We start from the raw sequence: 57671 nt of genomic DNA, 5'->3' as shown, positions 1-57671 counted from the left end.
GGTGCAGTGTCACCCTGCCTTCCTGATTGAAACGGAAGTGCGAGGCGCCTGCAATCTCGTAGACGCGGCCACGCAGCGTGCAGACAAAGGTCCACGTGGCAAAGGCCTGCTCGCCTTGTGCAATGCGCTCGCCGATGATGAAGTGCGGATTGTCCGTGTGCGCAAACATGTGGCGCATGATGGTTTCGATGGCGGCCACGCCGCGCACATCGTTGAACGGATCGCGGAAGTGGGCGTCAGCGGCATACAGTTCGGCGGCGCGGCTGATGCTTTGCGGCGTCATGGTGGCGTACCAGTCGAGCAGTGCGTCAAGTTGGGTCATGGATGTACCAGTCGTGATATCAGCGGGAAGCGCAGGCGGTAGGGCAGCCAGCGCAAAAATTTGAGCGCCAGCGTAAAGCGGCGCGGGAAGTGGATTTCGAAGCGGCCCGAGGCCAGCCCGCGGCGGATCGCGCGTGCTGCTGCCTGCGGTGTTTGCAGGGCCGGCATGGTGAAATCGTTCTTGGCGGTCAGCGAGGTTTGCACGAAGCCGGGATTGATCAGATACACGCTCAGGCCTCGCGGGCGCAGGTCCACATACAGCAGTTCCGCCAGATTGATGAGCGCTGCCTTGCTCGGACCATACACGCTGGCGTTGGGCAGGCCGAAGTAGCCGGCCACGCTGGCCACGATGGCGATGCCGCCGCTGCCGCGCGCCAGCATGGCCGGCAGCACCGTCGACAGACCGGTGTAGACGCTGCCCAGATTGGTCTGCAGCGTGCGGGCGGCGTCTTCGGCATTCACCTCCCAACTGCGTTCGGGATGGTAGTCGGCTGCGCAGAACACAATCAGGTCGATGCCGCCGAACAGCTGGCAGATCTGTTCATGGCGCGCATGCCAGGCCTGTGCGTCGAGGATATCGAACGGCGCCACCAGCGCTTGCGGATGGCCGCTGGCCACGGCTTGCAGGCGTTCGGTACGCCGCGCCGACAGCGCCACGCGCGCACCTGCCAGCAGCGCCTCCACGGCCAGCGCCGCACCGATGCCGCTGGACGCGCCGATCACCCAGACCCGCAGTCCGGCCCAGTCGCGCAATGGATGGTTCAGGGGACGCATGCGCGCCTCCGGAACGTCAGGGTTACCTGGCCCAGCTCCACGCCGAACTTGCGCATGCTGGCGCGGTTCATCATGGTGCAGCGGTCGATCAGGAACATCCAGTCGTCAAACTGCATTTCGTAAGTGCTGCCATCCACCGGCAGCAGCAGCGTGTACTGCCAGCGCAGCGCATTGCCCGCCACTTCGCCTTGCGCCTCGCCCTTGACGTCGGCCGCCGTGCCGCGCCACAGGCCATCGGCACCACGCGCAAGATGCCAGACGCGTTGCTGGGTGCTGCCGTCGTCGTAGCGGAAGCGTTCGTCCAGCGTCAGCTTGTTCTGCTCACTCACGCCGGTGATCTCGACATGGAAGCGTTTGGCCACCTCGCCATTCCTGCGCTGGAACATGCCCCAGGCATCGGTGGTGCCGGTGAAGTAGCCGGCCAGGTCCAGCGCCGGTGTCACCGACTTGTAGTGCTGGACGTCGGGACCGGTGCAACCGGCCAGCAGGGCTGCCAGCAATGCTATGCATCGTCGTTTCATGTCGTGCTCCTGGAGGCTGCAATGGCCAGCAATTTAAGAAAACAGGGGAGTACCGCGTAAGCCAGCGTCAGGCCGCCGCCGCCGTGGCCCGGCTGATAGCCCAGCCACGCCAGCAGCGGCAGCGACAGGCCGGCCAGTGCCAGTGCCAGTTTGCCGAGCAGTGTGAAGATGCCGAATCCGGCGCCCGCGCCAAGATGCTCTCCCAAGGCGCGCCCCAGCAACACGGGCGGCAGCGCAAGGTCGGCGCCCAGTGCCGCACCAGCCGCGATGCAGACCGCGCCATATGGCAGCAGGTCGCCCGGCCCGAGCAGGGCGGCGCCGCAGAATCCGGCAACCGACAACAGCATGCCCAGACGCCAGCAGCGTAGCGGTCCCAGTTTGCGCGCCAGCGCTGTCCATGCCGGCAAGCCGCAGGCAGCCGCGCCGAAATAGCAGGCCAGGAACACGCCCGCCAGCTGTGGCGCCCCTAGCTGGTCGCCGATGTAGAACAGGGCCAGCGTGGCAGGCACCGCGACCGACAGCGCGTTCAGGAAGTAGGGTAGCAGCAGGGCGCGCACTGCACGGTTGCGTGTCAGTTCGCGCAGGGTGTCGCGCCAGCCCTGCGGTGCAGCGCGGGGTGCAGCGGGTGGTGCGTAGCGCAGCAGGACCAGCATGGCCAGCAAGAGCAGCAGCGCATAGGCCAGGCTGTAGACGGCCAGGCGGGGGCGCACCTGCACGGCGTCGCCAGCAAGTATCGCGGCGGGCACCAGGCTGGCGGCCAGCATGCCGGCCAGTCCCATGCCTTCGCGCCAGGCCACCGCACCCAGCGCGCGGGGCAGGTGTGCGCCCCATGCCAGATACGCGATGTTGACCAGGCTGTGTGCACCGTAAGCCAGGACCAGCATCAACGCCAGCCATGCGCCCGGCGCGACAGCCTGCGGCGGCAGCCACAGCGCCGCAAACGCCAGTGCCAGGACGGCGGCGCCGAGCGCCATCCAGCGCCGCTGCTGCGCCTGCGCGCGGTCGAGCAGGTGGCCAAGGAGCGGATCTTGCAGCATGTCGAGCAGGCGCGCGGCAAACAGCACGCCGCCGAGCGGCGCCAGCGCCACACCGAGATGCGTGGCGTAGTAGGCTGGCAGCTGCACGAACAGCGGCAGCGCCGCCATCGCCAGCGGTGCGCCCAGCAGGCCGTAGGCGGCGTTGCTCATGGCGGCGTTCCCAGCAAGCGTAGGCGCAGCGTCGGGTCGCGGCTGTCCGGATTGAGCCAGATGTCGAAGAAGGCGCGCGCCAGTGCTTCGTCGTTGAGTTCTGCCAGCAGGCGCTGGCGGTCGTACAGGCGCATGCCATTGCCGGGCAGGTAGACGCCGGTCAGCTCATCGCCATCACGCACATCCACGAACGCGCTGAATAACTGTGCTTCCCATCGCGCCACCGTGGCAGCCGCGATGGGCGCGGGACTGAGGCGGCGGATTTCCTCCATGCTGGTGCGTACCAGGCGCTCGCGGCTGATGCTGCGGTAGTAGCTGAGCTGCAAAGCAAAGGGTTGCGTAGCGTCGAATGGCCGGCTGGCCGACCATAGCGTGGCGTGATAAATGCGCAGGCCGAACCAGCGCAGGTCGCCGCCACCTACTGCTTGCGCTTGCGGCAGCAGCGTGCGCCAGTCGGCAGCAGCCATGCATGGTGCGCTGGCCACCGTCGCGGCAGCGAGCAGCGCGCCCAGCACCAGGCGGCGCCTAGCGTTTATGGAGAAGGAACTGAACCACATCGGTACGACCCTCATCGAAAGCAGCTTCGCAATAAGCGAAATACAGGTCCCAGATACGCATGAAATGGGCGTCGAAACCTTGCGCCGTCACCTGTGCGCGCGCGGCGTGGTAGGCGCTGCGCCAGCGCCGCAGCGTCTCGGCATAGTCGGGGCCAAAGGCGTAGTGTTCTTCGCTGTGCAGGCCGGCGCGGGCGGCGCTGCGCTCGAAGCGCTCGACGCTCGGCAGCATCCCGCCCGGGAAGATGTATTGCTGGATGAAGTCCGTGCTGCTGCGGTAGCGCGGGAAATGGCGTTCACCGATGGTGATGGACTGCACCAGTGCCTTGCCGCCAGGTTTGAGGCGCGCTTGCACGGTGTCGAAATACTGCGGCCAATAGCGTTCGCCAACCGCTTCGAACATTTCAATCGACACCACAGCGTCGTAGCTGCCGTTGATATCGCGGTAGTCGCGCAGCTCCAGTTGCGTGAGTGCGCCCAGGCCCGCTGCAGCGATGCGCTGCAGCGCGACCTGCAGCTGCGCTGGCGAGATGGTCAGCCCATGCACATGGATGCCCTGGCGTGCCGCGTGCTCGGCAAAACCGCCCCAGCCGCAGCCGATCTCCAGCACCCGGTCGCCGGCCCGCAGCCCCAGCGTGTTGATGACGCGCTGGTATTTGCGGGACTGTGCCTGCTCCAGCGGCAGGCCGTAGTCGCCATCAAAGATGGCCGCCGAATAGGTCCAGCTGCGGTCCAGCCACAGGCGGTAGAAGTCGTTGCCGATATCGTAGTGGCTGTGGATGTTGCGGCGGCTGCCATTGCGCGTGTTGGGCCGCAGCCAGTGGCGCACCCGGTACCAGCAGCGTGCCAGCACGCCACCGAACACCGCCGGTTCCAGCGCCACTTCGTTGCGCAAGGCCAGCCGCAGCAGCGCGACCAGGTCCGGGCTGTCGATCCAGCCCGCGCCCCAGGCTTCACCGAGGCCGATGTCGCCTGCGCGCAGGATGCAGGCGCAGGCGCGCCAGTCGTGGATCTCCAGCGTGGCGCCGGGGCTGGCATGGGCATCGCCAAACACCATGCGCGTATGGTCGGGCGTGATCAGCTCCAGATGTCCCTGGCTGATGCGGCCCAGCAAAGTCAGGAATAACCGCGCGCTGGCGGGCGCGGTCTGGATGGCGGTTGACAGCGTACGGTTCATCGGAGCGGCTCCTCGTGGACGGTGATGTTGGTGGCGGAACGTGGCGGCTTGCGGAAAAAGGGCACTTTCTTTAACCACAGCCGCAAGGCCTGCCAGTGAATGCGGAATACGATGCCGAGTCCCAGCAGCGGATAGCGCAGCAGGACGGCGGCCAGCGCGCTGTCGCGCATTGGCTCGGCGCGGCCGGACAGTGTGGTGCGGATCAGCAGACCGTCGTCATCGTGGTAATCGAGGCTGGTACGCGGTTGTGTGCCAGTCAGATGGAAGCGGAAATGGTAGTGGCCGGTCTGCTGGCAAAACGGCGACACGTGCATCTGCTTGATGCACGTGGCCGCGCCCTCGCTTGACACCTGTAGCAGGTAGCGGTGGGTTTCGCCAAAGGTGTTGTTCACCTCGGCCAGCACGGCGCGCAGGCGGCCTTCGCGGTCATGGCAATGCCAGAAGCTGACGGGATTGAACGCATGGCCCAATACGCGCGGGAAGGTCTGCAGCCAGATCTCGCCTTCGGCCGCGATGTTGTGCTCAGCCAGCAGCGCGCGCATCCAGTGTTCCAGGCTGCTGCCGTCGCGTGGGCCGTAGTCACGCGTGCGCAGCGATAGTGGGCGGCGGCGGTCGATGCCAAACCAGCGTGACTGGCATCGCTCCAGCTGCGCCAGATTCAGGCGCACATAGAACACCGGATAGACAAAACGGTGCAGCACCGGCCGCAAGCGCGCATGCATCACGCGTGCATGGACCAGTTGGGCGGGCGCTGGTGATTTCATGGCAGGGTGGTCCACGGTGGGGCGGCGTCAAATGCGGCGGCAATGCGCAGCGCGGACTTCAGGCCGTCTTCATGGAAGCCATAGCCGCTCCAGGCTCCGGCGTACCAGGCACCGCCGAGGCCCTGGATCTCCGGCAGCGCGCGCTGGGCGTCAATCGCCGGCTGGTCCATGATCGGGTGGTCGTACTCGAAGCGCGCCAGGACGGAATCGGCAGCCGGTGCGACGGGCGGGTTCAGCGTCACCACCACGGGCTGGCTGAGTGGCAGGCTTTGCAGCTGGTTGAGCCAGTAGCTGACACAGACGGGACGGCTGCCATCAGTCTGCCGCGACGACAGATAATTCCAGGCCGACCACACCTTGCGCCGTTTTGGCAGTAGCTTGGCATCCGTGTGCAGCCAGGCGGTGTTGGGCTGATAGCGTACGGCGCCGAGAATCGTGCGCTCGCGTTCGCTGGCGTCGACCAGCAGCGACAGCGTGGTCGGCGCGTGCGTGGCGAAGACGACATCATCAAAAACTTCGCCGCGGCCGCTGCTGCTGACCATGACGTGGCGGGCGCCGCGTCGTACCGCACTGACGGGCGTGTTGAGGCGGCAGTCGGGCAGCGTGGCGGCGATCGCCTGCACGTATTGACGCGAGCCGCCGCGCACGGTGCGCCACTGCGGCCGGTCATTCACCTGCAGCAGCGCGTGGTTCAGGCAGAAGCGCAGGAATGTCGCGGCCGGGAAGGCCAGAATGTCACGTGGTGAGCTGGACCAGATCGCCGCCGCCATCGGCAGCAGATAGGCGTCGCGGAACATGGCGCTGTAACCGTGCTGTGCCAGCAACTGGCCCAGCGTGGCGCCGTCCGCCGCGCAGTCGGCCAGAAATGCCTCGGCGCGGCGGTTGAAATGCAGGATGTCGCGCAGCATGCGCAAGAAGGACGGCGATGCCAGGCGACGGCGCTGGGCGAACACCGTGTCCAGGCTGGTGCCCGCCCATTCCAGCGCGCCGTTATCCATGGAGACGGCAAACGACATATCGCTGCCGATGCTGTCGACGCCCAGTTCGTCAAACAGCGCGATCAGGTTGGGATAGGTTTTCTCGTTGTAGACCAAAAAGCCGGTGTCGACGGCACAGCGCTGGCCTTCCAGTTCGATGTCCACGGTATTCGCATGGCCGCCAAGATAGCTGCCTGCCTCGAACAGCACCACGTCATGGCGGCGCTGCAGGAAATAGGCCGCAGCCAGGCCGGAAATCCCGGCGCCAATGACGGCAATGCGTTTGCGTGGTGTATTCATGGTGGTTTTAAGCGGCTATCTGCCTGTTTTTGTACCGACGTGATAATATTACTACCAATAAATCAGAAACGCTACTGATTAGTAGCGAAATTTACTTATGAGTATTCTGTCCAAATTCAGTTTTAAAGACCAGGCGTTTAAATTGCGCGAGAACGCCATCCTGGACGCGGCGACCGCCGTGCTGGGCAGCAAAGGCTACGACCTGATGACCATGGATGACGTGGCTGGTGCGGTGGGCATTTCCAAGCCCAGCCTGTACAAGCACTTCAAGTCCAAGGAGGAGCTGGTGGGCGAGGCCATGATCCGCTTGCTGGATGGGGCGATTGAGCAGGTTGCCGCACTGGACGCGGCACTGAATCCGGTGCAGAAGCTGTCGGCGTTACTGGAGTGGGCGCTGCGCGTGCGGCTGGGGGGCGGGCTGCCATTCCTGCCCTCGACCAGCCCGCATGTGCGGGATATGTTGATGCGCAATGTGAAGTACATGCTGCGCGTGGTGAAACTGAATCGGCAGCTGGAGGGGCTGGTAAAGCAGGCGCAGAAAGAGGGCCTGCTGAATCCGGCCCTGCCTTCCGACGCAATTTTATTCAGCTACTATGCGCGGACCTGCGATCCGGCGGTGGAGTATCTGCAGAAGTTCAGCAAGATGGCGGACGACGATATCGTCCGCCACATGCTGACGATGACATTTGGCGGGCTGACCCAGTAAGGGATCAGTGTGCCGCGTTGAGCGGCTTGACCGGCGCTTCCACTTCCACCTTGCTGCGCACCTTCTGCGCATCTTCAATCTCCAGCGTCAGCGGTACTTTGTCGCCTTCCTTGAGCGGCTGTTTCAGATTCAGCAGCATCAGGTGGTAGCCGCCTGGCGCCAGCTTGACCAACTGGCCTGCGGGCAGGTCCAGCGCCTGGATCTGGCGCATGCGCATGGTGTCGTTATCCATTTTCATTTCGTGCACTTCCACCACGCCGGCGGCCGGCGAGCTGGCGCCCACCAGTTTGGCAGAGGTGGTCGAAGTCAGCGTCATGAAGGCGCCGGTGGCTTTCTGGGCCGCCACGGTGGCGCGCACCCATGGTTCGCCGACGGTGACCTGGGCCAGCGCGGGCAGGGCTGCCATCAGCAGCAGGGAGAGTAGTTTTTTCATTGGAAGAGTCCTTTCAGGAAGCCGGTGTCTTTTTTCGGGTTGAGCAGTTTGCGGATGTCGTCGGCGCACTGCTGGGCGGTTTCTTCGTGTTTCATGGCCAGACGGATTTTGCCGCTGGTGTCGAACACGTAGGTGAGGGCGGTGTGGTCCATGGTGTAGGAGCTGCCGCTCGGGACCTTGCGGTAAAAGATCTTGAAGTCCTTGGCGGCCTTGGCGGTATGCTCCAGGTTGCCGCGCACGGCGACAAAGGTGGGATCGAAGGCGCGCGTGTATTCGGCCAGCAGCGGCGCGGTATCACGCTCCGGATCGACGGTGACAAACACGACCTGCAGCTTGTCGCCATCGGCGCCGAGCAGACGCTTGATCTCGACGGCGCGGGCCAGCGCTGTCGGGCATACGTCCGGGCATTGGGTGAAGCCGAAGAACAGCATCACCACCTTGCCTTTGAAGTCGCGCAGTGCGGCGGGCTTGCCGTCACCGTAAAACAGCTGATAGTCGGGGCCGATGCTGCTGCCCGTGATGTCGATGGCGGTAAAGCCGGCGGCGTGCGCCGTGCCCGCCACGAATGGCAAGGCGGCCAACGACGATAGGAATAAACGGCGTTGCATAGGGAATCCTGTAGAGCGGATGTTGCGGAAGCACGCAGGGCCGACAGGCGCCAGCGTGCGGCGGACGACAATCAGGCGGCGGCAGGTGGCCCACGCGCTTGCGCGTCGGACCAGGTGGATTGCGGCATGCGCGCGGTGTGGCGCGGCGCCGGATAGACGTCGTGGCCTTCCAGCACCGCCAGCAGGCCGGCGGGTGCGGGCGGGGGCGCGTCGCTGCCGCCTTGGACGGCGCAGAGGACGCAATGCTTGACGGTGTGCGCGGGCAGCTTGGCTGGCGCGGTATCGCTGGCGGCGGCGCGTGTTGCGCTGCAAATCTCCAGGGCTAGCGGATTGGCGGTCAATAGCGTGACCGCCTGGCTGATCGCCGGCGCGCACAGGTTCAGCAGGATCGCTATAGAAACGATCAGGCTGGTCAAGCGCCGGCGCTGGAGAAAAATAGGCATTCAGCAATTATAAAAGAAAAAAGCCGCCACCGTGATTCACGGGGCGGCTTGAGGACTGGCGCGGCGCGCTTACTTGAGCGCCAGGCGGTGTGCCTGCGTGCGCGCAGGCTGCCGGTTGCCGCTGTGGCTGCCCAGCTTGAAGATGCGTACCACGTCTTCCAGTTCATGCGCCTGGTCCTGCAGCGCCTGGGCGGCGGCCGCCGCTTCTTCCACCAGCGCGGCGTTCTGCTGCGTCACCTGGTCCATCTGGGTGATGGCTTCGTGCACCTGGCCGATGCCGGCGCGCTGTTCTTCGCTGGCGGTGCTGATTTCAGCCATGATGCCGGTCACGCGGCGCACGCTGTCGACCACTTCCTTCATGGTGCTGCCAGCCTGTTCCACCTGCTTGCTGCCGATTTCCACTTTACTCACGGAGTCGTCGATGAGTTCCTTGATTTCCTTGGCGGCAGTGGCCGAGCGCTGCGCCAGGTTGCGCACTTCGGAGGCCACCACGGCAAAGCCGCGGCCCTGTTCACCGGCACGCGCCGCTTCCACGGCGGCATTCAGCGCCAGGATGTTGGTCTGGAAAGCGATGCTGTCGATAACCGAAATAATGTCGGCAATCTTGCGCGAGGAGGCGGTAATCGAGCCCATGGTGTCGACCACTTGCGCCACCACTTCGCCACCCTTGACGGCGATGTCGGAGGCGGCCAGCGCCATCTTGTTGGCTTGCGTTGCGTTCTCGGCGTTCTGGGTAACGGCGGTGCTCAGTTCTTCCATCGAGGCAGCGGTTTCTTCAAGGCTGGAGGCCTGCTCTTCGGTACGGCCCGACAGATCCAGGTTGCCCTGGGCGATTTCCGCCGATGCGGTGGTGATCTGCTCGGCGCCCTGGCGCACCTGGCCTACCACGCCGGACAGGTTGTCGCTGATGTTGTTCAGCGAGCGCAGCACCAGGCCGATTTCATCCTTGTTATTGATTTCCAGATGCACGTCGAGGTCGCCCTGGGCGATACGGCTGGCGGCTTCGGTAGCGCGCGACAGCGGACGCGAGACCACGGCACGCACCAGCAGGAACAGCACCACCGCAAATAGCAGCAGCGAGATCAGGCCGAGCACGGCGTAGCGGTTGCGCAGCTGGCCTGCTTCACGCGTGATTTCTTCGGTGTAGGTGCCGCCGACGATGAGCCAGTTCCACGGCTTGAAGGTGTGGAACTCGACCATTTTTTCGCGCGGGCGGTCGCCATCCTTGTCAGCCCAGTCGTAGCTCATGCTGCCTTCCTTGGTGTCCAGCATCTCTTTGATGAACAGGCGGCCATCGCTGCTTTTGCTGTCCAGCAGGCTCTGGCCTTCCAGGCTTGGGTGGACCACGGCGGTGCCCAGGGTTTTGCCGGCAGCGGCGTTGACGATGTAGACGTAACCCGTTTCGCCGATCTTGATGGCCTTGATTTTCTCTTTCAGCACGCTGAGGTTCTTGGAAATATCGAAACCGATGAACAGCACGCCGATGACCTTGCCGCTGCTGTCCTTGATCGGATCGTATTCGGTGATGTACTGCTTGCCGAACAGCGTGGCCAGGCCGATGTAGTTGCCACCGGCGCGCAGCAGCGGGTAGCTCGGGTGCGCGTGGTCGAGCTGGGTACCGATGGCGCGTTCGCCATTTTCTTTTTTCAGCGAGGTGGTGACGCGCACGAATTCGTCACCGTTGGCGGCAAAGATGGTGGCCACGACGCCGGTGTCGGCGGTGAATTTGTCGGGGATGCTGAAGTCCATATTCAGCGTCTTGCCATTGTGCTTGAGCGAAGGCGTCGGCTTGCCGCCGATGTCGACGGTTGTCGCGGTGTCCAGCGAGAAGCCGCCGTCGCCGAAGCCGGCCGCGAACAAACGCGCGAAGCTGGAGGCGTCGTTGCTCATGGCGGTGTTGAACATCTCAACGGTATTGCTGATGCCGCCCAAGGTGTTAGCGACGTTGGCTTTGGCGCGCTCTTTCAGCATGGCCGAGGTGCTCATGTTGATGAGCGTGAGCAGCAGCGCCAGGATCACACTGATGAGGCCAAAAGTAAAAACGGTAATTTTGGTACCGACACCCCAATTACGGGGATTCAAGATTATTGTTTTCATGTTCTTTTTAGAAAAATACTGCGGTTTGAAGTCGCCCGGAAGCCGGGCGCGCCCGCCGGGGAGGCGGACAACAACTGCGAAGGCAAGGGCGCTGCCGGAGCAGAGCCTTCAGGATGAAACTAAGTGAAGACCAGTATGATACCAGATTTTTTCCGCAAGGCAACCAATTGGAGTAATGTCTCGAAAAATTTTGTTTTTTAAAACAATGACTTAAACAAAATGAAGTCCAGAATACGTAGTTATACTTATTTCGGATGGTGAAAAGTTGCCGTGTTTCAGGTGTGCTTAAGCTTAGGCAGAGAAACTCGGAAATACTAGTCCCGTGTTGCTTACGCTATCCTGTAGAATCAGAGCGTAGTGCTCATACCTTAATCAATACGTTTCGGAGTAAGCCGATGAAGAAGCAAATGCTGTTGGTGGCCATCCTTGCGGCCCTGTCAGTGCAGGCCGGCGCCGCCGTGCCAGAGAAAACGGCGGATACCCCCCTCAAGCCTCAAGCGGGCCAGACGCAGGCGGCCGTGTGGGCCTCGCGTGTGCTCACCAAGCTGCATTACAAGCCCGTGCCGCTGGACGATGCGATGTCGGAGAAAATCTTCGACCGCTACTTCAAGTCGCTGGATGCGGAAAAAATGTTCTTCACCCAGGCCGACATCGACCAGTACGCCATCGTCCGCACCCGTCTGGATGACGCCATCAGCGGCGAAAACCTGAGCGTGCCGTTTGCCATCTTCAATCTGTACCAGCAGCGCTTCAACGAGCGCATCGCCTATGCACGCGAACTGGTCAACAAGAGCAAGTTTGAATTCAACTCCGACGAGTCCTATCAGTACGACCGCGAGAAGGCCGACTGGGCCAAGAGCGACGCCGAGGTGAAAGACCTGTGGCGCAAGCGCGTCAAGAATGAGTGGCTGCGCCTGAAACTGGCCGGCAAGGACGACAAGGCCATCCGCGAAACGCTGGACAAGCGTTACGAAGGCTACCTGAGCCCATCGCGCAAGCTGACCAATGAAGACGTGTTCCAGATCTTCATGAACGCCTACGCCATGTCGATCGAGCCGCACACCAACTACCTGGGCCCGCGCGCTGCCGAGAACTTCGACATCGCCATGCGCCTGTCGCTGGAAGGTATCGGCTGCGTGCTGCAATCGCGCGATGACTACACCGTGGTGCGCGAAGTGGTGACGGGCAGCCCGGCTGGCCTGTCCGGCAAGATCAAGGTGGGCGACAAGATCGTTGGCGTCGCCAAGGATGAAAAGACGCCGATGACCGAAGTGCTGGGCTGGCGCCTGGACGACGTCGTGGCGCTGATCCGTGGCGCCAAGGATTCCACCGTCAAGCTGGAAATCATCCCGGCCGACGGCGGCGCCGATGCCAAGCACCAGTTCGTTTCACTGGTGCGCCAGAAGATCAGCATGGAAGAGCAGTCGGCCAAGAAGTCGATCTATGAAATCAAGGATGGCGCCGCCAAGCGCCGCGTCGGCGTGATTTCGCTGCCGACCTTCTACATGGACTTTGAAGCGCGCCGCAAGGGCGACAAGGACTTCAAGTCGGCCACGCGTGACGTGCAGCGCCTGCTGGCCGAGCTCAAGAAGGACAAAGTCGACAACGTGCTGATCGACCTGCGCAACAACGGCGGCGGTTCGCTGACCGAAGCGGTGGAACTGACCGGCCTGTTCATCGACAAAGGCCCGGTAGTCATGCAGCGCAATGGCGACAACAAGGTGGAAGTCGAGAGCGACACCAATCCGGGCATGGCCTGGGATGGCCCGATGGGCGTGCTGATCAACCGTGGTTCGGCCTCGGCGTCGGAGATTTTCGCGGCGGCGATCCAGGATTACGGCCGTGGCATCATCATCGGCGAGCCTAGCTTCGGCAAAGGCACGGTGCAGACCCTGTTTGGCCTGGACCGCTTTGCGCAGAACGACAAGGTGCATTACGGCGAACTCAAGTTCACCATTGCGCAGTTCTTCCGCATCAATGGCGGCACCACCCAGCTGCGCGGCGTGACGCCGGACATCAAGCTGCCGACCATGGGCGATTCGGACACCTTTGGCGAGTCGAGCTATGACAACGCGCTGCCGTGGACCCAGATCAAACCGGCAATCTACATCCCGACCGGCGATATGAAGGAAATCGTGCCGCTGCTGGACAAAAAGCACGAGGCGCGCGTGTCCAAGGACAAGGACTTCCAGTACCTGGCCGAAGACATCGCCCTGGTGAAAAAACAGCGCAAGGAGAACTCGATCTCGCTGAACGAAGCCGCGCGCCGCAAGGAACGCGATCAGCAGGAAGCGCGCGCCAAGCTGCGTGAAGCGCGTCTGCTGTCGCCAACGCCGGGCGCCGACGATCCTATCCTGGTGCCCGATCCGAAAGATGCGCTGAACAAGGCCATTGCGGCCAAGCCAGCCAACGGCAAGGCGGCGCCAACGCCGAAAGTAGCCGGCGTCAAGGGCGCACTGCGCAGTGATGACGGCCTGCAAGGCGCCGAGCGTTCGCTGGCCGCCGAGCTGGAAGCGGAGAAGCAGGCCAAGGCCGCCAAGGACGTGCTGCTGAACGAAGCGGTGCACATCCTGTCGGACGAAGTCAGCGTGCTGAAGACGGACACCCGCATGGCCTCCCGCGTGCTGCCTTACGCGGCGGACGTCAAGTAAGACTAAGTCGCCTCCGCTAAAAACCCGAAAGTCACAACGTGGCTTTCGGGTTTTTTTATTGTGTGATTATTGGATATATTTCTCAAAGGAAAAGCTGCTAAGCTGCCAGCGCTTTTGTCAGCATCATTCCAATTTTATAAGAGAGAAATATGAAATCGAGTATTCCAGCACTGATCGCCGTGGCCGCCATTGTTTCCGGTTGCGCCGGCATGGACAGCAGCAAAATGACCTACAGCACGCAGCAGCAAGTCAACGAGCCGCAAAAAGCGCAGGACTGCTATGACGCCGCTGTACTGCTGGGCGCCAACGTCACACGTACCAAAGACATCACCAAAAAAGTGCTGGTCGCCGTTGATGCCAGCGTGGAATCTGAAACTGCGGATGCGATCAAGGCCCAGCGTAACCGCCACATCGGCCTGCTGGTGGGCAGCGGTGGTGAAGAGCTGTTCATCAACTGGAAAGCGATGACGCCAGAACAAACCTATGTCACTGTTGCCACCAAGACTGGCTTTGTCGGCGGCGCCGGCCAGAAAGCCTGGTCCTGCCAGGTAGTCGATGAAATGGTGAAGATGGCCAAATAAGGTTGATGATGAAGTCGATTATTCTGGCGCCACTGGCGCTGCTTGCCTTGAGTGCGTGTTCGACCACCAGCACCGTCAGCGTCATTGAGTCCAAGTATGCGAAGAATGAGGCGGAGTGCCAGGTTACCTTCTTCAAGAAAATCAAGCCGGAAGGGGAGTACCGCAAGCTCGCTGAAATCGAGTCGCATGTGCAGCGCAATATGTTCTTTGGCGGTGACGCCAAGCTGGAAGACCAGGCTTACGCCGAACTGAAAGCCAAGACCTGCAACCTGGGCGGCAATGCCGTCATCATCAATGATTACATTGAGTCCCGTGCGGCGGAGTTTTCACATGTCCATGTCTGGGCGACTACCATCAAAATGATGTAAACCGAGGGCCTGCGTTGCAGGCCTTCTTTTTTTATACGGTCGTCCGCGTCAGACGAAGCCGAGATTGCGGGCGCTGGCGTTGTAGTTGGCCAGGTTGGGTAACAGGCTCAGCAAATCGCTGTCCGAGGCGCCCATCCATTTGCCCAGGGTGGCGGCATATTGCTCGATCGAGGTGGTCGGCAGCAGGCGGCCCTGGCCGACATCGTCAGGACCGTCGCTGGCAACGGCGGGAGGCTTGCCGTAGTAGCGCCCGCCTTGCACGGCGCCACCCAGCATGAAGTGCATGCTGCCCCAGCCATGATCGGAGCCATCGTTGTTGCCGCTCAGTGTGCGGCCGAAGTCGGAGGCGGTGAAAGTGGTCACCTGGTTTTGCACACCAAGTTCGACCGTCGCGTTGTAGAACGCCGAGACCGCATCGGCGACGCTTTTCAGCAGGCCGGGATGCACGGTGAGCAGGCCATCATGGGTGTCGAAACCGCCCATCGATACAAAGAACACCTGGCGCTTGGCGCCAATCGCCGGCGCGCTGGCAATCATGCGCGCCACCATCTTGAGTTGATCGCCCAGACCGTTCGCGGCAGGGAAGGGGGTGTTGATCGCCGCGCCGCCCGCCAGCGCCGTGCTCAGTACCGTATTGGCCAAGATGGCGCGCTGGGTGATGCGCGCATAGTCTGATTGCATGAAGTGGGAATGCGGCTGCGTGACCAGCGTTTGCAGCGCAGCGCTGGCGGCACTGGAGCCAAACAGCGGATGCTCCAGCGCGCTGAAGGGCACCGGGCCGCTGGTGGATACCTGGTATTGGGTCGCCTGTTTCCCGGCCAGGAACACCGCATTGCCCGACACGTTGACGCACGTGAAAGTGGCGCTGCCATTGCCCGCTTCGAACAGATCGCCCAGGCGTCCGCCCCAGCCCGACTCGGCGCCTTCCGGCAGCGAGGATTGCCACTCCGACTGCTGGTCGTTGTGCGAGAACAGCTTGGAGGGCAGCGGCGCCGATTTTTGCACATACTGCTGCTTGGTGGTGGGACCGACCAGCGTGCCGACATTCAGCAGCACACCCATTTTTCCCGCGTTGAAGATGGGCAGCAGCGGCGCCAGTTCCGGCGCCAGCGCATACTGGCGCGGCATGCCGGACCCATCCAACGGAATGCTGGAGGGCCGCAGCACCGTGCCTGTCAGTGCGCTCTGCTGATAGGCCAGCGTGGGACGCAGATTGTAATAGGCGTTGAAGCTGGCGCTGTCGTACGGCACCAGCGTGTTGGCGTAATCATTGCCGCCGTAAAGAAAGACACAGACGATCGCCTTGTAGTCATTGGCGGTGGCTGCAGCGGCCTCCGCCATGGCGGCCAGGTTGATGGCCCACGGCGTTGCCACACCGGCGACGGACAGCATGGATGCACGTTTGAGGAAAGCGCGGCGAGATGCATTGCTCATGGCGATCTCCAGTTATTGTTGGACGAGGAATTCAGGCGCAGCCAGCACCAGCGTCAGCGCGGCGTAGATGCGGTTGTACCTGGCGGCGTCGGTAGTGGCCGGCATGCCGCCGATGGCACTACTCAGCAGGCTCAGCGTGCCGCTGCTCAGCTGTCCAGCCGCCAGCACGAGATTGATTTCACCCAGCAGCGCTTTGGCGTCGCCCGCCAGCGGCAGCAGGCTGCTGTAGTCCGCCTTGACGTCGGCGATGCCTTTGCTGACGGCGCGCTGCATGTAGTTGACGTAGCCGACTACCGACGATTCATTGGTGAGCTGGAATTCCGGCGCCACCAGGCCGGCGGCAGCCACGGCGCCATTGGGCGGCACATAGCCGGGCCGGTAGAAGTTGAACACCGATGGCGAACGCAGCGGGCTTTGCCCCAGGCGCGCGCTGGCGTCGCTGGTGTTGCCGATGGCCCAGACGTCGGTGGCGGAAGTGGCGCGGTAGGCGCGCGCCCACGCCAGCATGCGCAGCATCGGTTCACGCAGCTTGCCGTAGCTGGTGTTGGCAGTGGTGGGCGCGGTACGCGCCTCCTTGTCCAGCAGCACGGCACGCAGCACGGCCTTCAGACTGCCTTTGACGCCCTTGCCATCGTTGCTGAAGACGGCGGCCACGCGCGCCACATATTCCGGCGAAGGATTGCTGGTCACCAGCTTTTGAATCAGCTGGCGGCTGATGAACGGCGCCACGTTGGGATGGGCAAAAATGATATCGAGTGCGGCATTGAGCGCCTTGGCGCCATCCGCGCCGGCTGCCACGGTCTGGCCGAGGAAGGTGCTGGCGCCGGTTTCGTGACGCTTGGGGATTTGTACCATGGGCCGGTGCAGGAAGTCTGGTGTGGTGGCATTGCCGCCGGCCATATCGAAATCCCAGCCTGTGAAGATGCGGGCCAGGCCCGTGATATCGGCCAGGCCGTAAGTCTCCTGCGGCTTGCCATTCACCAGCACCGGCGTGCCATCCTGGTTGAGTTGCAGCAGGCCGATGGTAAATAGCTGCATCACTTCGCGTGCATAGTTCTCGTCCGGCATGGCGCCGGTGGCCGGATTGTATTTGACGTTGCCGCGGAAGGTCAGGAACTGGCCCATGGCCGGGCTGGTGGAAATTTTGCCGAGCAGCGTGCGGTAGTTGCCGAACGCTTCGCCCTCCAGCAGGTCAAGATAGGCGGCGGCAGAAAAAGCGCGCCAGCCACTACCGACCAGGCCGTCAATGGCGGCCACGCAGATTTCCGACAAGGCCAGCGTGACGCGCTGGCGCAGCGTATCCGGTGACGCGATCAACTTGCGCCAGGCGCAATTGTCGAAGCCCGCTTCGCTGTTGCGGTAACTGATGTTGTTATAGCCCTTGCTGACCAGCCAGTCCCAGCGCGAGGTGGATTGCGGCAGGGCGAATTGCGCCTCCAGCCAGCCGGCATAGCCCAGCGACTGCACCGAGGTGATGTCGGCGCGGCTGGCGCCCATCGCCGCCTGCGCCAGAAAGCGTGCCGCCGCAGCCGCGCTGATGCCGGTGATCGCGGATGCCTGGGCGCCGCCCTGTACCATCTGGTGCGGTGCGGCGTCGCCGGACGGCGTGGCCGACGTGCCGCTGTCTGCCGCAGGCGCGTCGCCCTGGAGGATGCGCGACATGGTGGTTCCATTGCCGCTGTCGGCCGCATTGCCACCGCCACAACCTGCCAACAGCGCACTGGCACTCAGGCCCGCCAGGGCGGCAAGGGGTAGGGCGTCAGCAGGTGCTTCTTCTGCGCGGGCGATCTCGGTACTCATGGCATGACTCCCCATTCTTCGACTGATTGAGTGTTGCTTTAAGGAATTTATGCCGGCGGCAGTCACTTGTACACCTGAACTTTGTAACGGGATATGTCGCTTGCCCTGGTGCACAGTGAGCGGCCTCATGGCAGCGTAGAGCGCCGTGGGGAATATGCAACAAGTTTCATGGAGATATTTGTCTTGTGAATTTCAGCTATTGGAAAGATAAATTGGACTGATATGCTGTGATGCAGCATACTTCACCTGTCTCCTCTATTCTCCTCCAAGGAAATAGACTTCAGCCCGCTCCCTGAGCGGGCTTTTTTTTTGTCTTTTTTGCAGCATGCTCTGGACTGTGCATTTTTAATTGCAGACAACCAGGTGGACCTGCACAGCGTCAGGTTAAGCGCGCCGCCGGGGACCCGCTTCCAGTATTCAAATGCCGCGGCCAATCTGCTGGGCGATATCCTCGCGCGCACCTACGGCAGCACAGTTTCGGCCAACTGGTCCGGCAGCGCATCGCCGCGCCGCTGGGCATGCAGGACACCTTCGCCGAGCCAGGCGCCCGGCAGGCCAGCCGCGTTGCGGTTGGCTATGACGATAACGGCGTGCGTCAAAGCGGCGCGGACGCCGGGTTCCAGGCTGCAGGCGGACTCAAGTCCAGCTTGCCCGACATGCTGCGTTATGCGCGCTGGCAACTCAACGAAAGCGATGCCGTGGTGCGCCTGTCGCACCAGCCGACTTACGCCAGCGACGACTACGCGGTGGGGCTGAACTGGCAGATGCTGAGAGCTGATTGCCGCCCGTGCTAAAAATTTGTTAAACTTGCCATAAATCAACTTCGGATGAGGCAAGTGTCTCCAACTCAATTCAAACTCACATTGCTTGCGCTGGCGCTCGGCGGCGCGGCGGTTGGCGGCGGCGTCGCCTACATGGTGGTCCACAAGTCTGCCGAACAGGAACAGATCGGCACGGTGGCGCGCCCTACGGCGGCCGGCACGCCGACCAGCTGGCGCGCGCGCGTGAGCACCATTGCCGGCGACGGCCTGCCGGGCACCAACAATGGTCCGGGCTACCGCTCGCGCTTCTCGGACCCGTTTGGCGTGGTGCTCGACCAGGAAGGCAACCTCTACGTGGCCGATGGCGGCGACGGCAACAGCATCCGCAAAATCGATCGGGACGGCGTCAGCTCCACGTTCGCTGGCGGCACGGAAGGCTATCAGGAAGGCGCGCGCAGTGCGGCAGCGTTCAACACACCGTCCGGCCTGGCGATCGATGCCGCCGGCAATCTGTATGTGGCCGATACCGGCAATAACGCCATCCGCAAAATCACGCCGGATGGCACGGTTTCCACGCTGGCCGGCGACGGACTCGCGGGCGACAAGGACGGCAAGGGCGCGGGCGCGCAATTCAATGGCCCGATCGGGATTGCCGTGGATGCTGCCGGCACGGTGTATGTGGCTGACACCTATAACGACCGCATCCGCAAAATCGCGCCGGATGGCACGGTCACCACCATCGCCGGCGGCCAGCGTGCCGGCATGGCGGACGGCGCGGCGGCCCAGGCGCTGTTTGATACGCCGACCGGCCTGGCGCTCAGCGCCGCGGGCGATCTCTACATTGCTGACATGGCCAATCACGCCATCCGCAAGCTGGGCAAGGACGGCAATGTCACCACCATCGCGGCCGCCAAGGACGACGACCGCGATGCGCTGCTGCGTTCCCCGGTCGGCATTGCGCTGACCCGCGATGGCTTCCTGTACATCGGCAGCAGCGCGCACGGCCGCGTGGCGCAAATCACGCCGCAGGGCGAAGTGGTGTCGCTGCAGGATGTCGACCATCCTGCCCAGCCGGGCTATGGCGCCGATGGCGGCGTGCGCCTGTATTCGCCGCGCGCCATCGCGCTGGCCAGAGATGGCTCGCTGTTCGTCACCGATGGCGCTACCTTCCGCCTGCACCACATTGCGCTAGTCAACGGCGAGGTCACGCCAGCGCCGGACGCGCCGCTGCCCGGCCGGCCATCGCACAGCGCGACCATGAAGTGGCCGGTGTCGCCGCAGAACAAGGTGCATGAGGTGGTGGGCCTGATGGGCGAGGTGCGCGGCAATTTCGACGGCGAGAGCCGCGATCATTTCCACAGCGGCATGGATGTGCAGGCTGCCATCGGCACGCCGGTACTGGCCATCACTGCCGGCAAAGTCACCGATCCGCGCGCCAGCTGGGGCTACGGCGAATTGTCGGAAGGCCTGGCGTTCGACGGCATGCAGTACGTGCACATGCGCGTCGGGCGCGATGCCAGGGACAAGGCCATCGATGGGCGTTTCCTGCTATCGAAAAACCAGAAGGGCGTGGCGCAAGCCGTGCGCGTCAAACGCGGCACGCGCTTTGTGGTGGGCGAGACGCTGGGCACCATCAACCGCATGGCGCATGTGCATCTGGACTACAAACCCAATGGCGGAGCGCTGAATCCGCTGCTGCTGCCGTTCGTTGATCTGGAGGACACGATAGCGCCCGAGATCAACAGCATCAGCGTGGTCGACCACAATGGCAAAGCGCTCACGGAAAAACGCGAGGGCCGGCTGTACATTCCGCGCAGCCTGGGCGAGGTGCAGATCGTGGTGGATGCCAGCGACCAGATCAATGGCAACCAGAAGCGCCGCCGGCTGGGTCTCTACCGTCTGGGCTACCAGCTGCTGAACCAGGATGGCGAAACCATTCCCGGCATGACGGAACCAATCATCACGCAGCAGTACGACCGCCTGCCGCGCAACCGCGACGCAGTGAAGCTGGTGTATGCCGCCAACAGCGGCATTACCGTGCATGGCGCGGCCGAGACGCGCTTTGCCTATGCGATCAACAATAAGCTCATCAACGGCAAGCTCACGCCGGGCAGCTGGAAGGTAGGGGAACTGGGGCCGGGCAATTACATCCTGCGCATCACCGCCGAGGATTACGCCGGCAACGCAGCCAACCGCAACCGCGAACTCGCGGTCACGATCGACTAACGGGGATTGCAGGAAATCAGGCTGGAACCAGCGCGCCGGACAGCAGGAATGGCAGCATGGTGGCCGTGGTTTCAAGGCTGTGCATCAGCTCATCCTTGTCTGCGGCGATTTCTTCTTGCGATGGCAGGCTGCGCTCTTCAGGAACCTGGTCAGCGGACAACGTGATGCCAATGGCGGCCAATGCGGCAACCGGATCAGCCAGCAGGTGCTCGCGGAACTTGTTGTCGTTGGCTAGTTTGTCAAGGATGGAACTCAATTCGCTGGTAGTGTGCATAGTGATAAGCCCTTGATTGAAATGATGAACAAGGCGTACACAGCAAGCCGCCGCCGCATACGCCAAGCCATGCTACGTCAAACTTATGTTTTTGCCAAGCGTAATCGTTGCAAATTCTGCCATCCTTAGGCTAGACTCGTAACACCCTACTTGAGCGGAAACGACAAATCATGAAGCTACGACGTTGTGCTGTGCTGTACATGGAATCGCGGGAGAAGTTATCGATAGACTGGCGTACCGTGCTGGCTGGCGGCAGCGCACTGGCGGCCACCACGCAGTGGCTGGCGCTGGCGCCCCATCTGGATCAGGAGCTGGCTGTGACCGCGGAGGAACTGGCGGCGCTGGGCGGTTTGAGTCACACGGTGTGGACCACATGCGCCGAGGCCGAACAGCGCTACGGTGAGGCGACCATCGCCAGCTTGCTCAAGCAAGGGCTGCTGATTGGCGACAGTCCCGAGCATGCCGACGCCCAGGCGCGCGACGACACCCTGCGCGCCACGCACTGGCGGCCGCTGTCCGCACTGACGCACACGTTCGGCCGCTGGCGTGAGGTCAGCAGCGACAACGGCATGGAGGCGCCCAGCTTCCAGGCGCTGCTGGAGATGTTTGGCGAACCGCCGCCACCCACGCTGGACCTGCCGGCCGAGGGCGCATTAAAACTGCCGGCGGTGCGCAGCGGCCTGCTCGACGAGCAGCTGTTCAAACGCTACACCGGACGCAATTTCGATCTGCAGGCCAGCATTCCTTTGGCTGTCGCCGCGCGCCTGTTGCAGCGGACCTTTGGTGCGCAGGAAGTACGCATGGTGGGACCACATGCCTCGGTATTGAAGAAGACCAGTCCCTCCGGCGGCGGCCTGCATCCGGTCGAGGCGTTCGTGCTGGCCCAGCGCGTGGACGGCGTGACGCCCGGCCTGTATCACTACCATCCGATTGAGCACGAGCTGCGGCCTGTACGCACCATGGACAGCGCGGCAGCGGCGGAGCTGGCAAAACAGATGCTGGCAGACCAGCACTGGCTGGCGGATGCGCCGCTGCAGGTGGTGATGGTGGCGCGCATGGAGCGCAGTTTCTGGAAGTACCGCAATCACCAGAAGGCCTACCGCGCACTGGCGCTGGATACCGGCCACCTGTCGCAGACCTTCTACCTGCTGGCCGCCGAAGCCGGGTTGCCGGCGTTTGTGACGGCCGCCATCAATGACGTTGATATCGAGCAGGAGCTGGGTCTGGACCACCTGCGCCATGCCGTGGTGGCGATCTGCGGCTGCGGTCCAGCGCGCGGCGGTGCGCGCTCCATGGTCGAACTGCGTTACGGCGAAACCGACGCGCTGTGATCCAGCTCGGCGTCCTCCGCTGCCTGCAGGCCGTCGATCACCAAAGCCAGTGCGGCGTTAAACGCCGCCAGCGCTTCCCTGTACTGGGCACGTTGCGGCGATAGCAGCAACTGCTCCAGTTCACTGGCGGCCTGGTGCAGCTCCTGCATCGACAGGTTGCCCGCCGCGCCGCGCACCTTGTGCACCAGCAGTGCCGCGCTGTCGAAGGCTTGATGCTCGATGGCCGCCATCAGTCGTTCGGCGCTGGCGGCGAAGTCCTGCACGAAACGCTCCAGCAGAACGTTCAGCAGTTGCTGGTTGCCACCCAGGCGGGCCAGCGCGTCGGCCATGTCGATGCCGGCAATGACTGGCGCGTCGAACATCATTGCTGCCAGTATCGGCGCCTGATTGGCCATCGTCACTGGCGCGCTCGCCGTCCGCGCAGGTACGCTGCGTATCTGCTGGGCCAGCACACTGAACAAACGCTCAGGATCGATCGGCTTGGTAACGTAGTCGTTCATGCCCATCCCCAGGCTGCTTTCGCGGAAGCCGGCCACCGCGTGCGCGCTCATGGCGATCAGCGGCAGCGCGCGGTGCGTCTCTTTCGAGCGGATGCGCGCGGTGGCTTCGTGACCGTCCATGCCTGGCATCTGAATGTCCATCAGGACCGCATCGTAATTGTTCTGGTCGACCATCTGCAGCGCCTGCGCGCCGCTGCCAGCGATGTCCACCTGCACGTCGGCACGCAGCAGGATTTCGCGCGCGACCTGCTGGTTGATGACGTTGTCGTCGACCACCAGCACCCGTGCGCCGGCAATGCGCTGCGCCGTCTCCGACAGTGCCGGTGCGGTCAGGGTCGCTGGATGTGCCGGTGCTGCCAGTCCCAGGCCCACCAGTACGGCCTCGCGCAGCTGTGTGGGATTGACCGGCTTGGCCAGCGTTGCGCTGATCTGGCTGTCGCTGGCTGCGCGCTCTGCGGCTTCGCGGGCGAATTCGGTCATCATCAGTACCACCGGCACCTGCGCATGGGCGGCCATCTCATGGATGCGGTGTACAGGCTCGCCGCCTGTCATGACGGGCAGGTCCCAGTCCAGCAAGACCAGATCGACCGAGTGCTGACCCAGATAAGCCTGGGCCGCGCCGGCGCTGCCGACGGTGTACACGGAATAGCCATCGCTGCGCAACTGCTGTTCCAGCATGTCGCGCACCATGACGTTATCGTAGACCACCAGCACACGCTTGCCAGTCGCTTCCGCTGGAGGCGCCGGCAGCAGTGGCGCCGCCGTTTGCTGGCGGTGCAGCGTCAGCTCAAAATAGAAACGGCTGCCGTGGCCTGGCACGCTGTCGATCGCAATGATGCCGCCCATGGCTTGCACCAGTTGCTGCGAGATCGCCAACCCCAGGCCGGTGCCGCCGTACAGGCGCGTGGTGCTGGTGTCGGCTTGCGAGAATGCGTGGAACAGGCGTGCCTGCTGTTCGGTGCTGATGCCGACGCCAGTGTCTTCCACCACAAAGCGCAGGCGTACCGGGGCGCTCAGTTGCGGCGCGGTTTCAATCAGCTCCACGCGCAGGCCGATATGGCCGCGTGCCGTGAACTTGAGCGCGTTGCCGACCAGGTTGACTAGCACCTGGTTCAAGCGCAGCGGATCGCCGATCAGGTATAAAGGTACGTCCGGCTTGGCCCAGGCCAGTAGCTCCAGTCCTTTTTCCGCTGCGCGCCACGAGAACAGGTCGGCAATCTGCGCCAGCGTTTCCGCCAGGTCAAACGGTACGGCCTCCAGCTGCAGCTTGCCCGATTCGATTTTGGCGAAGTCCAGCACATCGTCAATGATGCTCAGCAGGTTCTGGCCGGCGCGGCCGATCTTGGTGAAGTAGTCGCGCGGCTTGGCGGGCAAGTCGAGCTGTGTGCCCAGGCCGGCAAAACCCAGGATGGCATTCATCGGCGTGCGGATCTCGTGGCTGATATTGGCCAGGAATTCGCTCTTGGCGCGGGTCGAGGCTTCGGCGTCCGCGCGGGCGCGCTGAATGGCGCTGATCGCGCTGGCTTTCTGGAAGGCCGACACGAACGGCTCCTTGAGCGCCTTGAACATCTCCAGGTCCTTGCGCGCAAACGGCGTGCTTTGCTTGAACACCAGATAGCCCTGCACCTGCTGCTCGACGCGGATGCGGACGGCCAGCATGGTGCTCTGCTTGAGGAACATGTCGGGCATGATGATGGTGGCGGCGTCGACAAACTGCGCTTGCGCCGCCGCCAGCGACATGCCGGCGCGCGCCGAGGGCAGGGCATCGTGGCCCCAGCTGGCGCGGATCGCCAACGGCCCGCCCGGCGCTTCGCAGATCAGCGCGTAGGCGACGCCCACTTCGGCGATGGCGCTCGATTCGCGCAGGATGGTGTGCAGCAGCGCGTCGAAATCCAGCTCGTCGTTGATGGATTTGACGATGGCGTGCACGCGCTCCAGGTGCAGGGTGCGCGAATACACTTCCTGCTGCAGATTGCGGACGCGCCAGCGGTAGATGGCCCAGCCGGTGGCCAGCACGGCCAGCGCCGCGCCGAGGCGCGCCCACCAGGTCTGGTACCAGGCCGGCAGGAAGCGCAGCTCCATGCTGAGTTCATGCGGGCTCCACACGCCATCCCGGTTGCTGCCGCGCATGTAGAGACGATACGTGCCCGGCGGGACATTGGCGTAGGTGGCGTTGCGGCGGCTGGCGTCGGCTTCCACCCAGTCCTTGTCATAGCCGTCGAGGCGGAAGGCGTAGCGGTTGCGCTGGCTGGCGGAGTAGTCGAGGGCGGCAACTTCCACCTCGACCTTGCGGGTGCCAGGCGGGATGTCCAGCGCTGGCGCATTGGCTTCCGTCAGCGGCACCGGTGACACGGTTGCGCGGTCCACATGGATGGCGCTGATGACCAGCGGCGGCTGGTAACGCCATGGCTGCGGCAGCTGGGGCTGGACCACCACATAGCCGCCCGAGGTGCCAAACACGATGTCCGATTGCGCGGTCAGGCCGACCGCGCCGACGATGTAGGGCTGGAATACCAGGCCGGCAGTCCGGTCCAGTACATGGATTTGCAGCGTGGTGGTGTCAATGGTGGCGATGCCGTCCGAGGTCGAGGCCCACATATGGCCGGCCTGGTCGGCTTGCAGTGCCGTGATGCTGCTGCTGGGCATGCCATTGGCAATGTTGATGCGGCGGAAGCGGCGCGTGCCGTCCGCATTGCGGCCTTCGAGGATGGCAATACCGTTGTTGAGGCTGCCCACCCATAGCCGGCCCTGGTCATCGAACGCCAGTGCCGCGACGACGCTGTATGGCAAGGAGGTGGCATACGATGGTCCGGGCAGGATCTGCTCGATCTGGCCGCTGCCGGGCGTCAGCCGGTTCAGACCGTTGCGCGTGCCGATCCATAACGCGCCGTCGGCCGCAACGCGCAGCACGGTGATGCGGTTGTCGCTCAGGCCGCCGCTGGTGGCTGGGCCTTGCACATACAGGCGGGCGCTGCGGGTGCGCAGGTCGTAGCGCATCAGGCCGGCATTCACGCCCAGCCACAGCGTGTCACCCTGGCGCACAATGGTGCCGATGCGGGGGTAGGGATCACCGAGCGGCAGCGGCACGCGGCTGACACGGCTGCCCTTGCCGCTGGTGTGGTACAGGCCCAGTGCGGTGGCGATCCAGGCTTCCTGTGGCTCCGCTTCGGCCATGCCCAGAATCAGGCGCTTGGGCAGCGCGCTGTCCGGCTGCGCCGGATTGGGACGCAGGCCGGCCGTGCGGTTGCCTTCGGCGTCGATCAGATCGATGCCCTGGTCGCCCAGCGCCACCCACAGGCGGCCGCCGGCATCGCGCATAAAGGCAAAGGCGGAAATTTCGGTCAGGTCGGCGCCGTCCAGGATGGTTTCGACCGTGCGGTTGGCGGGGTTGTGGATGTCCACGCCGCGTTCATTGGCCACCCACACCAGGCCGCTGTGATCGCGCAGCACGGCCGCCACGCGGTCATGGCCCAGGCTGATGGCCATGGCAGGGCGGTGCGTGATGCGGCGGCCGTGGCCATTGGTGTCAAATTCAATCAGGCCGCCGCCATAGGTGGCCGCCCACCAGTTGCCAGGGACGGTTTCGGTCAGCGACAGCACCATGGCGTTGTCGGCATCCCGGACCTGGTCCAGCGTGAGCAGGCGGGCGCCATCGCCGGCTTGGGCGACGCCGATGCCGCTGCTGAGCGTGCCAAAGATGATTTCGTTGTTGGCATTGCTGGCCAGCGACAGTACCGCGTCGCTGCGGCCATTGGCCAGCGGCAGGTCTTCAAACTTGCCGCTGTTGCGGTCGCGGCGCGACAGGCCCGCATTTGAGCCGACCCACAGATCGCCCAGCTGGTCGATGTGCAAGGCGCGTATCTGCTCGCTGCGGGCGCCGCCGACTGCGCTGGCTTCACGCGCTACGTGGTGGATGGCGCCGCCGCGTGCAGTGTCGATATAGTCCAGCCCGGCAGCGGAGCCGACCCAGATGCCGCCGCGGTCATCGCCGGCCAAGGCACTGATGGCGGGGCTGCGCAGACCGTGCGGACCGGCCGGGTAGCGCACAAACCGCTCATGGCGCTTGTCATACATGGCCACGCCGCCAGTGGTGGTGCCCAGCCACAGACGACCCTGGCGGTCCACATGCAGCGTCTGCACAAAGTCGCCTGGCAGCGAGTAGGGATCATCCGCCTTGAAGAAGAAATTGCGCATGCGGTAGCCATCCCAGCGGCCCACGCCGGACTGGGTGGCAAACCAGATATAGCCATCGCCGTCCTGCGCGATTGCCATGGTGATGGGATTGGGAAAGCCGCGCTCAGCCGGGGACAGGTGCTCGAACATCACGGGCGCCAGTTTTTGCCATGGCGTAGGGGCGGCCTGGACAAGGGAAGTCAGCGACAGCAGGACTGCCGCAAGATGTGCGCTCAGCAGGCGGCGCCAGCTGGCACAGCCAGCAAAAGAGAAAATGAAATCGCGCACAAGTAACCGGTAAAAGAGTCCCCATTCCTGATAGCAAGGGGAATTGCGTTTGAAAGCATACGGAATTGTCGGACTGCTGTCTATTTATTAAGTACCGTATTGTGCACCGTTGCGCGCTTTCGTTGACAAAAAATATTTATCGGAATATATTTTGGATTCGCAATTGGAATCGTTTCCAATTTGTTCGGAGTGTGGATAAGGGAGACAAAATGAAAAACCAGAAATGCGTTTTATCCGCTGTCGCTGCCAGCATTGCGCTGGCGTATGCCGTGCCGGCGATGGCCAGCGTGACCAGTCCCGTCATTGGTGCCTTGCTGTGGTCGGAAGAGTTCAACGCCACGGCGCTCAACACCAGCCTGTGGACCACCTATGATGGCAATGGCTGCCAGATCAACCTGTGCGGCTACGGCAACCAGGAGCTCGAGTATTACAGTCCGAACAACCTGTCGATCGTCAACGTGCCGTTCGAGCCGAACACGCGCGCACTGGCGATCCAGGCGCGCAACCAGACCGTAGGCAGCAACGTCTTCACCTCGGGCAAGATCGATTCCTTCAACAAGGTGCAAGTGCAGTACGGCATGGTGGAAATCCGCATGGCCACGCCGCAGCTGGGCACGGGCCTGTGGCCGGCGGCGTGGATGCTGGGCGTAAGCCCGCAGGCGTGGCCGCGCAAGGGCGAAATCGACATCATGGAAATGGGCCACAAGGCCGGTAGCCGGGCTGCGGCGGGCACGCCAACGCCGGGCATCGACAACTTTGTCGGCTCCAACGTCATCACCTGGCAGCAGGCCGCCTGCGTGACGGGCAATGAAAGCTGCGCGGCCTCGACCGCATGGCAGACCAAGAACTGGTACACGCCGGCGCAATCGCTGGCCAACCGTTTCGTGATCTACCGCTTCTACTGGACCGACACCCAGATGCGCTTCACCGTGATCGACAACGGCCTCGAGTACGATATGTACAACAGCCCGTTGCCAGTCAATTCGACTGCGCTGCAGGCGCCGTTTTACCTGCTGTTCAACCTGGCCGTCGGCGGCAACTTCACCGATGCGGCGACACCGGGCCAGGTCACGGCGCCACTGCCGGGCACCATGTATGTTGACTATGTGCGCGTCTACCAGCTGGACGGCAAAGGCGCGGTCAAACTGGGCAACCAGACGCCGCCGGAAGTGGGCAAGTTTGGCGTATTCACCGACAACACCGTGGTCAACAACAAACTGCAGGCAGGCACCACGTCCGACGTGTTCGTGTGGAACAACGCCTCCACAACGCCCGGCAATATTGCGCCGTATGAAGGCGCGAATGCGCTGTCGTGGAGCTTCAACACACCGGGCTCGTGGTTTGGCGGCAGCGTCGAATCGCGGCAGGCGCGCGACATGAGCGGCTTCCGCAATGGCAATATGAAGCTGAAGATCAAGATTCCCGCCAATGTCGCGTTCACGGTAGGGATCCAGGACACGTACACCAACCAGAACTCGGTGAAATTCCCGGCCAATGCCACCACCTATGGACTGGTGCGGAATGGTGAATGGGGCACGGCAACGATACCGATTACCGACCTGGCAGGTCCGAAGGTCGCGTTGCAATCGATGCTCGACCTGTTCCAGATCGCCAGCGATGGCGCGGCCTTGCCGCAGTCAGCGTTCCAGATGTCGGTGGACGACATCGTCTGGGATAGCGGCGTACCGACGCCAACTCCGACACCAACGCCAACCCCAACCCCGACACCGACTCCGACCCCAACGCCGACCCCAACCCCAACGCCGACTCCGACCCCAACGCCGGCGCCAGCGGTGACGCAGACCAGCTCGACGATGCTGAAATTCTCCGTCAACAGCTCCAGCTGGGCCGACGTGCACTACAGCGTCAACAACGGCGGTCAATTGAACGTGCGGATGACGCAAGCGGGCGGCGTCAACAGCTACACCGCCAGCGGCCTGAAGGCGGGTGACGTCGTCCGCTACAACTTCACCTACTGGGACACCGCCAACAACTACGCGGTCGACACCGCCCAGCAAAGCTACACCATGAAGTAACAAAATCCGGGGTCAGGTCCGCCATTTCTACACGAACTCAACCGTAACGCGCGCTACAGCCCAGCCCGTGTAGAAAAGACGGACCTGACCCCGGAGTTAGGGCGTGACGGTGGTTTGCAGGGGGTGGCTGGCGCGGGCGGCCATGAGGCGGGCTTTTGCTTGCCATTCGGCGGACGATGTTACGTGGCCGGCGCGGTCCCAGGCCGCGCCCAGGTAGTAGCGCAGCGGTTTACCGGATTCGACGGGGGCGAGGATCAGCTCGTTCAGTGCGTCGCCAGTGATGTTGGTCGCGCTCGGCAGTACGATGGCGGTGCCGAACGCGCCTTTGCTGGCTTGCGTGACCCATTGCGTCAACAGTGCGCCCTGGCGTTCGACGGCAATTTCTTCTTGCTGGTTTTTGTCGGCCGGCTTTTTGTTGAGGCCTATCGCTACCAGTAATTGCTGCGGACCACTGAAGCTGAACGTGCTGTCCATGGTGTCGAAGTCCTGGCCGGCGTCGATGGTGAAGCGCTTGACTTCGCTGACTTTGGTGCCCGCCGCATCCCAGGCGTCGTAGCTCAGCTCGAATACGCTGCGGATCGGGCCGTTCGCCAGCACTTTCCATGACGCGTAATTGCGGCCGACATATAGCTGCTTGCCGTCCCACACGCCGGTGCCGCCGGCGCCGCGCGATTTGCCGACGTTGTACATGTCCATGCCTTCACCTTCGTCATGGTGGTAGTGGTCGTGGCCTTTGTTGTACCAGCGGTCAACGATGGGATAGCTGACGCGCTTGAACCAGATGTCCAACCCGCTCGTTACCAGCACTTCCTTGCCGCTGCCGGTGCTGTCCGGCGCGGCCAGCGCCGGGCCGTAGGTGCGGTGGCCGACGTGGTCGTTTTCCCAGGCGAAGTCGTCCAGGCGTTCGGGGATGTAACGCGCGTAGGTTTGCGCGGGGAACGGCGGCGTGACGACGTCGGTCTTCTCGACGGTGAAGCTGGCTTGTGTTTCGCCCGCCGCAAAGCTGTGCTGGAAGTACAGTTCGCCGTAAGCGGCGCCGATGCCTTTGGGGTCTTTGGCCTGCGGCGCGATGTTGCTGACCTGGTAGGGCAGCAGCTTGCCCTGGCTGTCTTTGACGGCGATTTTCTGGATCAGGGCGCCCGGCAGCACGCGGTTGATCTCGCTCCACGGTACGGCAATGGTTTCCGAGGGCCGCGCCAGGTTGAGGTCGTGCGTGACGGTGATGCGCGCCTGTTCGGCGGCCTGTGCGGCGCCGCCCGCGAGCAGCGCGGCGATGGGCAGGAGCAGGGGACGCATGGCGGGGCCTCTCTTATTCATGGCTGTAGTTGGTGGCGCCGGCATCTTTCGGCACGTAGTGGTAGGTGCGCAGGCGTACCTGAATGTCGATCTGCGGATTGTTGAGCAGCCGGATCATTTCGGCGCCCGCCAGCAGGGTGGGGCCGTATCCGTGCAGCGCATCGACGCTGGTCGGACGGTTGTAGTAGTAGATGTGGTCGCTGGCGAGGGTGGTGCCGACGCACGTGCCTTCCACTTGCCCGCGCGCGTTGATGCGGGTGTTCAGGCCGACCCAGCCGGCCTGGGCGATGGAGCCGTAGGTGGCGGCGCTGATCCAGCCTTCGTTGATGGCGTGCGCTATCACGTAGGTGAACATGGCGCTGGCGGACGTTTCCAGATAGGAGTCGTGGCGGTCGATCATCTGGTGCCACAGGCCGGTGCCGGACTGCTGTTCGGCGATGCCGCGCAACGCCAGCCGCAGCTGCGCCAGCACTTTCGGATAGCCGGGATGGGTCTTGGGCAGCACGTCCAGCAGGTCGCTCATGGTCAGCACCGCCCAGCCGTTGGCACGCGCCCAATAGAAGCGCGGCGCGTCCGGGTTGTTGCTGCTCCAGCCGTGGGTGTACAGGCCCAGTTGCGGGTTGAACAGGTACTGTGTCAGCTGCATCACGTTTTTCACGGCGTCGTCGAAATATTCCTGCTGACCGGTGAGGTGGCCCATTTCAGCCAGCGCCGGCACACCCATGTACATGTCGTCGGCCCATAGTGACACGGCCTGTGGACGCTGGCGGGCCAGCGTGCCATCCGGCAGGCGGAACTGTTTTTTATAGACCCAGTTGCTGCACACGTCGATGAACGGGCGCATGTCCGGGCCGACGTTGGCAAAGTGCGCGCGTATCATGGCCGCGCACATGGAGCCGGCATCGTCCAGCGAGCGCGGTTCCAGCACGCGCGCGAAGCTGTTGTTGCGCTGCAGGTGGAACTGCTGTTCCTGCGCGGTGAAATACGGCAGTTTGTCGGCCATGAACTGGAAGTGGCGCGCGGTCATGGCGGTGAACTTGCGGTCGCCGGTGGCGGCAGCGGCTTTGATCAGGCCGGCATGCACGATGCCCATTTCGTAAATCTGGATGCCCCATTCCGCGCTGCTGGGCTCGACGATGGCGTCGGCTGCCGGTTTGCTGAAGTCGCTGATCTGGACGCCGCTGTCCTTGTGCACCACGCGGGTGGGCGTGGTGGCGTCCATGTAGCCGCGGATGCGGTTCAGGGCGGCGGTAATTTCTGCCACGGTCGGCTTTTTGTAGGGCACGGGGTAGGTGCCTTCACTGGCGTCATAGACGCTTTTGTTGTCCGGATTGCGGTAGGGGCCGTCGGCATGTGCCGGCAGGGCGAGCAGGGTGGCGGCGACAGCCGCTATCAGGGCGGAACGGGAAGTCACGGGCGAGGTCTCTTTGTTGTTAAACGTTTATTTGGTCAGGCCATTCTAAATTGGTCCGGCCAATTTTGCAATTCGGACTGGCCACTTTGTGGCAAACCAGAACACCAGCGTCGCCACGCTGAGTCCGCCGCCAAGCAGGCAAACCCCGGTCCAGCCTGCTGCTGCATAGGCGCTGGTGGCCGCCCATGCGCCGCTACCGCTGCCCACGGCGTAGAACATCATGTAGCAGCCGATCAGCCGGCTGTGGGATGCGCTGGCGCGGCGCAGGATCAGGCTCTGGTTGGTGACATGCAGCGCCTGCACGCCGAGATCCAGCGCCAGGATGCCGATGATGAGTGCGGCCAGCGATTGTGGCGCCATGGCCAGCGGCAGCCAGGCCAGCAGCATCAGCAGGATGGCGATGGCGCTGATGCGGTTGGCGTGCCCGTGGTCGGCCCAGCGGCCGGCGCGCGCTGCGGCCAGCGCGCCGGCCAGGCCCACCAGGCCGAAGGCGCCAATGGCGCTGTGCGAATAGCGGTATGGCGCCGCGCTGAGCAGGAAAACCAGCGCGCTCCAGAAGGCGCCAAACACGGCAAACATCAGCAATCCAATCACGCCGCGCACTTGCAGCACACGATCCTGACGCAGCAAGGTCAGCATGGAGCCGAGCAGGGCCAGGTAGGCGCGGTGCAATGCCGCTGGCTGTTTAGGCGACGTGGACGGCGGCAGCGTCCGCCACAGGAGGACGGCGAGCCCCAGCATCGCCAATGCCGAGATGCCATACACGGCGCGCCAGCTGGCGAGATCGGCAATGAGGCCGGCCAACACGCGTGCCAGCAGCAGCCCGGCGACCACGCCGCTTTGGGTGGCGCCGACCACATGGCCGCGCTCGTGTTCGGCGGCGGTGCTGGCTGCATAGGCGATCAGGCCCTGCGTCATGGCCGTGCCCAGCATGCCGACCGCCAGCATGGCAAGCAGCAGTGTCAGCGTGCCCGGCGCCAGGCACACTGCGGCCAGCGCCATGGTCAGCGCAGCCAGCTGTGCCAGCATCAGGCGCCGGCGCGGCACCAGGTCGCCGAGCGGCACGAGCAATAGCAAAGCCAGCACGCTGCCCGCTTGCGTGGCGGCGATGACGCCGCCAGCAACCGCTTGGCTGATGCCGAATTCTGCCGCCATTGCGTCCAGCAGCGGCTGGGCGTAATACACGTTGGCGACACTGAGTCCGCTGGCGCAGGCGAATAGCGCCACCAGGGCGCGGGACATGGATTGCATGTGGTACTCCAATTTGGTTTCAATTTAAAACTACCGGCAGGATAACGCAAAGGGGTTTTAAGATGCAACCATTTTGGCCGCAATGAAAAAAGTTGCGTGGAAGTGAAGAAACTGCGTCTTTCTGTCGCCCTATTAAAAGGGCATGGGAGTACAATGATTTTGAACGGTCGTGCTTTTTGGCCGCGCAAAACAATAAGGAGACAGCATGGATTTGACTTACACGGCTGCGGATCTGGCGTTTCGCGACATGGTGCGGGCTTTCCTCGACACCAATCTGCCGAGCGACTTGCAAAAGAAAGTCCGCAACCACTTGCGCCTGGGCCGTCAGGATTATGTGCGCTGGCACCAGATCGTCGCGCGCCAGGGCTGGGCCGCGCCGGGCTGGCCGGTCGAGCATGGCGGCACGGGCTGGAGCGCGACCCAGCGTCACATCTGGGAAGAGGAGTGCGCGCGTGCCGGCACGCCGCCCATCCTGCCGTTTGGCGTCAACATGGTGGCGCCGGTCATCATGGCGTTTGGTAACGAGGCGCAGAAGGCGCATTACCTGCCGCGCATCCTGAATTGCGATGACTGGTGGTGCCAGGGGTATTCCGAGCCGGGCTCGGGTTCCGACCTGGCCTCGCTGAAAACCACTGCCGAGCGCGCCGGTGACCATTACATCGTCAATGGCCAGAAGACCTGGACCACGCTGGCCCAGCATGCCGACATGATTTTCTGCCTGGTCCGCACCGACAGCAGCGTGCGCAAGCAGGAGGGCATCTCCTTCCTGCTTATCGACATGAAATCGCCGGGCATCACGATACGCCCCATCATCATGCTCGATGAAGACCATGAGGTGAATGAAGTCTTCTTCGATAACGTCAAAGTGCCGGTGCAAAACCTGATCGGCCAGGAAAACAAGGGCTGGACCTACGCCAAGTATCTGCTGGGCCACGAGCGCACCGGCATCGCCGCCGTAGGCCGCTCCAAGCGTGAGTTGCTGTTCCTGAAGAAGATCGCCTCGGAACACTACAAGCACGGCAAACCGTTGATGCAAGATCCGCTGTATGCCGCCAAGGTCGCCAGCCTGGAGATCGAACTCATGGCGCTGGAAACTACCGTGCTGCGCGTGCTGACACGCGAATCGCATGTGCCGGGGCCGGAGGCGTCCTTGCTGAAAATCCGTGGTTCCGAAATCCAGCAGCAACTCACCGAGCTCATGGTCGAAGCGCTCGGTCCTGATGCGCTGCCGTTCGCCACCGATTACCTGGAAGGCAAGGCCGAGCACGCGGTCACGGGCGACGACGCCGCCGCGCCGCTGACCGGCTACTACTTCAACTTCCGCAAGACCTCCATCTACGGCGGTTCGAACGAAATACAGAAGAACATCATCACCCAGATGATTCTGGGCCTGTAAGGGAGCGGCAATGGATTTCAATTTCAAGGAAGAACAGCAGCAGTTTGCCGACGCCCTGCGCCGCTGGGTGGACAAGGATTACGGTTTCGATGTACGCCAGCGCATCGTCCACTCGGCCAGTGGCGTGTCGGATGTGGCCTGGAACACGCTGGTGGAATTGGGCATGACCGCCTTGCCGGTGCCCGAAGCGCAGGGTGGTTTCAGCGGTACGGCGGTGGACATGCTGGTGGTGATGCAGGAACTGGGGCGCGGCCTGGTGGTGGAGCCGTACTTCGCTACCGTGTGGGGCGCCAAGTTTTTGCAGCTGGCCGGCAATCAGCATCACCGGCTGGAAGATGTCGCCAAGGGTGAGCTGAAACTGGCCTGCGCGCTCGGCGAAAAGCACTCGCGCCATGATCTGGCGGATATTAAAACCATCGCCAGCATCAATGGCGAAGGCTATCGCATCGATGGCACCAAGACCGTGGTGATTCATGGCGGCCAGGCCGATGCGCTGATTGTGTCGGCGCGCAGCGCGGGGACGCAGCGCGATACCAACGGCATCAGCCTGTTTGTGGTGCCGGTCGAAACTGCGGGTGTGGTGGTGCGCGACTACCGCACCATCGACGGCCAGCGCGCGGCGACGGTGCAGTTCAACCATGTGGCGGTGCCGGCCTCTGCGCTGTTGGGCAAGATGGGCGGCGGCTGGGACATGCTGGAAGAGGCGGCCGACTATGGCGTCAGCCTGCTGTGCGCGGAGGCGGTGGGGGCGATGGATGCCATCTTCGGCGCCACGCTGGAGTACCTGAAAACGCGCAAGCAGTTTGGGCTGGCGATCGGCAGCTTCCAGGCCTTGCAGCACCGCATGGCGGATATGTACATCCATCTGGAGCAGGCGCGGTCGATGGCGATGCTGGTGGCGGCGCGCATGTCGTGCGACGCCGAGGAGCGGCGCCGCGTGGCATCAGCGGCCAAGGTGCGGGTCGGCCAGGCGGCCAAGTTTATCGGCCAGCAGGCGGTTCAGCTGCATGGCGGCATGGGCGTCACCGATGAACTGCCGGCGGCGCATCACTTCAAGCGGCTGACCATGATCGAACTGACGCTGGGCGATGTGGACCATCACCTGGAACGCTTTGCCGCCCAGCGCGGCTTCCAGCAGCATTCCTGAACACGCTGCGCGCTGCTCAAACTTGCGGACGGTAGTTCTGATGGACTTCCAGTGACGATAGTTTGGCGGCACGGTACAGTGGGCAGACGCCGACCAGCGCGGTCAGCAGCGGCACGGCGCCAGCCCACCCCCACGCGCCAACCAGGCCGTGGGCGGCCGCCATCATCAAACCCAGTCCCACGCCCACCCGCAGGGCGCGATCCACAATACCGACGTTGTTACTCATGGTTCTCTCCTTTTCATATGATGTGTTGCTAGTATGAATTGGATCGAAGTAACAAAAATATGACCTGGATCAAACTGTCGCCAATAAAGCGTCATTGGTGCATGGTAAGAATGATGGTGTGCAGCGGCTACGCACCCTGCGCGCGCAGCCACTCGAAGACCTGCGAAACGATTTCCGAGCGCGCAGGCGCCGCCACGCCGGATAACCACCACGTCGTGCCCGGCACGCGCGGATATTCCGGCAAGACATGCAATTGGCCACGCGCCAGGCTGGCGTCCACCAGCAGGCGCGGCAGGCAGGCGATGCCGCGTCCATCCAGCGTGGCGTCAAGCAGCAGGCGCGCATCGTCATAAATGGCCCGTTTGCGGAAGCGCGCCAGCGATTCCAGGAATAGCGGCGCCGTCGCGTCGCTTGTCAGACTTTCTTCCAGACACACCAGCTCCGCGTGCAGATGATGTTGCGCCTGCGGCACGCCGGACAGCCGCTCCGCGAGTTCGGTATTGGCCACCAGCAGCCATTCATCCTGCAGCAGCGGAATTTCCAGCAGGTGAGGCTGCAACAGGGGGCGATCGCTGATGGCGATATCGACGTCGATCTCATCCACAAAGCGGGCGCTCTCATCGACGGACAGCAGCAGGCACAGCTCGGGCAGCTGGGCTTCAAGATCACGCAAACGGGGCTGCAACCAGCCATGCAGCAAAGGCGCCGGACACACCAGCACCACCAGACCCGGATCGAGATAGGTGGCAATCCGTCCCAGGCCGCTGCGCAATGTGGTCATCGAACGCTGCACGCTGCGCAGCAGTACTTCGCCCGCCACCGTGAGTTCCACACCCCGTCCGGCACGGCGGAACAAAGGCTGCTTGACCTGTTCTTCCAGCAGCTGCACCTGATGGCTGATAGCCGACTGCGTGACGTTGAGCTCGTCGGCTGCGCGCGAAAAATTGCCGTGGCGTGCCGCCGCCTCAAAGCCCATCAACAATTTCAACGAGGGAATACGATGTTCTGACATATGAGAAAACTTAATTAATTGCGCTAAATCATATCATTTGTTTTCATGTCTCGTCCCAAGGACAATGCTCACCAACCCGACGCCCACGCTGTGGCGCGCGGCAATCTTGTTAATTAGCAAAGGATGGATCATGACTACACGCCGATATTTCTTGCGTCGTTGCATAGCAGGCGGGGGCGCCCTGGCCATGGGCGGCATGCTGGCCGCTTGCGGCGGTGGCGGCGAAGGCGGAACGCAAACCGGCACGGTGCCGCCCGTGAGTGGCGGTGGCAATAACAATACCGGCACGTCGGATGCCAACGGCTGGCGCATGCCCGACGAAGCGGAAGCCCACAAGGCCACCTGGATGGCCTTTGGCGCCTCAAGCGCCATCTGGGGACGCGCGCAAGTGCCGCAGGTACAGCTGGCGCTGGCGCGGATCGCCAACGCCATTGCCGCTTACGAACCCGTCAACATGCTGGTGCGTCCGGCCGAGCTGGCCAGTGCACGCCAGTTGCTCGATGCGCGCGTTACCCTGATTGCCGCCGACCTGGACGATCTGTGGATGCGCGACACGGGACCGGTTTTCGTGCGCAAGCCCACGGGGGAGCGCGCCGGCGTCAAGTTCAATTTCAACGGCTGGGGCAACAAGCAGGCGTTTTCCAGGGATGCCCAGGTCGCTGATCTGGTCGCCGCCAGTGCGCAGCTGCCACTGCTGTCCACGCGCCTGGTGCTGGAAGGGGGCGCGATTGAGGTCGATGGCAAGGGAACGGCCATCATCACGGAAAGCTGTGTGCTGAACAGCAACCGCAATCCTGGCTGGAGCAAGGCCGATTGCGAAGCGGAACTGCGCCGTTTGCTGGGCATCCGCAAGGTGATCTGGCTGCCGGGGATTGCAGGCAAGGACATCACCGACGCGCACACGGACTTTTACGCACGTTTCGTGCGGCCCGGCGTGGTGGCGGCGCACCGTGACATGGATCCGGATTCCTACGACTATGCGCTGACCCGGCGCCATCTGGAGATACTGCGCGGCGCCACCGACGCCGACGGCCAGCCATTGCAGATTGTCGTCATCGATGGTCCCAGCCAGATTCGGCCTGGAAACAACGCCAATACCTTCGCGGCCGGCTACATCAATTACTATGCCACCAGGAACGCTATTTTCCTGCCTGAATTCGGCGATGCACAAGCCGATGCCAAGGCCAGGGCGCAATATGCGCAGCTGTATCCAGGCCGGGCCGTGGTGCAAATCAACATCGACCCGATCGCGGCCGGTGGCGGCGGCATTCATTGCACCACGCAGCAGGAAATCGCATAAAAGGAGAAACGCATGCGACGACGAGACTTTCTTTCGGGCGCGATGGGGCTGGCCGTCGCGGGCCTGCCGGTCCTGCCCGCCCTGGGTGCAAGCCCAGGCTGGCGCATGCCCGATGAAGGCGAGCACCACGCGGCCACCTGGATGGCCTTTGGCGCCAATGACCAGGTATGGGGCAAGCGTCTCAAGGCGGGCGCGCAAGAGAGCCTGGCGCGCATCGCCCAAGCCATTGCCAGCGTCGAACCGGTGTACATGCTGGTCAACGAGGAAGACTACGATGTGGCCGCGCGCCTGTGCGGCAACCAAGTCCGGCTGCTGGTACAGCCCATCAATGACTTGTGGATGCGTGATACCGGCCCCGTGTTTGTCAAACAGGCGGGCGGCGCGCTGGCCGGGGTGAATTTCAATTTCAATGGCTGGGGTGAAAAGCAGGAGCACGACGACGATGCGCTGGTGGCAGGGTTTGTCGCTGGCCGTGCCGGTGCGGCCACGCTGGAAAGCAGCCTGGTCCTTGAAGGCGGCGGCATTGAGGTCGATGGTCACGGCACGGCCATCATCACGGAAAGCTGCGTGCTGAACGCCAACCGCAATCCTGGTGTCAGCAAGGCCAGATGCGAGGCGGAATTGCGCCGGTTGCTGGGCATCGAGAAAGTCATCTGGCTGCCTGGTATCGCCGGTCAGGACATTACCGACGGCCACACGGATTTCTATGCGCGTTTCTGCGCGCCCGGCGTCGTCGCGGCGGGCTTTGAAAGCGACCCATCTTCGCCCGAACGCGCCGTGACCCAGCGCCATCTCGACATCCTGCGCAAGGCCACGGATGCGCGTGGCCGTCGGCTGCAGGTGGTGGTGTTGCCTGGTCCGGACTATGTCCGCCCGCGCTACGAAAACAAGGAGTTCGCTGCCGGCTACATCAATTTTTATGTCTGCAATGGCGCCGTGCTGTGCCCGGAATTTGGAGATGCCGCAGCTGACCGCAACACCAAAGCCATCTTGCGCGAACAGTTTCCCGGGCGTGAGATCGTGCAGTTGAACATCGATGCGATCGCGGCCGGTGGCGGCGGCATCCATTGCACCACGCAGCAGCAACCGGCCTGAACCTGGCAATCAAAAATCAGCCCACCCAACGCTTCGCTGCTTCGGTGGCGAGTTCTTATCCTGGCGTCCAGGGTTGCTGCGTGAAGCGCGCTGCCAGCAGGTCAACGATGTATTTCACTTTGGGCGATAGATACTGGTTCTTTTGCCACACCGCGTACACCGGGAAACCTTGTGGCTGCGCTGCCAGCAGCAGTTGAACCAGTTTGCCGGACTGCAGGTGGGCGGCGATCAGCCAGTCCGCGATCAGGGCGATGCCCAGGCCGGCCAGTGCAGCGCTGGTGATGGCCTCGCTGTCGTTCATGCCAAGCTGGCCCCGCACTTCAATGCTATGGCGGCGGCCTTGGCGGTCCTGAAAATGCCATGGACGTGCCAGGCCACCGCTGCCAAAGGTGATGCAGCTGTGCCGGGAAAGGTCTGCCAGCGCTTGCGGGCTGCCGCGCTGCGCCAGATACGCCGGGGACGCGCACAGCATGGCCTGCTGCACGCCCAGCGGCTTGGCAACCAGGGTGGCGCTGTCGGGAAGCGGGCCGATGCGTATTGCCAGATCGACGCCATCCTCGACCAGGTCAACCATGCGGTCGGTGAGCTGGATGTCCAGTTCCAGTGCCGGTTGCAGGCCAGCCACTTCCAGTAGCAGCGGCAGCACCCAGTGCTTGCCAAAGATGACCGGCAGGCTGATACGCAAGCTGCCCGACAGCTGCGCACGCTGTGGTGAAAACAGCGCCTGGGCTTCATCAATTTCTGCCAGCGCGCGTTTTGCCGCTGCGTTGAAGCGACGGCCTTCGTCGGTCAGGCTGAGCCGCCGCGTGGTGCGCTGAAACAGGCGCACGGCCAGGTCCTGCTCCAGCCGGCTGATGCTTTTCGAGACGCCCGATTTGGTCATGTCGAGCCGCTCGGCGGCGCGGGTGAAGCTGCCGGTATCGACTACTTCCATAAAAACGTGAATTCCGCGAAATGCATCCTTGGTGGCCATGGGGATTTATTGGTGAATGAGGTTCAACTCTGTTGCGATCGGAGACGTATTTATTGTGCATTCTATCGCCAATAAAATATTGTCGAATGATACAACGTCACCACAGGAAGGTTCACCATGTCCGTACCAGATGCCAGCCCTTTAACCGTCGTGTTTTCGCTGCTGTCGCGTGCCGACAGCACGCCGCCCGATCTTCGTCCGCCTGGCGCCGGACGGTCGCAGCATGACGTATTCGAGTCCGATCCCAACCTGAATTTCGAGCACTGGGGCGAATATTGGCGCAAAGTCCACGGCGCCCGTTTCCTGCACCGGGATGAGGCCGACGATACCGCGATGGACAAGCTGCTGCGCTACGACCAGCTGCACCGGTTCGCGCCAGGCCCCACCCAGACAGATGCGCCACCGTATCGCGCGCCGACCGATGCGTACGGCAGGCTGTGGCCCGACGTCGCCGGACGTATCGAGCGTTATCGCCGTCCGCAATGGGACGGTGCGGCATACCTGGGCTTTGCGAGCGAAGCCGATATTGCCGAAGTGCTCGGCAGCGCGCGCGTGCAGCAAAAGATCATGCCGGAAGACCACCTGATGTTCCGCGATATCGCGCCCATCCTGTCACGCCAGCACATCCTCTTGCCGGGCGCGGGGAGTGAACCGGTCAGCCTGGTGAAGCTGCATGTGCGCAAGCCGGAACTCAGCCGTTCCGAATTTCAGCACTGGTGGCTGGGCGAGCATGCGGGCCTGGTTGCGGAACACGCCGGTCCGCTGCTGAAACGCTATGTGCAGTTGCATAACGTCGGACCGACCAGTGCCGGTCTGCCGTTCTACCATGCTGACGCCAGCCGCATCGATGGCGTGACGCTGATGTCGTTCGGTAGCGTCACGGCGCTGGAGCGCTTCCTGTCCGGCGCCGGCCAGGCGGCAATTGCCAACGACGAGCGCCGCATGGCCGATACCTCGGCAGGAGAATGGTGGACTGCGATCAGCATGACGCTGGTCGATCAGCGGTAGGGTGCCGACCTGATCAGTTCGTGTCTGAGCAATAGCGGTTGCGGCCGGTCTGCTTGGCGCGGTAGAGATTGGCGTCGGCGGTTCGGATCAGGGCGCTCGGGTCGCTGCTGTCGAGCGGCGGATGCGCGGTTGCCAGGCCCATGCTCAGCGTGACTTGCGGCGCGGTCGGCGAGGCCGCGTGCGGCAACGCCAGCTTGCGCACTTCCTCGAGAATCCGGTTGGCCACCACCTCGGTGCCGTCAGGACCTTCCTGCGGCAGCAGCAGGATGAATTCCTCGCCGCCGTAGCGCGCCAGCATGTCCTGTGGACGCGAGGCGCAGCGCTTCATGGCGGCGCTCACCTGCTGCAGGCAGACGTCGCCGGCCTGGTGGCCGTAGTGATCGTTGTACAGCTTGAAGTGGTCAATGTCGATCATGATGACCGACAGCGGCAGGCCGGCACGGGCGCAGCGTCGCCATTCGGCATCGACGGTATCGTTGAAGTTGCGGCGGTTGGCCACGCCGGTCAGGCCATCGGTCATGCTGAGCTCGCGCATGGCGTCGCCCTGGCGTTTGATGGTCAGCTGGCTACGCACGCGCGCACGCACCACGGCTACATTGAACGGCTTGCTGATGAAGTCCACCGCGCCCGCTTCCAGCGCGCGCGTTTCATCTTCGGGCTGGCTCAGCGCGGTGACGAAAATCACGGGAATATCCTGCAGCCGGGGTGAGCTGCGCAGCGCCGCGACGACGTCATAGCCATCCATGCCGGGCATCACCGCGTCCAGCAGGATCAGGTCCGGTTGCTGGTCGAGCGCGATCTGCAAGGCTTGCTCACCGTCAAGCGCGAACAGCACCTCGTGCTCTTCGCGCAGCGCATGGTGCAGGATCTGGATGTTTTCCATGGCGTCATCCACCACGAGTATGCGTCCATTCCTGGCCAGGTCGGTCCAACTCATGCACTTTCCTTTCGCTGCAACATATCTTCCACCATCTGACGTGCGGCCTTGAAATTGAGCGTTTCCACCGCTTCGCTCAAGGCCTGCGCCTGCTCGGCGGAGGCCAGCGCAGGACGCAATTCCCGGAAATGTTCTAATGCTTTCAGATTGTTATTCTGAAGCAAACCTTGTAACTCCGCCAGTTTTTGCGCCAAATCGGCCGGTACAGTGTTGCTTGAGGGAACTTGCTGCGTCGGCAGGGCGATGCCGCGTGCGGTGCGCGTGACCAGTTCCATGGCCTGTTCCAGCCGGCCCAGCGCGGCCGGCACGGCCAGCGTATCGGCGCTCGCATCGTGCAGCACCGCCTCCACCGCGGCGGTCAGGCGGGCGACATCGCTGGCGCCCAGGTTGGCGGCCACGCCGCGCAGGCGGTGCAGCACCTGTGCCGCCTGCTGGCGCTGCTGGGCGGCCAACAGGCGCCGTACTTCGGCCACGCTGCCGCCTTGCGACTGTTCAAAGCGCTTGAGCAGGGAAATCAGCGCGTCGTAATTGCCGCCCAGGCGGCCCAGCGCTGCTTCCACGTCGATGCCAGGCAACGGCGACAGCGGCGGCATCAGCGTGGCCGTCGGCGCGGACGGCGGCGCCTTGGCCGGCACCGGTGCGACCATTTCGCGCGTGGCGTCGCGGATCGTGACCAGCCGCGTCAGCACCGCGATCAGTTCTTCTACATCGATGGGCTTGGCCACGTGCGCATTCATGCCCGCTTCCGATGCGCGGCGGCGGTCGTCTTCCAGCACGTTGGCGGTCATCGCGATCACGGGCAGGGTCAGCAAGCCCTGGCGGCGGATTTCGCGCGTGGCGTCGTAGCCGTTCATGACCGGCATCTGCACGTCCATGAGCACCACGTCATAGCGCTCGGGCGCGGCGGCCAGCAGTTCGACGGCGAGCTGGCCATTGGCCGCCACCTCCACCGACGCGCCTGCATGCAGCAGCATGTACTGCGCCACCTCCTGGTTGATTTCATTGTCCTCGACCAGCAGGATCCGCATGCCGTTGAGGCGGCCTTGCAGCGGCACGTGCTCAAGCTGCGACATGATGCCGGCCGTGGCCTGGTCGCCCGCCAGCAGCGCGCTGACGCGTTCCAGCAGGCGCCCCGGACTGACGGGCTTGGCCAGCACGCCGGCCAGGCCGAGGTCGGCCGACTGCTGGGCGGCGCCTGCTGCGCGGTGTTCCGAGGTCATCAGCAAGGCCGGCGGTAGCGCAAAGTCGGGCGGCAACTGCCGCAGCATGGCGGGGCCGTCGGTGCCCGGCATGTCGCGGTCGAGCAGCAGCAAATCGTAGGGACGGCCGATGCGGGTGCGCTCTTGCAGCAAGGTCAGCGCTTGCTCGGCGCCGGTGGCGCAGGCCACATGCCAGCCAAAGCTGTTGCCGGCCGCGTGCAGCGCCTGGCGCACGCTGGCGTTGTCGTCCACAATCAGCACGGACAGCGATTTGGCGGCCGGCGGCGTCGGCGCGGCAGCATACGGCGTGGTGCATTCCAGCGGGCAGGCGAACAGGAATTCGGCGCCGCGTCCCGGCTCGCTGCGCACGCTGATGGCGCCGCCCATCATGTCCGCCAGCTGGCGGCAGATGGCCAGGCCCAGCCCGGCGCCGCCGAATTTGCGGCTGGTGCTGCTGTCGGCCTGCGAGAAAGCGTCAAAAATACCGGCCTGCTGGTCGGCCGCGATGCCGATGCCGGTGTCGCGCACGCAAAAGTCCACCAGCAGCGCCAGGTCGCCCGGCTTGGCCGAGCCGGGCGCAGGGCGCACCGACAGCACCACCTCGCCCTGGGCGGTGAACTTGATGGCGTTGCTGACCAGGTTGAGCAGCACCTGCTGCAGGCGCATCGGGTCGCCCGCGAGTTCGGTCGGCATGGCCGGATCGATGTCATACACCAGTTCGATGCCCTTGTCGCTGGCGCTGCCGCTCAGCATGACGCTGATGCTGTCGAGGATGTGCTGCAGATTGAAGCCGGCATGCTCGAGCACCAGCTGGCCGGCCTCCACGCGCGAGAAGTCCAGCACGTCATTCACCAGGCTCAGCAGGGATTGCGTGGCAAACTGGATTTTGTGCAGATAGCCGCGCTCGCGCGGGGCCAGCGGCGCCTCTTCCAGCAGGCGCGCGAGGCCGATGATGGCGTTCATGGGCGTGCGGATCTCATGGCTCATATTGGCCAGGAATTCGCTCTTGGCGCGGCTGGCTGCTTCCGCGCGGTCGCGCGCGACGATGAGTTCCTCGTTCAGTTCCTGCAAATCCAGCTCCGTTTCTTTCAATTCTGTCACGTCGGAGACTAGCACAAAGAAACCCTTAACTGAACCCGTGGCGTCCATATCGGGGATGTAATTGACCCAGGTGTGGCTGGTATCGCCCGATGGCCACTGCAAACGGCCTGCAAACCCCTGCGCTTCGCCGTTCAGCGCCGCCTTGACGTAGGCGGCGCCCTCCTGGAATTGCTGGTCGCCCACCACTGCCGGCATATGGGCGCCCATCATCTGCTCATAGCTCATGCTGTGCCAGTCGAGGAAGAAGCGGTTGGCAAAGCGGCAGCGCAGTCCGGCATCCCAGTAGGCCACCATGCCGGGCAGGTTGTCGGTCACGGTGCGGACGAAATGCTCGCTCTCGGCCAGGCGTTCGGCGGTGGCGCGCAGCACTTCCTTGGCCTGCTTGCGGTCGGTGATGTCCAGCGCCATGCCCAGCACATGGGTGGCGTTGCCGTGTTCGTCGCGCAGCGCCACCTTGCGTGTGGTCAGGTAGCGGGTGAGGCCTTCGGGCGTGGTGAACGCTTCCTCGGCGATTACCGTGACTTCATTCTGCGGCGAGGCCAGCACGGCGCGGTCGGCCGCGTTGTAGGCGCTGGCCTGCTCGGCCGGCACGATGTCGAAGTCGGTTTTGCCGATCAGCTGCTCGCTGTTGCCCAGGCCGTACATCTGGGCGCCGTGGCGGTTGAACATTTCATAGCTCAGGTCTTCGGCGCGCTTCAGGAAGATCATGGCCGGCATGTTTTCCACCACCGAACGCAGCAGCTGGCGCGAATGCTGCAGTTCGGCTTCCACGCGCTTGTGATCGGTAACATCGAGCAGCAGCGCGGTGATGCCGATGATCTGGCCGTCGCCGCCAAACTGCGGGTAGTAGCTCAAAATCCAGTGGTGCAGCTGGTCGGGCGAGGAGGCCGGATAGCCGGTGCGCGCGATGCCGGTCAGCGGCTTGCCGGTTGCCAGCACGATGCGGTAGTCTTCCAGCACGCCGTTGCGCACGGCGTTGTCGGGAATCATGTCGCCGATGTGGCGGCCCAGATGGGCAACCACTTTCTGCTGGTTCAACGCGGCCAGGTAGTCGTTGATGCGGACCACGCGCAATTCCGCATCGACGTAGCTGAGGCCGACCGGCGCGGTGGCGTACAGGGTTTCCAGCTGCGTGCGGTTTTTCTCGAGCTGGCTGGTGCGTTCGACCACCAGGTTTTCCAGCTGCTGGCTGTTGCGCTGCAAATCGCCTTGCAGCGTGCGCAGCGCGTGGGCCACCATGTCGGCTTCCTGGAAGGTGGTTTCCGGCATCACGAACGGCTCGCCGCCGGCCAGCGCCTGCGCCGGCCCCACCAGTTCGCGCACCGAGCGCGCGATGCGTCCGCCCACCGACCATGCCAGCGAAAAACCGGCCAGCAACACCACCGCCATGGTCAGCGAGATCAGCACCACCGCCTGCACCAGCTCCTGCGTGGCCTGGGCTTGCGGCGTGGAGATGGTGACTGCAGCGCCGCTGACGGGGGCCTTGCTTAACCCCAGGTAGATCGGCGTGCCTTGCGCGTCGTTGGTTTCCAGCAGCACCTCTTGTGCCTTGCTCAGGTAGGCGCGCATCTCCGGATCGGCGGCATGGCCCAGCAGCAGGCGCGGCCCGCCCGCCTGCGCCACGATGTTGCCGTCGGCGTCAAACAGGGTCATGGCCTGGTCGGCCGTGATGTGTTCGTCCTTGAGGATCTTACTGAGCCGGTCCGGCTTGAGCAGCGCCGTCAGCGCATGGGTGATGCGGCTGTCCTGGAACACCGGCACATCGATGGCCAGCAGCGCGCTGCCTTCCACCATCACCACGGTCATCTGCGGCCGGCCATGGTCGAACAGCGGTGCCAGGCGGCGCTGGTTATTGGCCGACGTCAGCGTGTCGGGCAGCGGCGCGCCCACATTCAGCAGGACTTTGCCACTGGCTTCGCTCAGCACAAATTGCGAGGCGGGAAACTGGGGGCTCAGCAGGGCGCCAGCCTGCAGGCGCAGCGCGGCCAGGTCGTTGCTGCGCAGGCTGGGCGAGGAGGCTAGCGCCGTGATGGCGCCTTCGCTTTGCACCAGGTCGCGGTCGATGGCGGCGGCCACCGCGCGCGCTTCCTGCTGCGTGTCTTCCTTGAGCGAATTGCGCTCGCTGGTGTAAAACTGGCTGACCAGGGCGCCGAACGCGATCAGCGTCGGCAGGGCGCAAGCCAGGACCAGCAGCGCGATCTGCGAGCGGATGGACGGCAGGGGTGAACGTCTGGTTTCTGGCACGCGGTAAGCCTCAGTCTGGTGCTGGCAGCACGATAGTAGCTGAGGCAGGGATTTTCAGAAAGCGCTTTTGTCCAAGACGGCGCACGGCTGCCACACCGTGCCGTATCAGATCGCCTTGCCGCAGGCGTAGGACCAGCCCAGCTCCGCCATCGGACGCGCCATCTGGCCCGATTCCAGCGCCTGGGCGCTCGATGCGGTGCCGTCCACATAGCGTTTCATGATGCCTTGCATGATGCTTGCGAGGCGGAACATATTGAACGCCAGGTAGAAGTTGAAGTCGGACAGCTGGATGGTCTTGCCCGTGCGTTCGGCGTAGCGCGCGATGTAGTCCTGCTGCGACGGGATGCCCAGCGCCGCCAGGTCGAGTCCGGCAATGCCGCGGAATTTGCCCGGTTCGATATGCCAGCTCATGCAGTGGTAGGAAAAGTCGGCAAACGGGTGGCCCAGCGTCGACAGCTCCCAGTCCAGCACGGCCAGCACGCGCGGCTCGGTCGGGTGGAACAGCAGGTTGTCGAGGCGGAAATCACCATGCACGATGGCGGTATCGTCGCCCGGCGGGATGTTGTTGGGCAGCCAGGCGATCAGCTGGTCCATGGCCTCGATGGTTTCGGTCTGCGAGGCCAGGTATTGCTTGCTCCAGCGCTCGATCTGGCGCGCGAAGTAGTTGCCCGGCTTGCCATAGTCGGCCAGGCCGATTGCAGCGTAGTCGGTGTTGTGCAGCAGCGCGATCACGCGGTTCATTTCATCGTAGATGGCGGCGCGTTCGGCCGGCGTCATGCCGGGCAGGGACTGGTCCCACAGCACGCGGCCTTCCACAAACTCCATCACGTAGAACGCGCGGCCGATCACCTCTTCGTCGGTGCACAGCGCGTACTGGCGCGGCGCCGGGAAGCCGTTCTTGTTGAGCGCATCCATGACGCGGTATTCGCGTTCGATGGCGTGGGCCGAGGGCAGCAGTTTGGCGGCCGGGGCCGGCTTGGTGCGCAGCACATAATGCTGGCCGCCGATCGCCAGTTTGAAGGTGGGGTTGGACTGGCCGCCCTTGAACTGCTCGACGCTCAGCTCGCCGTCGGGATAGCCCGCCACGTGCTGGCGCAGCCAGGCGTTCAGCGCGGCGGTGTCGAACTGGTGGCGCGCGGACACCGCCTTGGTGCCCATGAATTCTTCAAACATGCTGTCTCCCCGCTGGTGATGGTGACAGCTATTCTAAACGAATAAAAGTACGGACGTGCTTTTAATTTTAGAAGAACACGGCGGTGCGCTGGATGACGCTGCCGTTGTTGGTGTAGGGGCTGGTGGCGCGCACCGAGCCGGTGTTGTATTTGCCGTCATCGAGCTTGCTGTCCACCTGCTCGGCAAACGAGTCGGGCAGGTTGTCGAGGCGGATGCCGTTGCCGCCACGGCCGGCCACCACGTCGTTGTAGATGTAGACGGCGCCGCCCTGGGCGCTGGTCATGAAGTCAGTGGTGCCGTTGAACGAGCCGGTGATAAAGCCCGACAGCGCCAGGTGCTGCGGCGCCAGCAGGTATTCGGCGATCTGGCCGTCGCCATTGCCGTTGCCGGTGGCGCCCGGCGCGTGGGTCGTGCCTTGCAGGTCGTCGCCGGGCAGGGCGCGGAATTTATCCTGGTAGGCATTGACGGCTGCCGTCAGCGACGTCGATTGCTGGATGATGTTCTTGACACGGGCGCTGTCGATCAGCCCCTGGCCTTTGAGCACGCCGCCCAGTAGCAGGCCGATGATGACCAGTACGATGGCGATTTCCACCAGGGTAAAGCCGCGTTGGCGTGCAGGGAGGGTGTGCATGGAGACTCCTTTCGTGTTGATGCCCATAGTATAGCAAGCGCCCTAGCGCTTGTGGCTGGCATTGAGCTGGTCCAGCCGCTCGGACAGGAACTGCAGTTCGTGCGGATCGGTGATCTGGCCGCTGCGCAGCAGGCCGCCAATGAGTGCGCGCGCGCTGTCCAGTTCATTCATGTCTTCGGCGATGAAGATTTCCAGCTCGCGCGCCCACGGCGGCACGTTGGCGCCGGTGGCCTGCTGGCGGATGGCGGCGGCGTAACGGCGTGCCAGCGGCAGGTCGTGCAGGCGATGCCTGGCCACCAGCGCGGCGTGCGCCAGCCATGGCCAGCGGTGGTTGGGATCTTCGGCAAAGCGGGCGTAGACAAAGTCCAGCATCAGGCGTGCGTGCGCGGGATCGGTGACGGCGCCATACACTTCGCTGGCGGCCAGCAGCGGATACTGGCCGCGCGGGTCGAGGTCCAGCACGCGCTGCAGCCACGCGATGATTTTGCGGTAATCCATATCGCGCCAGGCGATGCTGATGCCGGCCTGCTCGTCAAAACCCTGCACGTACAACATGGTGGCTTTGGACAGCGCGACCGGATCGCCCAGCGCGGCCAGCTGCAGCGTGGCCAGCGCGGGTGCGGGCGGCAGGTCCTGCGCGCGCGCCTGGACCGGTGGCCGGCTGGCCTGCCACAGCAGCTGCGCGGTCAGCGCCAGCAGCACGGCCAGCAATACGGCGCGCGGCGCGCGGCGCGAAACCGCGTTGGCAGCGGCGTGGCGCGGAGCTGGCGGCAGGGCGGCGTGCATGGCTCAGATATTCTTGCGGTGCAGATCGAACAGGGCGGCGGCAGCCAGCAGGGCGACATAGATCGCGGTCTGCGCGGCGATCGCGGCGAGGTCGGCGCCGCTGCCGTTGTGGTACACCAGCCAGTCGCTGCGCGTGAACTGGTCCAGATGCGGCAGCAGCAGCGCCAGGCCATCGATGCCGGTGCTGAGCGCCTGCTGTCCGCTGCTGTGCGCGGCGCTGGCGCCATGCCCCAGCAACTGCAGCGTCGCGATGACCCGCGCCAGCAGGTAAAACGACAACGCCGCCGCCAGTGCGGGCAGGACCTGGCTCAGCGTCAGCATGCACAGCACGCTGAACGCGGCCACGATCCAGCATTCGCACAGCAGCGAGAAAGCCCACAGCGCGGCTTGTGCGGGCGGCGCAAAAAACAGGCCCAGCGCGCCAAACAGCAGCGCCGGCAATGCGGCCAGCGCACCAAACCCTGCCAGTTTGCCAAACAGGTAGACGGCACGCGACAGGGGCAGCGCCAGCAGCAGTTCCAGTCCCTTGTCGCTGGCCTCGCGCGCCATGCTGGTGACGACAAAGGTGGAAATCAAAAACACGGCGGCCAGGCGCAGCACGGCGCCCAGCAGCGCCGCCTGCAGCTGGCGGCTTTCGGTCAACGCCAGTTCGTTGAGGAAGCCGCTGACCGCCACCGCAGCGGCGGCCATCACCAGCACTAGCCATAGCAGCCGGTTGCGCAAGGCTTCCAGCAAGGTGTAGCGGGCAATGGTGAGTGCGGGCATCATGGCAGACGCTGCGCCGTAACCATGCGGTTGTAGAGGATGTTTGGTGAAATCCAGAGCACCATGTCGTCAAAGGCGCCGCCTGGCGCGCGTGGGTCATCGCTGACGTCACGGGCAATCAGGGCATTGCCGGTGCTTTGCAGATTGGTCTTCTCGTCGATGTTGCCGGCGCCGCTGTCGGCAATGATCGAGTTCTGGTCGCTGGTGGCGCCGTAGCCGTTGCGGCCAAACGAGATGATGGCGGCCGGGATGTCGCCGATGTCGGTGGCCGCAGTCAATTGGCCGTTGGCGGCCCGGGTGGCAATGGTAATGTCGCGTGGGGTTTTCAGGGTGAAGAGGACGCTCGAATCGGCAAACGCCGGTGTCACGGTATAGCCCATCAGATGGTTCCAGCCATCGAGCCTGCCGACGCCGAGCGCGGCCCATGGCAGGTAACCATAGCGCTTGTTGCAGACATTGCCAGTCCGGTCCTCCAGCCCGTTGGACGAGGAGATCGCCGGACAAGGAAGGTAGCCGTTGCGCAGCGCGTAGCCGAACAGGGCCTCGCGTGCTTCGTCCATACTGCGCCGGGTGTCGCTGACGCGGCGCTGCTCCATCTGTGAGCTCAGTGGGGCGATCATGCCGCCGATGAGCAGGCCGACAATCAGCAGCACGATGGCGATTTCCACCAGCGTGAAACCGGCCTGGCGGCGTGACATAAACTTAGGGCTCATTGACATCCTTGATACGGCCTTCATTGAGGTCGAAACGCTGACCAGGCTTGAGCACGATTTTTTTACCTGAAGGCAGCGTTACCGTCAGTAGTGCGCTGTCTGCGCGCTGCTGCAACTGCTGCCGCATGCCGGGTTGCGGCTGATCGTTGAGCCACACGGTCGTGCGATTATCGCTGCTGCGCAAAACGCCGTTCATGGTCAGGGTCGACAGCGGCGCGGCGGACGCCACTGGCATGCCGGGTGGCATGGCTGGTCCGCCCGGCATACCGGGGGCGGGCTGCTGGCCCTGGGAGTTGGGCGCGAGCGTGGCGCTGGCGCCACGGCTCGCTTCCATGGTCGCACGTTCCGCCGGGGTGGAGAACAGACGCCCCATGCTGATCTGGGCGCCAGCATGCGGCAGTACGATCACCATGGCCAGCAGCAATGACGCGGCGCGCATCATAATTTGCCTTTCGCAGGTGCGGTGGCCGCCAGGGCTGGTGCTTTGGGCGCGGTGTTCAGTGTGATCCAGTTCAGCGTGCAGTCGGCGCCCAGCGTGGTCGCACCCGGTGCTCCGGCCACGACGCCCAGGCGCTTGATGGCGCAGTCCTGCACCGCGAGGAAGTTGTTGTCGCGCAGAGTCTGCAAGAAATTGAACAGGTCCAGCTCATGCAGCAACTCCATGTGCAGGCGCATGCGGCTGCCGCGCAGCTGGAATTCCCCCAGATCCAGCGGCGCATCCAGCTGGACTGGCTGCTGCGGCTCGATCTCGTAGCTCAGCGGCGCCAGTTTGAGCTGCTCCTGGGTCTGGCGGATCGCATCCAGCCATTCCAGCCGCCGCTCGTCGCCGATCAGGCCGCGCCGGCGCAAATCGACATAGCGCTGCTGGAAATTGCGGATGTCACGCTTCTCGGTATCCACCTGCGCATAGCGCGAATACGCGGCATCGCGGGTGCGCTGGCTTTGCTCGAAGTGTTCGCTGGCCTCCTGTTTTTTCCATTCGCTCAGCAAGACGCCGGTCAGCGAAATCGTCAGCGCGGCCACCAGGGCCAGCACAGCGGTGCGTATCAAGGCAAACTCCGCGAGCCAGTAGGGCAGTGCGATCTTGGCGGCGGCAGGTTTTTTGCCAGGGACAGGATTGGCGTTCATGGTTTCCACACCAGGTTCAAAGTGAATTTTGCATGGCCGTTGCTGACGACCTGCGTACCTGCCTTGCCGGCCAGCTTGACCGAGGAGCGCACATCGACCGGCGGCTTGTCGATTTCCACGGTCATACGCGGATGTTTGGCCAGCGCCAGGGCAAACTCGTTCATGCGGTCGACGGCGCCGCGATAATCATCTTCTGCGGTCAGCACTTCGGCTTCCATGACCAATCCCTGCGGTGCGCGCTGCGGAATGCCGGCCACCAGCGACGAGATGGGCGGCGCCTGGGTTTCGTCCTGGCCGGGGGCGGGCGCATTGGCGGCCGGCGCCATGACTTTCCAGTCCAGCTGCAGCAAGCGGATTTGCGGCGACGCTTCCAGCGCCTGGCTGACCACGGTGGCCATGCCCAGCGGTGTCGCGGCCTGCGTAGCCAGCATGCGCTCGACGTTGACCGCCGCCCGCATATTGGCGGTGGTGGTCACGCGCGGCGGCATTTCGGCCATGGTGTCGCGGTAGCGCTGGTCAAACTGCGCCGCTTCCGCCGTCAGCCGCGTGCTGTCATTATTGGCTTCGTGTTCTTGCCACAGATTGGTGCCGGTCCATACTGCGCAGCAGGTGGCCATGATGGCGCTGATCGCGTACAGGTTGACACGGGCACGCCACAGCTTGAAGTAACGCTGCCACGGCCCCAGCGTGTAATGGCTTTCCGGCGTGCGGCGGGCCAGGAAGGCCAGCAGCATGGGCTCGGCCAGGTGGCGCGACATTTCGCTGGCGCGGCCGTCACCGGTTTTCAGGCCAGTACGTTCGGCCACCGATTCCAGCGTCAGGAAATGAAATTCGGTTTCGGCGCCGTCTTCGCATTGCTGGTCCAGCGTGGCGGTGGCGGCGGCAGGCGTGACCACCACGGTTTGCAGCACATTGCCGCGGCCCAGCAGGCGCTGGCTGGTCAGGAACTGCTGGGTCTTGGCCGTTTCCATGCCAATGTTGACGGGCTGGCCGTCGCGGTCCAGCGCCGGTGTCAGGCGCGAGAATTTGAGCATGCCTTGCTGGAAGTAGCTCTGGCGCCAGCCGGCCGACTGCTGCGTTACCAGCAGCAGGTGCGGGTCGCGCAGTTTGAGCTTGTAGACCAGCTCCTCGCTCAGCAGCGTGGTGGTGTACAGGCCTGCCAGTGGCCGCTGCAGCTGTTCCAGCGCCTCCACCCAGGGTTGCACCGAGGCTGGATTGGTCAGCGCCGACAGCAGCACCTGGTCGTCGCGGCGGCCGGTGCTTTCGCGGCCCTGCACCTCGTGGTGGCGGAACGGCGTTTCGCGGTACTGCTGCAGCAGGCGGCGCTGCAGCAGCGTGCGGCCGGCGCGGCCGCGCACATGGGGCACGGTGACGCGCTGGAAATCCTCCTCGATCAGGTCGGCCAGGATGTAGACCGGCGAGGCGCGGTGGCTGTCGACATAGTCCATGAAATCGTCGATGCCGGCGCGGTCGTTGGCAAAGCAGGCGCCGCCCGTGAGGCGGCCGCCCTGCCACAGGTAGGCGCATAGCTGGTCGCCGGTCAGATAGAATAAATGTTTGCTCAACACGCTGGCCTCACGTCCTGATCTTGCTGATCGTATCGTAGATCGGCCCCATCACCGACAGCATGATCCAGCCCACCATCACGCCCAGCACCACGGTGATGGCCGGTTCGATCATGGACTGCACCTTCTCGATCATCTCCTTCACTTCGCGGTTGTAGAAGTAGCTGACGTTATGCAGCGCGCCATCCAGCGCGCCGGTCGATTCGCCTACCTTGAGCATGCGGATCACCAGCGGCGGGAAGATGCCGGTGTTCTGGAACGCGGCCGTGATGCCCGTGCCTTCGGAAATCTGCTGCGCCGCACGGCGCAGGCCCGCCGCCACCACGCGGTTGCCGACGATGCCTTCCGACAGGTGGATGCATTCCAGGATGGTGATGCCGGAGCCGTACATCATGGCAAAGAAGGTGGCAAAGCGCGCCAGGATAATCTTGTGCAGCACCGGGCCGATCATCCACACGCGCAGCTTGAGGCCGTCGGCCGTGTAGCGCGCCTGTTCGCTGCGCGCCAGCCAGGCGCGCCCGCCAAAGAAGGCCAGCAGCGGCAAGGCCAGCATGATGTACCAGTAGTTGATGAAGATGTTGGAGACGAAGATCAGCGCCTTGGTGTGGAACGGCAGGGTGTTGCCCATGTTTTTGACGAAGGAGGTCAGCTGCGGCACCAGGTAGATCATCAGGAAGAACATGACGCCGGTGACGAACAGGCCGACGGCGGCCGGGTACATCACGATCTTCTTGGTTTGCGACGCCAGTTCGTCCTGCCACTTCAGTGTTTCGGACAGGTTCTTGAACACCTCGGTCAGCTTGCCGCTTTGCTCGCCGGCGGTAATCAGGCTGGTGAAGGTGATGTCAAACACTTCCGGATAGGCCGACAGCGCGGCCGACAGTTGCTTGCCGCCTTCGATGTTCTCGATCAGTCCCGTAATCATTTCGCGGAAGCGCGGGTGGTCGATGCTGTCGCGCAGGTCGTTGAGGCCTTCCAGGATCGGCACGCCGGCGCCCGTCATCTGCTCCATGTGGAAGCAGAAGTTGATCAGGTCCCGGCGCGTGATGACGCGCTTGATGGCGATCACTCTGGTGCGCGACACGCGGCAATCGATCAAGTCCAGCCCCATGCGGTGCAGGCGCAACTCCAGATCCGGCTCGTTGGCGGCGTCCATATTGCCGGGCTGGATCTGGCCGCTGGCGTCCATCGCGCGGTAGAGATATTGCGGCATCAGGCCAGCCTTTCGGTGAGATCCACCACGCGCGCGACTTCTTCCAGCGTGGTCACGCCTTCCCGCACGCGGCGCAGGCCGTCGTCGATGAGGCTATGGAAGCCGCCTTGGGCAGCGGCAGTCTTGAGCTCGCGCGAGGAGGCGCGCCGCGCTACCAGTTCGTCCAGCGCCGGCGTCATCTTGAGTAGCTCGATGATGGCGATGCGGCCCTTGTAGCCCTGGTGCGCGCATTTGTCGCAGCCGACCGCGCGGTACAGCGTCTGCGGACCGGCTTCCTCGTCCAGGCCCAGCAGGCGCCGTTCGATGTCGTCGGCCACATGCGCTTCGCGGCAGCTGGTGCACAGCTTGCGCACCAGGCGCTGGGCGATGATGCCGATGATATTGCCGGACATGATATCGGGCAGCACGCCGATGTCCAGCAGTCGCGGAATCGAGCCGATGGCGGAATTGGTGTGCAGCGTGGAATACACCTGGTGGCCCGTCATGGCGGCGGCAAATGCCATTTCGGCGGTTTCCTTGTCGCGGATTTCGCCGACCAGGATCACGTCCGGGTCTTGCCGCATCATCGAGCGGATGCCTTCGGCAAAGCCCATCTTGGCCGACTCGTTGACCGAGGTCTGGCGGATCATGTTCATCGGGTATTCGACCGGGTCTTCCAGCGTCATGATGTTGACGCTTTCGGTGTTGATGTGGTTAAGGATCGAATACAAGGTGGTGGTCTTGCCGGAGCCGGTCGGCCCGGTCACCAGGATCACGCCGTCGGGACGGGCGATCATGAGCTTGAGCAGGCTCAGTTCGTCCTCGCCCAGGCCCAGTCCGTCGAGCGGCACGATGCCTTTCTGGCGGTCCAGCACGCGCAGCACGAAGTTTTCGCCGTGCGTGGTGGGCTGCGCCGAGGCGCGGAAGTCGATCTGGCGGCCGGAGAACTTGATCGAGATGCGGCCGTCCTGCGGCGCGCGGGTTTCGGCGATGTTCATGTTCGACATCACCTTGAGGCGCACCGCCATCGCTGGCCAGTAGGATTTGTGCAGGCTGCGGATCTGCCGCAGGATGCCGTCGATGCGGTAGCGGATGCGCAAAAAGGACTGCTCCGGCTCGAAGTGCAGGTCGGAGGCGCTGTTCTGCACCGCGTCGGCCAGAATCGCGTCGATCAGGCGCACCATGGGCTGGCTGTATTCGTCCGAGGTGGTGCCCAGGCTGGCGTAATTGACCTCGCCCGTTTCAATTTCGTGCAGGATGCCGTCGATCGACAGCTCGAAGCCGTAGTACTGGTCGATGGCGCGCTGGATGTCGGACTCGTTCACCAGCAGCGGCGTAATCGTGATGCCCTTGACCAGCATGGCGCTGATCTGGTCCAGCGCGACGATGTTGCTGGTGTCGGACATGGCCAGGATCAGGTTGTCCGTGGCGCGCTCGTAGACGATCGGGAACACGCGGTAGCGCTTGGCCACATCCTTGGGGATCAGCTTGAGTGCGATGGCGTCGACCACCAGGCTATTCAGGTCCGCGCTTTGCGTGTTGAGGTTTTCCGAGAGCGCTTCGCGCACCGTGGCTTCGGTGACGAAACCCAGCGTAATCAGCAGTTTCCCCAGGGGCTCATTGCTGCTTTTCTGCTCGATCAGCGCGATGCGCAGCTGGTCTTCGCTGATGATGCCCTTTTGTATCAGCAGTTTGCCGAGCGGGAGTTTGGGTTGTTCTGCCATGGATCTCAGTGGGCGGCGGTAGTCAGTTCATGCATGCGCTTGCGCAGCGTGTTGCGGTCGAAGGCGACCGCCTTGTCCTGGCCCAGCGCCAGTGCGCGCTGGTAATACGTCAGCGCCAGCTTGGGCTGGTTCAGGCGGTCCAGGCCGATGGCCAGGTTGTAGGCGTAGTCTGGGTTGTCCGGCGCCGAACCCACCGCGCGGAAGTAAGCCTGCTGGGCGTCGCCCCAGCGGTCCTGTTGCGCGTACAGGTTGCCGAGCGCGAACAGCACGGGCGCGGCTTCCGGATTGGTGGCCAGGATGTTCTTGAGGCGCGTCTCGCTGAGGCTGATGTCGCCCTGGCGCAGGCCGATCAGGCCGGCCGTGGCGGCAGCATCGTTGGGCGACAGCTCCAGCAGGCGCAGATAATAGCCGGCGGCCCGGTCTTTCTGGTTCTGGCGGGTGGCGACCGTGGCGGCGCCCAGCAAGGCGTCACGGTTGTTCGGGTCTTGCGCCAGCGCAGCGTCATATTGCTGCTGGGCGCCAGGCAGGTCGCCGCTGTTGAACGCCTGGTAGGCGCCGTCCAGCGCGGGCGCCACCGGCGAGGGCTGGATGGCACGGGCAACGCGGATGTCGCCGTTGTCTGGCGCGGCCAGCGGCGGCAGCTGCTCGGTGCGCGGCGCGGCGGCAGTGGCCTGGATGGCTTGCTGGGCAGCGGCCAGGTCCTGCTCCGTCTTGCTCAGGCGGCGTTCCAGTTCCTGCTGGGCGGCGCGGTTGCTGCCGCTGGGCGCCAGCATCGGATCGTCCACCGCGTCAGCGGCGGACGAAGCACCGTTCGGGGCGATGGCCGCCACCACCATCTGTGCTGGCGTGGCGCCAGTCGCACCGGGCGGTGGCATGGGCACGGGTGGCAGGCCGGCGCCGGCGCCTGGCGCCGTCAATGCGCGCCAGTAGTACAGGCCAAAGCCGCCCACCAGCAGCACCAGCACGGCGATCAGGCCGATCAGGCGCAGGCGTTCCGGGTCCATGCCGCTCGGTTCCGCCGTGGCTGCCGCACGTGCACGTGCACGCGCGGCGGCGCGCGGCTTGTCGCCGCCACCGGATGGCGCTCCGGGTTTGCCGCCGGCGCTGGCA

Annotated in this window: 48 protein-coding genes (1 of these 48 running past the window's edge); 13 read left to right on the top strand and 35 right to left on the bottom strand. The window is 63.8% G+C overall.

Features of this window, described 5'->3' with window-relative positions; all coding sequences use genetic code 11:
- The 8 genes in view from GTP58_RS22740 to GTP58_RS22705 are tightly spaced (each overlapping or abutting the next) and all read right to left on the bottom strand, a layout consistent with a single transcriptional unit that may run on beyond the window.
- On the bottom strand, positions 1–322 hold the 5' portion of the coding sequence (locus GTP58_RS22740; protein ID WP_161079400.1) for a nuclear transport factor 2 family protein. Its footprint begins 107 nt before the window's first position; the window shows 322 of its 429 coding nt (coding positions 1–322); its start codon is at positions 320–322; its stop codon lies beyond the left edge, outside the window.
- Positions 319–1095: an SDR family NAD(P)-dependent oxidoreductase gene (locus GTP58_RS22735; protein ID WP_161079399.1), complete on the bottom strand. Its 777-nt coding sequence runs from the start codon at positions 1093–1095 to the stop codon at positions 319–321. The genes GTP58_RS22740 and GTP58_RS22735 overlap by 4 nt, the downstream gene beginning before the upstream one ends.
- A complete protein-coding gene (locus tag GTP58_RS22730; protein WP_161079398.1) occupies positions 1083–1616 on the bottom strand; it encodes a DUF3833 domain-containing protein in 534 nt (177 codons plus the stop codon). The genes GTP58_RS22735 and GTP58_RS22730 overlap by 13 nt, the downstream gene beginning before the upstream one ends.
- Entirely contained in the window at positions 1613–2803 is a 1191-nt protein-coding gene (locus GTP58_RS22725) for an MFS transporter (RefSeq protein WP_161079397.1), read from the bottom strand. Before GTP58_RS22725 ends, GTP58_RS22730 begins: the two co-directional genes overlap by 4 nt.
- Positions 2800–3360, bottom strand: a complete 561-nt coding sequence (locus GTP58_RS22720; protein ID WP_202413826.1) for a chalcone isomerase family protein — start codon at positions 3358–3360, stop codon at positions 2800–2802. Before GTP58_RS22720 ends, GTP58_RS22725 begins: the two co-directional genes overlap by 4 nt.
- The gene (locus tag GTP58_RS22715) at positions 3329–4534 is read right to left on the bottom strand and encodes a cyclopropane-fatty-acyl-phospholipid synthase family protein (protein ID WP_161079395.1); all 1206 of its coding nucleotides are present in this window, start codon (positions 4532–4534) and stop codon (positions 3329–3331) included. The genes GTP58_RS22720 and GTP58_RS22715 overlap by 32 nt, the downstream gene beginning before the upstream one ends.
- Complete coding sequence (locus tag GTP58_RS22710) at positions 4531–5298, bottom strand: DUF1365 domain-containing protein (protein WP_161079394.1); 768 nt, start codon at positions 5296–5298, stop codon at positions 4531–4533. The genes GTP58_RS22715 and GTP58_RS22710 overlap by 4 nt, the downstream gene beginning before the upstream one ends.
- On the bottom strand, positions 5295–6575 hold the full coding sequence (locus GTP58_RS22705) for an NAD(P)/FAD-dependent oxidoreductase (RefSeq protein WP_161079393.1): 1281 nt from the start codon (positions 6573–6575) through the stop codon (positions 5295–5297). The genes GTP58_RS22710 and GTP58_RS22705 overlap by 4 nt, the downstream gene beginning before the upstream one ends.
- A 97-nt stretch (positions 6576–6672) precedes the next feature.
- Between GTP58_RS22705 and GTP58_RS22700 the strand changes: the two genes are divergently transcribed.
- Complete coding sequence (locus tag GTP58_RS22700) at positions 6673–7281, top strand: TetR/AcrR family transcriptional regulator (RefSeq protein ID WP_161079392.1); 609 nt, start codon at positions 6673–6675, stop codon at positions 7279–7281.
- 4 nt (positions 7282–7285) lie between these two features.
- On the opposite strand, the gene GTP58_RS22695 is transcribed toward GTP58_RS22700, so the two are convergent.
- The 4 genes from GTP58_RS22695 to GTP58_RS22680 form a co-directional block, all read right to left on the bottom strand.
- Positions 7286–7714, bottom strand: coding sequence for a copper chaperone PCu(A)C (locus tag GTP58_RS22695; protein ID WP_072787429.1), 429 nt, complete (start codon positions 7712–7714; stop codon positions 7286–7288).
- Complete coding sequence (locus GTP58_RS22690) at positions 7711–8322, bottom strand: SCO family protein (protein ID WP_161079391.1); 612 nt, start codon at positions 8320–8322, stop codon at positions 7711–7713. Before GTP58_RS22690 ends, GTP58_RS22695 begins: the two co-directional genes overlap by 4 nt.
- Positions 8323–8393: 71 nt before the next feature.
- Positions 8394–8765: a DUF2946 family protein gene (locus tag GTP58_RS22685; RefSeq protein ID WP_161079390.1), complete on the bottom strand. Its 372-nt coding sequence runs from the start codon at positions 8763–8765 to the stop codon at positions 8394–8396.
- 69 nt (positions 8766–8834) lie between these two features.
- Entirely contained in the window at positions 8835–10862 is a 2028-nt protein-coding gene (locus tag GTP58_RS22680; RefSeq protein ID WP_161079389.1) for a methyl-accepting chemotaxis protein, read from the bottom strand.
- A gap of 395 nt (positions 10863–11257) precedes the next feature.
- Here GTP58_RS22680 and GTP58_RS22675 point away from each other — a divergent pair, with 395 nt between their 5' ends.
- The 3 genes from GTP58_RS22675 (at position 11258) to GTP58_RS22665 (ending at position 14462) form a co-directional block, all read left to right on the top strand.
- Positions 11258–13513 (top strand): carboxy terminal-processing peptidase, encoded by a 2256-nt coding sequence (locus GTP58_RS22675; RefSeq protein WP_161079388.1) that lies wholly within the window; start codon positions 11258–11260, stop codon positions 13511–13513.
- 149 nt (positions 13514–13662) lie between these two features.
- Positions 13663–14094 (top strand): hypothetical protein, encoded by a 432-nt coding sequence (locus tag GTP58_RS22670; protein WP_161079387.1) that lies wholly within the window; start codon positions 13663–13665, stop codon positions 14092–14094.
- Between the two features lie 5 nt (positions 14095–14099).
- Positions 14100–14462 carry a hypothetical protein gene (locus GTP58_RS22665; RefSeq protein WP_161079386.1) on the top strand — a complete coding sequence of 121 codons (363 nt, stop codon included), beginning with the start codon at positions 14100–14102 and terminating at the stop codon, positions 14460–14462.
- Positions 14463–14510: 48 nt separating this feature from the next.
- Here GTP58_RS22665 and GTP58_RS22660 read toward each other — a convergent pair whose 3' ends face one another.
- Together GTP58_RS22660 and GTP58_RS22655 are read right to left on the bottom strand one after the other, a co-directional pair.
- Positions 14511–15896: a DUF1501 domain-containing protein gene (locus tag GTP58_RS22660; protein ID WP_161079385.1), complete on the bottom strand. Its 1386-nt coding sequence runs from the start codon at positions 15894–15896 to the stop codon at positions 14511–14513.
- A 12-nt stretch (positions 15897–15908) separates the two neighbouring features.
- The gene (locus tag GTP58_RS22655) at positions 15909–17696 is read right to left on the bottom strand and encodes a DUF1800 family protein (RefSeq protein WP_161079384.1); all 1788 of its coding nucleotides are present in this window, start codon (positions 17694–17696) and stop codon (positions 15909–15911) included.
- Between the two features lie 335 nt (positions 17697–18031).
- On the opposite strand from GTP58_RS22655, the gene GTP58_RS31635 reads away from it, so the two are divergent.
- Together GTP58_RS31635 and GTP58_RS22645 are read left to right on the top strand one after the other, a co-directional pair.
- Positions 18032–18490, top strand: a complete 459-nt coding sequence (locus GTP58_RS31635) for a serine hydrolase (RefSeq protein WP_161079717.1) — start codon at positions 18032–18034, stop codon at positions 18488–18490.
- Between the two features lie 33 nt (positions 18491–18523).
- Positions 18524–20683 (top strand): gluconolaconase, encoded by a 2160-nt coding sequence (locus tag GTP58_RS22645; RefSeq protein WP_161079383.1) that lies wholly within the window; start codon positions 18524–18526, stop codon positions 20681–20683.
- Positions 20684–20699: 16 nt separating this feature from the next.
- Here GTP58_RS22645 and GTP58_RS22640 read toward each other — a convergent pair whose 3' ends face one another.
- On the bottom strand, positions 20700–20957 hold the full coding sequence (locus GTP58_RS22640; protein ID WP_161079382.1) for an NHLP-related RiPP peptide: 258 nt from the start codon (positions 20955–20957) through the stop codon (positions 20700–20702).
- Between the two features lie 170 nt (positions 20958–21127).
- Between GTP58_RS22640 and GTP58_RS22635 the strand changes: the two genes are divergently transcribed.
- Positions 21128–22288 (top strand): putative peptide maturation dehydrogenase, encoded by a 1161-nt coding sequence (locus GTP58_RS22635; protein ID WP_161079381.1) that lies wholly within the window; start codon positions 21128–21130, stop codon positions 22286–22288.
- Here the strand turns inward: GTP58_RS22635 and GTP58_RS22630 are convergent.
- On the bottom strand, positions 22264–27249 hold the full coding sequence (locus tag GTP58_RS22630) for a response regulator (protein ID WP_161079380.1): 4986 nt from the start codon (positions 27247–27249) through the stop codon (positions 22264–22266). The genes GTP58_RS22635 and GTP58_RS22630 overlap by 25 nt on opposite strands.
- A 209-nt stretch (positions 27250–27458) precedes the next feature.
- Here GTP58_RS22630 and GTP58_RS22625 point away from each other — a divergent pair, with 209 nt between their 5' ends.
- Complete coding sequence (locus GTP58_RS22625) at positions 27459–29285, top strand: family 16 glycosylhydrolase (protein ID WP_161079379.1); 1827 nt, start codon at positions 27459–27461, stop codon at positions 29283–29285.
- A gap of 96 nt (positions 29286–29381) precedes the next feature.
- On the opposite strand, the gene GTP58_RS22620 is transcribed toward GTP58_RS22625, so the two are convergent.
- From GTP58_RS22620 to GTP58_RS22610, 3 genes are read right to left on the bottom strand one after another with little or no spacing between them, the layout of a single operon-like run.
- Positions 29382–30581, bottom strand: a complete 1200-nt coding sequence (locus tag GTP58_RS22620; protein ID WP_161079378.1) for a DUF4861 family protein — start codon at positions 30579–30581, stop codon at positions 29382–29384.
- A 13-nt stretch (positions 30582–30594) separates the two neighbouring features.
- Positions 30595–31995 (bottom strand): glycoside hydrolase family 88 protein, encoded by a 1401-nt coding sequence (locus GTP58_RS22615; protein WP_161079377.1) that lies wholly within the window; start codon positions 31993–31995, stop codon positions 30595–30597.
- A gap of 45 nt (positions 31996–32040) precedes the next feature.
- Positions 32041–33237 carry an MFS transporter gene (locus GTP58_RS22610; RefSeq protein ID WP_161079716.1) on the bottom strand — a complete coding sequence of 399 codons (1197 nt, stop codon included), beginning with the start codon at positions 33235–33237 and terminating at the stop codon, positions 32041–32043.
- A 214-nt stretch (positions 33238–33451) separates the two neighbouring features.
- Between GTP58_RS22610 and GTP58_RS22605 the strand changes: the two genes are divergently transcribed.
- Together GTP58_RS22605 and GTP58_RS22600 are read left to right on the top strand one after the other, a co-directional pair.
- Positions 33452–34642, top strand: coding sequence for an acyl-CoA dehydrogenase family protein (locus tag GTP58_RS22605; protein ID WP_161079376.1), 1191 nt, complete (start codon positions 33452–33454; stop codon positions 34640–34642).
- 10 nt (positions 34643–34652) lie between these two features.
- The gene (locus GTP58_RS22600) at positions 34653–35789 is read left to right on the top strand and encodes an acyl-CoA dehydrogenase family protein (RefSeq protein ID WP_161079375.1); all 1137 of its coding nucleotides are present in this window, start codon (positions 34653–34655) and stop codon (positions 35787–35789) included.
- Positions 35790–35805: 16 nt separating this feature from the next.
- On the opposite strand, the gene GTP58_RS22595 is transcribed toward GTP58_RS22600, so the two are convergent.
- The gene (locus tag GTP58_RS22595) at positions 35806–36015 is read right to left on the bottom strand and encodes a DUF2892 domain-containing protein (protein ID WP_161079374.1); all 210 of its coding nucleotides are present in this window, start codon (positions 36013–36015) and stop codon (positions 35806–35808) included.
- 127 nt (positions 36016–36142) lie between these two features.
- Positions 36143–37027, bottom strand: coding sequence for a LysR family transcriptional regulator (locus GTP58_RS22590; RefSeq protein ID WP_161079373.1), 885 nt, complete (start codon positions 37025–37027; stop codon positions 36143–36145).
- A gap of 130 nt (positions 37028–37157) precedes the next feature.
- On the opposite strand from GTP58_RS22590, the gene GTP58_RS22585 reads away from it, so the two are divergent.
- Together GTP58_RS22585 and GTP58_RS22580 are read left to right on the top strand one after the other, a co-directional pair.
- On the top strand, positions 37158–38327 hold the full coding sequence (locus GTP58_RS22585; protein WP_229215710.1) for an agmatine/peptidylarginine deiminase: 1170 nt from the start codon (positions 37158–37160) through the stop codon (positions 38325–38327).
- Between the two features lie 12 nt (positions 38328–38339).
- Positions 38340–39422, top strand: a complete 1083-nt coding sequence (locus GTP58_RS22580; protein ID WP_161079372.1) for an agmatine/peptidylarginine deiminase — start codon at positions 38340–38342, stop codon at positions 39420–39422.
- A 55-nt stretch (positions 39423–39477) separates the two neighbouring features.
- Here the strand turns inward: GTP58_RS22580 and GTP58_RS22575 are convergent, their stop codons facing one another.
- Positions 39478–40395 (bottom strand): LysR family transcriptional regulator, encoded by a 918-nt coding sequence (locus GTP58_RS22575; protein ID WP_255490728.1) that lies wholly within the window; start codon positions 40393–40395, stop codon positions 39478–39480.
- A 117-nt stretch (positions 40396–40512) separates the two neighbouring features.
- On the opposite strand from GTP58_RS22575, the gene GTP58_RS22570 reads away from it, so the two are divergent.
- On the top strand, positions 40513–41403 hold the full coding sequence (locus GTP58_RS22570) for an EthD domain-containing protein (protein WP_161079370.1): 891 nt from the start codon (positions 40513–40515) through the stop codon (positions 41401–41403).
- 13 nt (positions 41404–41416) lie between these two features.
- Here GTP58_RS22570 and GTP58_RS22565 read toward each other — a convergent pair whose 3' ends face one another.
- The 13 genes from GTP58_RS22565 to GTP58_RS22505 form a co-directional block, all read right to left on the bottom strand.
- Positions 41417–42340: a diguanylate cyclase domain-containing protein gene (locus tag GTP58_RS22565; protein ID WP_161079369.1), complete on the bottom strand. Its 924-nt coding sequence runs from the start codon at positions 42338–42340 to the stop codon at positions 41417–41419.
- Entirely contained in the window at positions 42337–46884 is a 4548-nt protein-coding gene (locus GTP58_RS22560; RefSeq protein WP_161079368.1) for a response regulator, read from the bottom strand. The genes GTP58_RS22565 and GTP58_RS22560 overlap by 4 nt, the downstream gene beginning before the upstream one ends.
- A gap of 105 nt (positions 46885–46989) precedes the next feature.
- The gene (locus GTP58_RS22555; protein ID WP_161079367.1) at positions 46990–48057 is read right to left on the bottom strand and encodes a phosphotransferase; all 1068 of its coding nucleotides are present in this window, start codon (positions 48055–48057) and stop codon (positions 46990–46992) included.
- 67 nt (positions 48058–48124) lie between these two features.
- Positions 48125–48688: a prepilin-type N-terminal cleavage/methylation domain-containing protein gene (locus tag GTP58_RS22550; protein WP_161079366.1), complete on the bottom strand. Its 564-nt coding sequence runs from the start codon at positions 48686–48688 to the stop codon at positions 48125–48127.
- 42 nt (positions 48689–48730) lie between these two features.
- Positions 48731–49474: a hypothetical protein gene (locus GTP58_RS22545; RefSeq protein WP_229215709.1), complete on the bottom strand. Its 744-nt coding sequence runs from the start codon at positions 49472–49474 to the stop codon at positions 48731–48733.
- 3 nt (positions 49475–49477) lie between these two features.
- On the bottom strand, positions 49478–50242 hold the full coding sequence (locus tag GTP58_RS22540) for an ABC transporter permease (protein WP_161079365.1): 765 nt from the start codon (positions 50240–50242) through the stop codon (positions 49478–49480).
- Positions 50239–50952 (bottom strand): type II secretion system protein, encoded by a 714-nt coding sequence (locus tag GTP58_RS22535; protein ID WP_161079364.1) that lies wholly within the window; start codon positions 50950–50952, stop codon positions 50239–50241. Before GTP58_RS22535 ends, GTP58_RS22540 begins: the two co-directional genes overlap by 4 nt.
- On the bottom strand, positions 50942–51394 hold the full coding sequence (locus GTP58_RS22530) for a hypothetical protein (RefSeq protein ID WP_161079363.1): 453 nt from the start codon (positions 51392–51394) through the stop codon (positions 50942–50944). The genes GTP58_RS22535 and GTP58_RS22530 overlap by 11 nt, the downstream gene beginning before the upstream one ends.
- The gene (locus GTP58_RS22525; RefSeq protein WP_161079362.1) at positions 51391–52080 is read right to left on the bottom strand and encodes a hypothetical protein; all 690 of its coding nucleotides are present in this window, start codon (positions 52078–52080) and stop codon (positions 51391–51393) included. Before GTP58_RS22525 ends, GTP58_RS22530 begins: the two co-directional genes overlap by 4 nt.
- The gene (locus GTP58_RS22520; protein ID WP_161079361.1) at positions 52077–53648 is read right to left on the bottom strand and encodes a hypothetical protein; all 1572 of its coding nucleotides are present in this window, start codon (positions 53646–53648) and stop codon (positions 52077–52079) included. Before GTP58_RS22520 ends, GTP58_RS22525 begins: the two co-directional genes overlap by 4 nt.
- A 7-nt stretch (positions 53649–53655) precedes the next feature.
- Complete coding sequence (locus GTP58_RS22515) at positions 53656–54858, bottom strand: type II secretion system F family protein (protein WP_161079360.1); 1203 nt, start codon at positions 54856–54858, stop codon at positions 53656–53658.
- Complete coding sequence (locus GTP58_RS22510) at positions 54858–56561, bottom strand: GspE/PulE family protein (RefSeq protein ID WP_161079359.1); 1704 nt, start codon at positions 56559–56561, stop codon at positions 54858–54860. Before GTP58_RS22510 ends, GTP58_RS22515 begins: the two co-directional genes overlap by 1 nt.
- A gap of 5 nt (positions 56562–56566) precedes the next feature.
- Positions 56567–57671 (bottom strand): lipopolysaccharide assembly protein LapB (locus GTP58_RS22505; RefSeq protein ID WP_161079358.1); only part of this gene is annotated, 1105 nt, incomplete at its 5' end.

This window comes from Duganella sp. CY15W (assembly GCF_009857555.1).
Taxonomy (GTDB): Bacteria; Pseudomonadota; Gammaproteobacteria; order Burkholderiales; family Burkholderiaceae_D; genus Rugamonas; species Rugamonas sacchari.
This window is presented reverse-complemented; position numbering and strand designations above follow the sequence as displayed.

Excerpts from the sequence above, each read along its gene's own strand:
- GTP58_RS22735 (WP_161079399.1), bottom strand. The coding sequence starts at position 1,095 with ATGCGTCCCCTGAACCATCCATTGCGCGACTGGGCCGGACTGCGGGTC.
- GTP58_RS22730 (WP_161079398.1), bottom strand. The coding sequence starts at position 1,616 with ATGAAACGACGATGCATAGCATTGCTGGCAGCCCTGCTGGCCGGTTGC.
- GTP58_RS22725 (WP_161079397.1), bottom strand. The coding sequence starts at position 2,803 with ATGAGCAACGCCGCCTACGGCCTGCTGGGCGCACCGCTGGCGATGGCG.
- GTP58_RS22720 (WP_202413826.1), bottom strand. The coding sequence starts at position 3,360 with ATGTGGTTCAGTTCCTTCTCCATAAACGCTAGGCGCCGCCTGGTGCTG.
- GTP58_RS22715 (WP_161079395.1), bottom strand. The coding sequence starts at position 4,534 with ATGAACCGTACGCTGTCAACCGCCATCCAGACCGCGCCCGCCAGCGCG.
- GTP58_RS22710 (WP_161079394.1), bottom strand. The coding sequence starts at position 5,298 with ATGAAATCACCAGCGCCCGCCCAACTGGTCCATGCACGCGTGATGCAT.
- GTP58_RS22705 (WP_161079393.1), bottom strand. The coding sequence starts at position 6,575 with ATGAATACACCACGCAAACGCATTGCCGTCATTGGCGCCGGGATTTCC.
- GTP58_RS22700 (WP_161079392.1), top strand. The coding sequence starts at position 6,673 with ATGAGTATTCTGTCCAAATTCAGTTTTAAAGACCAGGCGTTTAAATTG.
- GTP58_RS22695 (WP_072787429.1), bottom strand. The coding sequence starts at position 7,714 with ATGAAAAAACTACTCTCCCTGCTGCTGATGGCAGCCCTGCCCGCGCTG.
- GTP58_RS22690 (WP_161079391.1), bottom strand. The coding sequence starts at position 8,322 with ATGCAACGCCGTTTATTCCTATCGTCGTTGGCCGCCTTGCCATTCGTG.
- GTP58_RS22685 (WP_161079390.1), bottom strand. The coding sequence starts at position 8,765 with ATGCCTATTTTTCTCCAGCGCCGGCGCTTGACCAGCCTGATCGTTTCT.
- GTP58_RS22680 (WP_161079389.1), bottom strand. The coding sequence starts at position 10,862 with ATGAAAACAATAATCTTGAATCCCCGTAATTGGGGTGTCGGTACCAAA.
- GTP58_RS22675 (WP_161079388.1), top strand. The coding sequence starts at position 11,258 with ATGAAGAAGCAAATGCTGTTGGTGGCCATCCTTGCGGCCCTGTCAGTG.
- GTP58_RS22670 (WP_161079387.1), top strand. The coding sequence starts at position 13,663 with ATGAAATCGAGTATTCCAGCACTGATCGCCGTGGCCGCCATTGTTTCC.
- GTP58_RS22665 (WP_161079386.1), top strand. The coding sequence starts at position 14,100 with ATGATGAAGTCGATTATTCTGGCGCCACTGGCGCTGCTTGCCTTGAGT.
- GTP58_RS22660 (WP_161079385.1), bottom strand. The coding sequence starts at position 15,896 with ATGAGCAATGCATCTCGCCGCGCTTTCCTCAAACGTGCATCCATGCTG.
- GTP58_RS22655 (WP_161079384.1), bottom strand. The coding sequence starts at position 17,696 with ATGAGTACCGAGATCGCCCGCGCAGAAGAAGCACCTGCTGACGCCCTA.
- GTP58_RS22645 (WP_161079383.1), top strand. The coding sequence starts at position 18,524 with ATGAGGCAAGTGTCTCCAACTCAATTCAAACTCACATTGCTTGCGCTG.
- GTP58_RS22640 (WP_161079382.1), bottom strand. The coding sequence starts at position 20,957 with ATGCACACTACCAGCGAATTGAGTTCCATCCTTGACAAACTAGCCAAC.
- GTP58_RS22635 (WP_161079381.1), top strand. The coding sequence starts at position 21,128 with ATGAAGCTACGACGTTGTGCTGTGCTGTACATGGAATCGCGGGAGAAG.
- GTP58_RS22625 (WP_161079379.1), top strand. The coding sequence starts at position 27,459 with ATGAAAAACCAGAAATGCGTTTTATCCGCTGTCGCTGCCAGCATTGCG.
- GTP58_RS22620 (WP_161079378.1), bottom strand. The coding sequence starts at position 30,581 with ATGCGTCCCCTGCTCCTGCCCATCGCCGCGCTGCTCGCGGGCGGCGCC.
- GTP58_RS22610 (WP_161079716.1), bottom strand. The coding sequence starts at position 33,237 with ATGTCCCGCGCCCTGGTGGCGCTATTCGCCTGCGCCAGCGGACTCAGT.
- GTP58_RS22605 (WP_161079376.1), top strand. The coding sequence starts at position 33,452 with ATGGATTTGACTTACACGGCTGCGGATCTGGCGTTTCGCGACATGGTG.
- GTP58_RS22600 (WP_161079375.1), top strand. The coding sequence starts at position 34,653 with ATGGATTTCAATTTCAAGGAAGAACAGCAGCAGTTTGCCGACGCCCTG.
- GTP58_RS22595 (WP_161079374.1), bottom strand. The coding sequence starts at position 36,015 with ATGAGTAACAACGTCGGTATTGTGGATCGCGCCCTGCGGGTGGGCGTG.
- GTP58_RS22590 (WP_161079373.1), bottom strand. The coding sequence starts at position 37,027 with ATGTCAGAACATCGTATTCCCTCGTTGAAATTGTTGATGGGCTTTGAG.
- GTP58_RS22585 (WP_229215710.1), top strand. The coding sequence starts at position 37,158 with ATGACTACACGCCGATATTTCTTGCGTCGTTGCATAGCAGGCGGGGGC.
- GTP58_RS22580 (WP_161079372.1), top strand. The coding sequence starts at position 38,340 with ATGCGACGACGAGACTTTCTTTCGGGCGCGATGGGGCTGGCCGTCGCG.
- GTP58_RS22575 (WP_255490728.1), bottom strand. The coding sequence starts at position 40,395 with ATGGCCACCAAGGATGCATTTCGCGGAATTCACGTTTTTATGGAAGTA.
- GTP58_RS22570 (WP_161079370.1), top strand. The coding sequence starts at position 40,513 with ATGTCCGTACCAGATGCCAGCCCTTTAACCGTCGTGTTTTCGCTGCTG.
- GTP58_RS22565 (WP_161079369.1), bottom strand. The coding sequence starts at position 42,340 with ATGAGTTGGACCGACCTGGCCAGGAATGGACGCATACTCGTGGTGGAT.
- GTP58_RS22555 (WP_161079367.1), bottom strand. The coding sequence starts at position 48,057 with ATGTTTGAAGAATTCATGGGCACCAAGGCGGTGTCCGCGCGCCACCAG.
- GTP58_RS22550 (WP_161079366.1), bottom strand. The coding sequence starts at position 48,688 with ATGCACACCCTCCCTGCACGCCAACGCGGCTTTACCCTGGTGGAAATC.
- GTP58_RS22545 (WP_229215709.1), bottom strand. The coding sequence starts at position 49,474 with ATGCACGCCGCCCTGCCGCCAGCTCCGCGCCACGCCGCTGCCAACGCG.
- GTP58_RS22540 (WP_161079365.1), bottom strand. The coding sequence starts at position 50,242 with ATGATGCCCGCACTCACCATTGCCCGCTACACCTTGCTGGAAGCCTTG.
- GTP58_RS22535 (WP_161079364.1), bottom strand. The coding sequence starts at position 50,952 with ATGAGCCCTAAGTTTATGTCACGCCGCCAGGCCGGTTTCACGCTGGTG.
- GTP58_RS22530 (WP_161079363.1), bottom strand. The coding sequence starts at position 51,394 with ATGATGCGCGCCGCGTCATTGCTGCTGGCCATGGTGATCGTACTGCCG.
- GTP58_RS22525 (WP_161079362.1), bottom strand. The coding sequence starts at position 52,080 with ATGAACGCCAATCCTGTCCCTGGCAAAAAACCTGCCGCCGCCAAGATC.
- GTP58_RS22515 (WP_161079360.1), bottom strand. The coding sequence starts at position 54,858 with ATGCCGCAATATCTCTACCGCGCGATGGACGCCAGCGGCCAGATCCAG.
- GTP58_RS22510 (WP_161079359.1), bottom strand. The coding sequence starts at position 56,561 with ATGGCAGAACAACCCAAACTCCCGCTCGGCAAACTGCTGATACAAAAG.